Origin of the sequence: Marinomonas aquiplantarum, assembly GCF_003314975.1 — a bacterium.
In the GTDB taxonomy this organism is placed as follows: domain Bacteria; phylum Pseudomonadota; class Gammaproteobacteria; order Pseudomonadales; family Marinomonadaceae; genus Marinomonas; species Marinomonas aquiplantarum.
Map to the genome: position 1 here is coordinate 1 of NZ_QNRF01000001.1, position 57,671 is coordinate 57,671.

General features: G+C 42.1%; 50 protein-coding genes (1 of these 50 running past the window's edge). 15 read left to right on the plus strand and 35 right to left on the minus strand.

The genetic code is table 11. From position 1 onward, the window contains the following. Positions 1-152 precede the first annotated feature (152 nt). Positions 153-1,160: a phospholipase effector Tle1 domain-containing protein gene (locus DFP76_RS00005; RefSeq protein WP_113872639.1), complete on the plus strand. Its 1,008-nt coding sequence runs from the start codon at positions 153-155 to the stop codon at positions 1,158-1,160. A 220-nt stretch (positions 1,161-1,380) separates the two neighbouring features. Here the strand turns inward: DFP76_RS00005 and DFP76_RS00010 are convergent, their stop codons facing one another. The 25 genes from DFP76_RS00010 to DFP76_RS00135 all read right to left on the minus strand — a co-directional run bounded on the left by DFP76_RS00010 (position 1,381) and on the right by DFP76_RS00135 (position 29,959). Then, positions 1,381-3,396 carry a polysaccharide biosynthesis protein gene (locus DFP76_RS00010; protein WP_113872640.1) on the minus strand — a complete coding sequence of 672 codons (2,016 nt, stop codon included), beginning with the start codon at positions 3,394-3,396 and terminating at the stop codon, positions 1,381-1,383. A 432-nt stretch (positions 3,397-3,828) separates the two neighbouring features. Continuing rightward, positions 3,829-4,380: a sugar transferase gene (locus tag DFP76_RS00015; protein WP_113872641.1), complete on the minus strand. Its 552-nt coding sequence runs from the start codon at positions 4,378-4,380 to the stop codon at positions 3,829-3,831. Positions 4,381-4,396: 16 nt separating this feature from the next. Then, on the minus strand, positions 4,397-5,341 hold the full coding sequence (locus DFP76_RS00020) for a UDP-glucose 4-epimerase family protein (RefSeq protein WP_113872642.1): 945 nt from the start codon (positions 5,339-5,341) through the stop codon (positions 4,397-4,399). Positions 5,342-5,411: 70 nt separating this feature from the next. Continuing rightward, entirely contained in the window at positions 5,412-6,638 is a 1,227-nt protein-coding gene (locus DFP76_RS00025; RefSeq protein WP_220150964.1) for a glycosyltransferase family 4 protein, read from the minus strand. Continuing rightward, complete coding sequence (locus DFP76_RS00030; protein ID WP_113872643.1) at positions 6,635-7,507, minus strand: UDP-3-O-(3-hydroxymyristoyl)glucosamine N-acyltransferase; 873 nt, start codon at positions 7,505-7,507, stop codon at positions 6,635-6,637. Before DFP76_RS00030 ends, DFP76_RS00025 begins: the two co-directional genes overlap by 4 nt. Further along, complete coding sequence (locus DFP76_RS00035) at positions 7,492-8,130, minus strand: PIG-L deacetylase family protein (RefSeq protein WP_113872644.1); 639 nt, start codon at positions 8,128-8,130, stop codon at positions 7,492-7,494. The genes DFP76_RS00030 and DFP76_RS00035 overlap by 16 nt, the downstream gene beginning before the upstream one ends. A gap of 35 nt (positions 8,131-8,165) precedes the next feature. Beyond that, complete coding sequence (gene wecB, locus DFP76_RS00040) at positions 8,166-9,254, minus strand: non-hydrolyzing UDP-N-acetylglucosamine 2-epimerase (RefSeq protein WP_113872645.1); 1,089 nt, start codon at positions 9,252-9,254, stop codon at positions 8,166-8,168. A gap of 22 nt (positions 9,255-9,276) precedes the next feature. Continuing rightward, the gene (locus DFP76_RS00045; protein WP_113872646.1) at positions 9,277-10,140 is read right to left on the minus strand and encodes an AAC(3) family N-acetyltransferase; all 864 of its coding nucleotides are present in this window, start codon (positions 10,138-10,140) and stop codon (positions 9,277-9,279) included. A gap of 2 nt (positions 10,141-10,142) precedes the next feature. Then, on the minus strand, positions 10,143-11,402 hold the full coding sequence (locus DFP76_RS00050) for a hypothetical protein (RefSeq protein ID WP_113872647.1): 1,260 nt from the start codon (positions 11,400-11,402) through the stop codon (positions 10,143-10,145). After that, positions 11,395-12,531 carry a glycosyltransferase family 4 protein gene (locus tag DFP76_RS00055; protein WP_113872648.1) on the minus strand — a complete coding sequence of 379 codons (1,137 nt, stop codon included), beginning with the start codon at positions 12,529-12,531 and terminating at the stop codon, positions 11,395-11,397. Before DFP76_RS00055 ends, DFP76_RS00050 begins: the two co-directional genes overlap by 8 nt. 578 nt (positions 12,532-13,109) lie before the next feature. Then, positions 13,110-14,351 carry a hypothetical protein gene (locus DFP76_RS00060; protein WP_113872649.1) on the minus strand — a complete coding sequence of 414 codons (1,242 nt, stop codon included), beginning with the start codon at positions 14,349-14,351 and terminating at the stop codon, positions 13,110-13,112. After that, positions 14,351-15,700 (minus strand): polysaccharide deacetylase family protein, encoded by a 1,350-nt coding sequence (locus DFP76_RS00065; protein ID WP_113872650.1) that lies wholly within the window; start codon positions 15,698-15,700, stop codon positions 14,351-14,353. Before DFP76_RS00065 ends, DFP76_RS00060 begins: the two co-directional genes overlap by 1 nt. A 93-nt stretch (positions 15,701-15,793) precedes the next feature. Further along, complete coding sequence (locus tag DFP76_RS00070) at positions 15,794-16,873, minus strand: hypothetical protein (protein ID WP_113872651.1); 1,080 nt, start codon at positions 16,871-16,873, stop codon at positions 15,794-15,796. Continuing rightward, positions 16,866-17,102: an acyl carrier protein gene (locus DFP76_RS00075; RefSeq protein WP_113872652.1), complete on the minus strand. Its 237-nt coding sequence runs from the start codon at positions 17,100-17,102 to the stop codon at positions 16,866-16,868. The genes DFP76_RS00070 and DFP76_RS00075 overlap by 8 nt, the downstream gene beginning before the upstream one ends. Next, positions 17,092-18,030, minus strand: coding sequence for a ketoacyl-ACP synthase III (locus tag DFP76_RS00080; protein WP_113872653.1), 939 nt, complete (start codon positions 18,028-18,030; stop codon positions 17,092-17,094). The genes DFP76_RS00075 and DFP76_RS00080 overlap by 11 nt, the downstream gene beginning before the upstream one ends. Next, entirely contained in the window at positions 18,027-18,617 is a 591-nt protein-coding gene (locus DFP76_RS00085) for a hypothetical protein (RefSeq protein WP_113872654.1), read from the minus strand. The genes DFP76_RS00080 and DFP76_RS00085 overlap by 4 nt, the downstream gene beginning before the upstream one ends. Next, positions 18,604-20,058, minus strand: a complete 1,455-nt coding sequence (locus DFP76_RS00090) for a lipopolysaccharide biosynthesis protein (RefSeq protein ID WP_113872655.1) — start codon at positions 20,056-20,058, stop codon at positions 18,604-18,606. The genes DFP76_RS00085 and DFP76_RS00090 overlap by 14 nt, the downstream gene beginning before the upstream one ends. A gap of 77 nt (positions 20,059-20,135) precedes the next feature. Next, positions 20,136-21,215, minus strand: coding sequence for a DegT/DnrJ/EryC1/StrS family aminotransferase (locus DFP76_RS00095; RefSeq protein ID WP_113873242.1), 1,080 nt, complete (start codon positions 21,213-21,215; stop codon positions 20,136-20,138). Then, positions 21,215-21,793 carry a UDP-2-acetamido-3-amino-2,3-dideoxy-D-glucuronate N-acetyltransferase gene (gene wbpD, locus DFP76_RS00100; protein WP_113872656.1) on the minus strand — a complete coding sequence of 193 codons (579 nt, stop codon included), beginning with the start codon at positions 21,791-21,793 and terminating at the stop codon, positions 21,215-21,217. The genes DFP76_RS00095 and wbpD overlap by 1 nt, the downstream gene beginning before the upstream one ends. 1 nt (position 21,794) lies before the next feature. After that, positions 21,795-22,742: a Gfo/Idh/MocA family protein gene (locus DFP76_RS00105; protein ID WP_113873243.1), complete on the minus strand. Its 948-nt coding sequence runs from the start codon at positions 22,740-22,742 to the stop codon at positions 21,795-21,797. 52 nt (positions 22,743-22,794) lie between these two features. Continuing rightward, the gene (gene tviB, locus DFP76_RS00110) at positions 22,795-24,057 is read right to left on the minus strand and encodes a Vi polysaccharide biosynthesis UDP-N-acetylglucosamine C-6 dehydrogenase TviB (protein WP_113872657.1); all 1,263 of its coding nucleotides are present in this window, start codon (positions 24,055-24,057) and stop codon (positions 22,795-22,797) included. A gap of 116 nt (positions 24,058-24,173) precedes the next feature. After that, positions 24,174-24,494 carry a MarR family EPS-associated transcriptional regulator gene (locus DFP76_RS00115; RefSeq protein ID WP_113872658.1) on the minus strand — a complete coding sequence of 107 codons (321 nt, stop codon included), beginning with the start codon at positions 24,492-24,494 and terminating at the stop codon, positions 24,174-24,176. A 407-nt stretch (positions 24,495-24,901) separates the two neighbouring features. Next, positions 24,902-25,849, minus strand: coding sequence for a Wzz/FepE/Etk N-terminal domain-containing protein (locus DFP76_RS00125; protein ID WP_113872660.1), 948 nt, complete (start codon positions 25,847-25,849; stop codon positions 24,902-24,904). 116 nt (positions 25,850-25,965) lie between these two features. Next, positions 25,966-28,584, minus strand: a complete 2,619-nt coding sequence (locus tag DFP76_RS00130; RefSeq protein WP_113872661.1) for an SLBB domain-containing protein — start codon at positions 28,582-28,584, stop codon at positions 25,966-25,968. Positions 28,585-28,633: 49 nt separating this feature from the next. Continuing rightward, positions 28,634-29,959 carry a capsule assembly Wzi family protein gene (locus DFP76_RS00135; protein WP_113872662.1) on the minus strand — a complete coding sequence of 442 codons (1,326 nt, stop codon included), beginning with the start codon at positions 29,957-29,959 and terminating at the stop codon, positions 28,634-28,636. 437 nt (positions 29,960-30,396) lie between these two features. Here DFP76_RS00135 and DFP76_RS18030 point away from each other — a divergent pair, with 437 nt between their 5' ends. The 6 genes from DFP76_RS18030 to DFP76_RS00165 all read left to right on the plus strand — a co-directional run bounded on the left by DFP76_RS18030 (position 30,397) and on the right by DFP76_RS00165 (position 36,750). After that, entirely contained in the window at positions 30,397-30,687 is a 291-nt protein-coding gene (locus tag DFP76_RS18030) for a hypothetical protein (protein ID WP_147084162.1), read from the plus strand. Between the two features lie 90 nt (positions 30,688-30,777). Further along, positions 30,778-31,467 (plus strand): YjbF family lipoprotein, encoded by a 690-nt coding sequence (locus DFP76_RS00145; RefSeq protein ID WP_113872663.1) that lies wholly within the window; start codon positions 30,778-30,780, stop codon positions 31,465-31,467. Further along, positions 31,451-32,266, plus strand: coding sequence for a capsule biosynthesis GfcC family protein (locus DFP76_RS00150; protein ID WP_113872664.1), 816 nt, complete (start codon positions 31,451-31,453; stop codon positions 32,264-32,266). Before DFP76_RS00145 ends, DFP76_RS00150 begins: the two co-directional genes overlap by 17 nt. Beyond that, positions 32,266-34,527, plus strand: a complete 2,262-nt coding sequence (locus DFP76_RS00155; protein WP_113872665.1) for a YjbH domain-containing protein — start codon at positions 32,266-32,268, stop codon at positions 34,525-34,527. The genes DFP76_RS00150 and DFP76_RS00155 overlap by 1 nt, the downstream gene beginning before the upstream one ends. A gap of 153 nt (positions 34,528-34,680) precedes the next feature. Continuing rightward, positions 34,681-36,120, plus strand: coding sequence for an MBL fold metallo-hydrolase RNA specificity domain-containing protein (locus DFP76_RS00160; protein WP_113872666.1), 1,440 nt, complete (start codon positions 34,681-34,683; stop codon positions 36,118-36,120). A gap of 255 nt (positions 36,121-36,375) precedes the next feature. Next, the gene (locus tag DFP76_RS00165; RefSeq protein WP_113872667.1) at positions 36,376-36,750 is read left to right on the plus strand and encodes an endonuclease domain-containing protein; all 375 of its coding nucleotides are present in this window, start codon (positions 36,376-36,378) and stop codon (positions 36,748-36,750) included. Positions 36,751-37,042: 292 nt separating this feature from the next. On the opposite strand, the gene DFP76_RS00170 is transcribed toward DFP76_RS00165, so the two are convergent. Next, positions 37,043-37,942: a LysR family transcriptional regulator gene (locus DFP76_RS00170; protein ID WP_113872668.1), complete on the minus strand. Its 900-nt coding sequence runs from the start codon at positions 37,940-37,942 to the stop codon at positions 37,043-37,045. Between the two features lie 110 nt (positions 37,943-38,052). Between DFP76_RS00170 and DFP76_RS00175 the strand changes: the two genes are divergently transcribed. Beyond that, entirely contained in the window at positions 38,053-39,201 is a 1,149-nt protein-coding gene (locus DFP76_RS00175) for an alpha-hydroxy acid oxidase (protein WP_113872669.1), read from the plus strand. A gap of 580 nt (positions 39,202-39,781) precedes the next feature. Continuing rightward, positions 39,782-40,537: a hypothetical protein gene (locus DFP76_RS00185; protein ID WP_113872670.1), complete on the plus strand. Its 756-nt coding sequence runs from the start codon at positions 39,782-39,784 to the stop codon at positions 40,535-40,537. Between the two features lie 192 nt (positions 40,538-40,729). On the opposite strand, the gene DFP76_RS00190 is transcribed toward DFP76_RS00185, so the two are convergent. The 6 genes from DFP76_RS00190 to DFP76_RS00215 all read right to left on the minus strand — a co-directional run bounded on the left by DFP76_RS00190 (position 40,730) and on the right by DFP76_RS00215 (position 48,011). Beyond that, on the minus strand, positions 40,730-42,439 hold the full coding sequence (locus DFP76_RS00190) for an L-rhamnose mutarotase (protein ID WP_113872671.1): 1,710 nt from the start codon (positions 42,437-42,439) through the stop codon (positions 40,730-40,732). 21 nt (positions 42,440-42,460) lie between these two features. After that, positions 42,461-43,354, minus strand: a complete 894-nt coding sequence (locus DFP76_RS00195; RefSeq protein WP_245931832.1) for an ABC transporter permease — start codon at positions 43,352-43,354, stop codon at positions 42,461-42,463. Positions 43,355-43,483: 129 nt separating this feature from the next. Next, positions 43,484-44,491 carry an ABC transporter permease gene (locus tag DFP76_RS00200; RefSeq protein ID WP_113872673.1) on the minus strand — a complete coding sequence of 336 codons (1,008 nt, stop codon included), beginning with the start codon at positions 44,489-44,491 and terminating at the stop codon, positions 43,484-43,486. After that, positions 44,485-45,999, minus strand: coding sequence for a sugar ABC transporter ATP-binding protein (locus DFP76_RS00205; protein ID WP_113872674.1), 1,515 nt, complete (start codon positions 45,997-45,999; stop codon positions 44,485-44,487). Before DFP76_RS00205 ends, DFP76_RS00200 begins: the two co-directional genes overlap by 7 nt. 174 nt (positions 46,000-46,173) lie before the next feature. Beyond that, positions 46,174-47,166 carry a rhamnose ABC transporter substrate-binding protein gene (gene rhaS, locus DFP76_RS00210; protein WP_113872675.1) on the minus strand — a complete coding sequence of 331 codons (993 nt, stop codon included), beginning with the start codon at positions 47,164-47,166 and terminating at the stop codon, positions 46,174-46,176. A 62-nt stretch (positions 47,167-47,228) separates the two neighbouring features. Further along, the gene (locus tag DFP76_RS00215) at positions 47,229-48,011 is read right to left on the minus strand and encodes a DeoR/GlpR family DNA-binding transcription regulator (RefSeq protein WP_113872676.1); all 783 of its coding nucleotides are present in this window, start codon (positions 48,009-48,011) and stop codon (positions 47,229-47,231) included. Between the two features lie 239 nt (positions 48,012-48,250). Here DFP76_RS00215 and DFP76_RS00220 point away from each other — a divergent pair, with 239 nt between their 5' ends. Further along, on the plus strand, positions 48,251-50,341 hold the full coding sequence (locus tag DFP76_RS00220) for a bifunctional rhamnulose-1-phosphate aldolase/short-chain dehydrogenase (RefSeq protein WP_113872677.1): 2,091 nt from the start codon (positions 48,251-48,253) through the stop codon (positions 50,339-50,341). Between the two features lie 58 nt (positions 50,342-50,399). After that, a complete protein-coding gene (rhaI, locus tag DFP76_RS00225; RefSeq protein ID WP_113872678.1) occupies positions 50,400-51,692 on the plus strand; it encodes an L-rhamnose catabolism isomerase in 1,293 nt (430 codons plus the stop codon). A 77-nt stretch (positions 51,693-51,769) separates the two neighbouring features. Here the strand turns inward: rhaI and DFP76_RS00230 are convergent, their stop codons facing one another. From DFP76_RS00230 to yihA, 3 genes are all read right to left on the minus strand, one after another. Beyond that, positions 51,770-53,005, minus strand: coding sequence for a winged helix-turn-helix domain-containing protein (locus tag DFP76_RS00230; RefSeq protein ID WP_113872679.1), 1,236 nt, complete (start codon positions 53,003-53,005; stop codon positions 51,770-51,772). A gap of 102 nt (positions 53,006-53,107) precedes the next feature. Continuing rightward, entirely contained in the window at positions 53,108-53,539 is a 432-nt protein-coding gene (locus DFP76_RS00235) for a VOC family protein (RefSeq protein ID WP_113872680.1), read from the minus strand. Positions 53,540-53,677: 138 nt separating this feature from the next. Beyond that, entirely contained in the window at positions 53,678-54,322 is a 645-nt protein-coding gene (gene yihA / locus DFP76_RS00240; RefSeq protein ID WP_063331760.1) for a ribosome biogenesis GTP-binding protein YihA/YsxC, read from the minus strand. A 247-nt stretch (positions 54,323-54,569) separates the two neighbouring features. On the opposite strand from yihA, the gene DFP76_RS00245 reads away from it, so the two are divergent. The 4 genes from DFP76_RS00245 to ubiB all read left to right on the plus strand — a co-directional run. Next, positions 54,570-55,190, plus strand: a complete 621-nt coding sequence (locus tag DFP76_RS00245) for a thiol:disulfide interchange protein DsbA/DsbL (RefSeq protein WP_113872681.1) — start codon at positions 54,570-54,572, stop codon at positions 55,188-55,190. Between the two features lie 16 nt (positions 55,191-55,206). After that, positions 55,207-56,742, plus strand: a complete 1,536-nt coding sequence (locus DFP76_RS00250) for a GGDEF domain-containing protein (protein WP_113872682.1) — start codon at positions 55,207-55,209, stop codon at positions 56,740-56,742. 122 nt (positions 56,743-56,864) lie between these two features. Further along, positions 56,865-57,620 carry a bifunctional demethylmenaquinone methyltransferase/2-methoxy-6-polyprenyl-1,4-benzoquinol methylase UbiE gene (gene ubiE / locus DFP76_RS00255; protein ID WP_113872683.1) on the plus strand — a complete coding sequence of 252 codons (756 nt, stop codon included), beginning with the start codon at positions 56,865-56,867 and terminating at the stop codon, positions 57,618-57,620. A gap of 2 nt (positions 57,621-57,622) precedes the next feature. Beyond that, a protein-coding gene (gene ubiB / locus DFP76_RS00260) for a ubiquinone biosynthesis regulatory protein kinase UbiB (RefSeq protein WP_113872684.1) crosses the window boundary here: on the plus strand, positions 57,623-57,671 show its 5' end (the start). The gene runs 1,595 nt beyond the window's last position; the window shows 49 of its 1,644 coding nt (coding positions 1-49); the start codon lies at positions 57,623-57,625; the stop codon falls past the right edge of the window.

Consider the following 57,671-nt stretch of genomic DNA (forward strand, 5'->3'; position numbering starts at 1 on the left):
TTTCGGTAAAACGTGACTTCTTCATAGATCGCTCCTGATGCATTGATCATAAAACTCTCTACTTAAAACCCCAATCATTTTTTGGGGGGATTACAATGCCATGTGACTTCAAGCCTTCAGGATGAAGGCTTCTAAACGACAAGGAGAGAAGTATGTCGATATTATTTTTTCATTTCGATGGCACGGACAATAGCCCAAAAGACGCCTACTCATCAGAACAAAGCATAAGCAGCATCACCAACGTATTAAAGTCTCACTTACTGCTAGGCGGCCACATAAAGCACCACACAACACACAAACGAGACACCACACTGATACATTCATGCCATCGAAGCTTTTACTACCCTGGTATCGGCACTTATGGACATTGGATAGAACAAAAATTGAACGCCGTCTTCGCTATTGAATCTGGTCACATTGCTCACATTTTAAACCGAGCCTTAAATGACTTTAAACAACACTATCAGCAATCCACTCAACAGATAGTGTTAATAGGCTTTAGTCGAGGGGCCGCGTTAGCAAGGCGTTTTGCGGCATTGATCAGCCCGCTCATTGATCGACCAATAATCATCGAAGCAGTCATCGATACCGTGGCCTCCATCGGTTGGCCAAACCTGAACATGACACAACGCCCAAGGACCGAAGTGGTATTTGAACAGGGCAACACCTTACCTAGTGGCGTTCAACAAGCATTACACCTAGTCGCGTTGGATGAGCAACGTATCGCCTTTCGGCCAACCTTGATGAACCAAGATGGTCGTGTATTAGAAATTTGGTTAGCAGGAGTACATTCAGACATTGGTGGTGGCTATCGAAAAGATGGCATAGGCGATCTGGCTTTACGTATTTTAATCAACTGGGTCGAACAACAAACCCAGCAACCTTGTTACCAAGCCCCACGTCTAATGCCGATTCAAGCAGACATTTGGCAATCTTTACTAACAGTCAAACCCAACCATTTAAGCAAAATACATTACCAAGAGCGCTTAAGCATATGGCGCAACCTAACCCTCGCACCAAGACATTGTTGTGTTTTACAACACGACCAACCTAACCCAAAATTGTCACCCAAATGGCACCAGAGCGTCACACAACACATTCGCAGTAACCTTGGCTACTTCCCTCTCGCACAGTGCCCGATATCCGCCACAATTTGGTGATCAATTCCTGCTGCATTATATGTCTTTAAAGAGGAAGCCGGTTTTTATATATGCAGCCTTAGTCCCCTCCCCTTATGTCTTTGAAGGGGAGGGTTAGGGAGGGGTTCCGATCTTTCAATGGGACAATCTTTGAACCTTCAGCTTGCTAATCTAATACTTTTCTAGCATTCCATACTAAATCGTCTCTTCAAAGGGGAAGTTGGCTTGTATATGTGCAGTCTTAGTCCCCTCCCCTTATGTCTTTGAAGGGGAGGGTTAGGGAGGGGTTCCGCTCTTTCAATAGGACAACCTTAGAACCTTCAGCTTGCTGATCTAATGCTCTTCTAGCATTCCACACTAAATCGCCAATACCATCCGTTGGTTTAAAGTCAGTTGGAGCGTTGATCAAGATTTCACGCACTTTTTCATGATCAAAGTTATGACACGCTTTATCCAATTGCGCTATGGTGGCTTCAAAATCCGTCAGTGATAAAAACTGCTCATTGGCGGCCATAATGCGCTTATGCTCTGTCGCATGCACATTGTCACCGATAAGCAATTCTTCAAACAGTTTTTCACCAGGGCGCAAACCAGTAAACTGAATTTCAATGTCGCCATGCGGATTTTCATCTGATTTAACTTCCAGACCAGACAAACGAATAAGGTTCTTGGCGAGATCGACTATTTTAACAGGCTCTCCCATATCCAACACAAACACGTCCCCCCCTTTGCCCATGGCACCAGCCTGGATCACCAGCTGAGCTGCTTCAGGAATGGTCATAAAATATCGAATAATATCGGGGTGAGTAACAGTGATAGGCTGATTATCCGAAATCTGTTTTTTAAAGACAGGAATAACCGAGCCAGAAGAGCCAAGCACATTACCAAAACGCACCATACAGAAACGCGTAAATTTTTCTTGTTTCTCGGCCTTTTTCGCTTCAGCCTCTGCTAATGCTTGTAGCCCCAGCTCAGCCATACGCTTTGTTGCCCCCATGACATTCGTTGGCCGTACTGCTTTATCCGTAGAGATTAAGACAAACGATTCTACACCACTTTCAATCGCAGCTTTAGCAGCATAATAAGTTCCAAAAGCATTATTACGAACTCCTTCTACAACATTGTATTCCACCAAAGGCACATGCTTGTATGCGGCGGCATGATAAACCGTATGCACACCGAAGGCTTTCATGGTTGATGCTAATCGATTAATTCGTTGAACCGAGCCAATCAAAGGCACAATGTCGACGTTATAAGACTGCTGTTCTAGGATTTCATTAAGCTCTTTATCAATTTGATAAACTGCATATTCAGAGACATCAAATAGAATTAACCGACGAGGCTGTTGTACTAAAATCTGACGGCACAATTCAGAACCAATAGACCCACCCGCCCCCGTCACCATCACTACTTTACCGGAGATGTTAGCCTGCATTAACGAAGCCACAGGCTCAACCACATCACGGCCGAGCAAATCATCGACAGCCACGTCCTGCAATTCACTCACTTTCGCCTTACCTGTCACTATGTCATTAAAGTCTGGCACAGTAAGCACTTCCACAGGGTAAGGCATAAGCAACTCAATCACTTGCTTACGTTCAGCTCGGGTCGCTTTAGGAATCGCTAGCAACACTTTCTCAATCGAGTATTTCTCAATTAATGCCTCAATCTTATCGACATTATAAACAGGAATACCTTGAATAATGGTATTGGCTAAAGAATGATCTCGATCGATGAACCCCTTCACTCGATAACTCGATGCCTGACGCAAGGCCAAAGTTAGCTGCCGACCAGTAGAACCGGCCCCAAACACCAACACAAATTCAGAGCCTTTTTGCGGCGGTTGCGTCAAGAGACCACGAATCAAAACACGAGAACCGCCACACAACATCACCAAAAATGGAAAATAAATAATAGGCACGGTACGTGGAATATCAGCTTCAAAAAAATACGCAAGAGATGTAATACTAAATGCAGACACCGCCGCACCCAGCAAAATCGCACTAAAAGCATGAAAGGTTAGATAACGCAGGATGGCTCGATATAAGCCAAGCTTCACATTCACAAACAAGGTAACGGCTATGGTGCCTGCTAAAACCAACCAAACGGAATGCCCCTGAAAGGCACTGAATTCACCTAGACGAGCCCAGTAAGCAAAAACAAACGCAAGGTAAACAAAAACAGAATCGACAGCCAAACTGATAAGGCGTTTATAAAAACGCGGCAAAGACCAAAGAAAATCCAATTTTTTTACCATTCAATACACCCTGTATGCATAAACTCAAATCGAATCCCCTCACGTTTTAGGAGAAGATGAACTGTTTTTATTCCCTCCCTTCATGTCTTCCAAGAGGCAGACGAATCATTTTTATCCCCCCCCTCATGTCTTTCAAGGGGCAGACGAACTGTTTTTATCCCCTCCCCTTATGTCTTCCAAGGGGCAGATGAACTGTTTTTATCCCCTCCCCTTATGTCTTTCAAGGGGAGGGCTAGGGAGGGGTTCCGCTCTTATTCCCCCTACAAAGATGGAGGCTGGATTCCGCTCTTGCTCTATCCCTCCCTAATACACCCAAGGAGAAAACGACTGTTTTTATCTCCTCCCCTTATCTCTTTCAAGGGGAGGGCTAGGGAGGGGTCATGACTTTAACTAAAAGCATTCTACGCTAATTTCGCAATAAATGCGCAAAAACTAGCCCTTAACCCGATCACCAGACCCACTACCCGTTACCGTCTTAATGATATAGACCAAATAATTTTTCAAAGACATATCGCGAATCATCTTCGCATCTGTTTCCGCCAACAACTCAGGCGTCGACATATCAATATCTGAAATCTGTGCCAATCCTGTAATACCAGGTCGCACGGCAAACACACCTTTAGCATCACGCGCTTGCGTCAACTCTGTTTGATTAAACAACCCAGGGCGCGGGCCAACCAAGCTCATCTCGCCTTTTAATACATTCCAAAGCTGCGGCAATTCATCCAGCTTAGTACGACGTAAAAAGCCACCTAGCTTAGTAATGGAAGCCGTAGATGCCAAATGGCTGGCCACCGATGCCGTATCCAGAGACATAGTACGAAATTTCACTAGAATAAACGGCTTTTGATTTCGCCCTACACGTTCCTGACGAAAAAGTGGTGACCCCGTATCAGATAAACCAACAAGGTAAATAACCAACAACACCGGAGAGCCACATACCAAGCCCAATAGAGAAAACACTAAATCCAATAACCTAATCATTCACTTCATCCAGTTTTTAATTTTTTTTCGTCGCAGCCAAGGCAAAACCATGCTCAACAGAATAAGGTGGAGCCCAGTCTAGCGTATTTTTCGTATGCTCAATATCCAGTTGTAAAGATCCAACCAAACGATCCACCACAGCTTCTTTCCTGAACAACTTTCCTGCCAACTTAAAACACCACACAGGGACAGGAAGCGACAAATTTGCTTTACCTTGCGCTTTGGCCATCAAGGCGACCATACGAGACGTCGACATATCATCGTCATCTGACACTAAAAACACTTGGTTTGCCGCTTTGGGATGATCAATACAAACTTTAATCAAATCCACCAAGTTATAAACAGAAACCAAGCTACGTTTATTCTGATTAATCGCACGAAACGGCAAGGGAAAACCTTTACCAACAAGTTTCATTAAAGAGGCAAAATTGGCTTTTACACCTTCACCATAAACAAGCGGTGGTCGAATAATCACAATCTCCATGCCTGTTTCTTTGCCAAGCGCTAGAAGCTGCTCTTCAGCCTCAGACTTAGACTTACCAGCAGGGTCTTCTGGTGACCGCTGATTAAAAGCTGTAAGCGGGGCACCCCGTGAAGTAGACTCACCATTTACTTTAATAGAGCTCAAAAAAATAAAGCGTTTAACACCTTCCTTTGCTGCTTGTCGAGCTAAATGTAAAGTCACCTTCGTATTGACAGCACGAAAATCAGATAACGGGTCAGTAGATAACTCTCTCATGATATGCACGCGGGCTGCAGCATGAATAAACACATTCGCTCCTGACAATAAAGCAGAAACATCCGCCTGATCCAGATCTCCTAATGCAAGAAGTTTAGAGTTGCTCTCATCTGCTAGTTGACTCCGACATAACCCAAGCACTTCGAAACTTAGAAGGCTCTCAAGCTGTAAAAATAAGTGCGAGCCAATGAAGCCACTAGCCCCAGTTAATATAATTTTCATCACGTACTCTCTGATAGCTTCTGGAAGATTGCGAAAATATAACCATATTAAAGCTTAACTATATATTTAGTTAGTTAGACTCTAACAATACAGCAGCTAATTTTTTAGCAAGCATTCCATACTCATACTCTTCTAAAGCTACTTTCCGACCATTTTCTCCCATTTTTTGGCGTTGCTTTATCGGTAATTGATAGATTTTCAATATTGCGTCTGCCAAAGCTTTCGGATTACCGGATTCTATTTCAAATCCAACTTCAGCGTTTTTTATAGGGTTATAATCACCTGACTCTATGTAATACACAATCGGCTTTGCTGCATATAGATAATCAAAAAGCTTATTAGGAGAAACTCCAAATCTATACATTGGTTCTTTTTTTGCACCTATAGCCAAAACATCAAATTTTTCTAACATGCTTTGCACTTGCTGCTTTTTAACGAAGTCTAAAATCAATATATTATTAAGCTTTTTTCGTTCTACATAATCAACTAGATGCTGCTTATCTTTCCCACCACCAACAAATACAAAATTAATATCCTCAACCTCTTTTAAGAGCTCTGCAGCATCAATAAGTGTATGCAAATCATTAGCTAGACCAAAGGTTCCAGTATATCCAACAACAAAGCTATTTTTGGGTAGTTTTTCTAAAATATTTCCGTCTAAAAGGAGAGGGTTACTAACCTCATCTATAGAAAATCCATTAGAAATCCAAGTGAATTCATCTCGATTTAAACCATGTCTCATCATATGCTCTATAGAGTTTTTAAGATTAGATACCACATGGTCTGCATCACGATAGGCTTTATTTTCAACCCATTGCATTAGCCGAATAAAAGGATGCTTTGGAGAGTAACCTCCAACTTCTGTTAAGGTTAAAGGCCAGATATCTCGGACTTCAAAAACCAGCCTTGCAGAAAAAACTTTTGCCAGACGCTGGGCGCCTAAAAACGCAACAGGCGAAGGTGAAGAACACAAAATAGCATCAGGTTTATCCTCAATTAATTTAGCTAACTTCTGAATCCGCCAAGGAAATAAAAACCAATTTAATACACGTTGTTTGCTATGAGCCCCTTCGTAATCCGGCATTTTCACCCAAACAAAAGTAAACCCAGCCACCTCCTCAAAAGTAACATCACCACTTAAACTAGGCTGGCTATATAATAAATGATTTGAAGAAGAAGCTATCAAATAAACCTTGTGACCTTGCTTGGCTAACTCTCTAGCTAAATAGAAATTTCTTCCACCCATACCAGTCTCAGGAGTAGAAGCATACTGATTTACTATCCAAATTTTTTTCACTTAATATCTCGTATTTTTTTAGCGGGATTTCCTGCAAATACAGTATTATTAGGTATATCCTTAGTCACAACAGCACCAATACCAATTAAGGAATTCTTACCTATTTTTATTTTTTGTAAAATAGAGCAGTTCGGACCAATCCAACACCCCTCACCAACTATTACACCACCACTAAATTGCGCACACGCAGTAATAATTGTTTTTTCACCAATAATACAATTATGTGCAATATGAACTAAATTATCTGTTTTGACATCGCTATGTATTTCCGTATTAGACAGAGTGCCTCTTGCAATCGAGTTCAAAGAGCCTACTTCAACATTTTCCCCAATCACGACTCCACCAAGGTGTGGAAACCTTAAAGGCTCACCGTCACCCAACCTTTCAAAACCAAAACCGTCACCTCCAACAGAAGAAGAAGACCTTATACGTGAGTTCTTTCCAACCTGAGTACCGGAGTGAATTACTGTGTTATGCTCTATAATAACGCCCTCAGCAATTTTACATCCATCTTCTATTACAACATTTTTTCCGATTACTGCGGTTGGATGGATATCACTTGTAAAATCATAGGTTGAAAAACCAAAAATATCATTTAAAAAGGATAATATGCGTATAAAATCTAAACGTGGGTTATCACTTAATAAATAACCTGTACTGTTTAATTGCTTAAGTGAAGAGTCCTTTGGAACAACCAATATGGTATTAGGTTTAAAGCCACTTAGATCATTGGTAAAGCTTAATTCGCCAGAACTACAATCCGTAAAAGAAGACACTCCTCTTACCTCTAAATCAGCCCCCTTAAACTCCAAACCTACTCTTTGAGCAATTTCAGACAATAGTATATTTTTTGTTAATTGATAACCCATCGTATCACCTCAAAACTTTCCGCGTACTTAGCACCAATTTGAACACCGCGAGTTTTAGCTAAAGAAAAAATAAAAGAACGACTCATATAGTCTCTTTCAGCTTGAGATTCATAACACTGTAATGCATTGTATTTAGCATCAACATGTTTCTCTTCTAGCTTAACAAAGCAAGTTGTATCAAAAGAAAGATTATTCCATATCAATTCGTATCCTAATATAGAAGTATTTTTGAAGGCCCTTAGCCCCTCCTGTGCTATTGTAGTATGATCTTGGTGAATATCTTTAAGTGATGGCATTAAAACCAAATCGAATTCACTTTCACTTCTGATGTTTATAAGATTTTCTAGAATTTCCTGCCGTGCATAATTAAGGCGTCTAACTTGATAATTAAATATTATTAAGTTCTCAGGATCTATTCCGAGCTTTGCTGTTGCTGATTTGACTTCTGTTTTAAGGATATTCTTTGGTAAATGGTCAGGGACAGACTCTTCAGCAGTAGAGAACGCCACATATGTCACCTTTGCACCCTGACTTATTAGTTTTGAAATAAAACCTCCCGCACCAAGTTCACCATCATCAGTATGCGGTGCTAAAACTAAAACATTTTGATATTTCAAAGCCATATATTCACCACTATTAAAACTTAAATTCTAAAAAGCTAAATTATCGTTGAGTGATTTAACAATGTATCAATTATCATTTCACTCGCCTTACCATCACCATATAAATCAACATTGAAATCAGATATTATATTAGCCCTTTTATATTCAGAGACTATTCTATCAGCATCAGCACCTACCAGAACATTATAACCATAATCGACTAATTCAACCCACTCAGTCTCATTTCTTAAAGTAATACATTTCTTCCTAAAGAAGTATGCTTCTTTTTGAAGTCCACCACTATCAGTCATTACAAGTTCACAGTTCATAACAAACCAAACCATATTTAAATAACCGACAGGATCAATGAGAGTCAATTTCGATAGATCAAAATTATTAGCCTCTAAAACCTTTTTAGTTCTTGGGTGAATAGGGAGAACAACTTCAACATTTTCAGAAATTATATTAAGAGCAGTGATAATATTAGCCAGCCTATCAATATTATCCGTATTTTCAGCTCTATGAATAGTACATAAAATAAACTTACCTAATTTTAAATTATCTGGAGAACGAGAAAGATCAGCATAGAATTTTGCCCCATCTTGCATCACATCACCAGACAAAACCACAGAAGGGCTATATGACCACTTTTCAACACCTTCTAGAGCCAAATTATCCACGGCCTGTTTTGTAGGACAAAAAAGATATGTACTAATCCTATCAGTTAATATTCTATTTATCTCTTCAGGCATCTGCATATTGTGCGATCTTAAACCGGCTTCAATATGCACAATTTTAATATTTAACTTTGAGGCAGCAATCGCACCAGAAAGAGTCGAGTTTGTATCACCATATACAAGGACCCAATCAGGAGACTCTTTAATCAAAATGGATTCGATAGCCTCTATCATTTGGCCTGTCATTTGACCATGAGTCTTGCCACCCACACCTAAAAAGTAATCTGGTTTGGGTATATGCATCTCATCAAAAAATATGTCACTCATATTCTGATCATAATGCTGCCCAGTATGAACAATAATTTCTTTTATATCTATGCCTTGTTGCATTCTAGATATTATAACTCTGCTAATACTGCCAGCTTTTATAAACTGAGGACGTGCCCCAAGTATTGTAACGATTTTCATTTTATCAACCAACGTTAAAATATTATTTCAGCTTTCGAAACGGCTTCAGCTTTAAAAAATAGAGAACCCAAAAAAATATATACTTGGGAACACCTCTTAAGTTATTCCTCCAACTTACCCTACATGAAAAGCAATTTGGCCTATCACAAAGATGATATAAATTATTCTCTTTAATTTTTTTATATTCAATTCTGTATGCATCTAAACAACTAATTACTATTGAATATGCATTACCGATATATCCTACCTGAAGAGATTCACTATCTATATAATCAGAGTAAAACTTGTTAAATCCAGCACTACAGCCACCAAAGTCTCTCTTAATATATTTTAGTAACACGCCATCTTTTGAATAATATTGACCGAAAAAACCAGAAAACCAACTTTTACAAGTTAATCCTAAGTTTTCTTGTGCTAAATGAACAGTCGTAAAACCAGGACTACTGCCAACACAGCCAACAACTATCATTTTAGCATTCAAATCTAACAACTTATTCATCGGATAATAGGATTTAGAGTATGCATTATGACCTTCCAATATATATGGTGCCTTAGGGCCTATCGCCAGAAAAGAGTTAGTTGGATGCTCACTCCTCATACAGCAATCGTCTTTCATGAAAACTTTTGCTAAAGCTCCAGTATTCGCAGGTGTTTTAGAGTTAAAAGCTAGATCGTAACTTAGGTTTAGCCGAAAAGACATTCTTGAAAAACCAAGTGTCACCACTGTCCCAGTCTCTCCTACAGCCTCTTTCAAAGCATCAAGAATAATAGAAGGCCCACCCTTAACTCTACCCAACTTGTTTAAAGCAGCACGAATGAGAACCACGTCTCCATCTACAATTCCTAATTTATGAAATTGCTCTATTAAATTTTCTTTTTCATGCATAACTAATCCTGAGAACCATTTGTGACATATTTGATAGCAGAAACTATACTCTGAAATAGTTCTGTTAGACTATCACTTGATATAGGAGAGTCCCATCCATAATTCTTATAGGAATTAACCTCATACCCCCCCTCCTGGACTTCTGTAGGGTATGGTAGATAACCTATAATGTTTTCTGCGTAGCCTAATGGCACTATATTAAGCTCTTTGAAAGCTGATTTTATCTCAAAAAAGTATCTTGAATTAACTTCAGCAGGTATACTTATGAAAACAATGCCCCCAACATTGATTATTTTAACTTCTATATTCTTAATTGTTTTAAGGGTGGTAGATTTTAGATCAAATTGAAAAATATGGGAAAAGATAAATTCTGATGAGGTTATATTATTAAATGTTCTTCTCTTCTCAACAGTTTTAACTACACTATTATTAAAATAATCAAAAAAACGAAGTGTTGGCGAAATAAAAGAGTGACCGTTTACTAAAGCTTTTATAAAAACCAAAAAATTTGAGGGAGAATATCGAGAAATGACCGAATCTGGTCTAATATCACCAGAAAAACCTTGTGTAAAAATAACATTATCAAACAGATGAGATAAATCACGTCGCAATATCCCAGGGAAATCTGAAGATATTGCATTATTGTTATTAAAAACTGGATGACAGGAAAGGTTTATTAAAATACTATTTTCAGAAGATGAGACAAAATTAACAACCCTTACATAATGATCAAATTTTTTAGAATAATTCGGAGACATAATCATTCTTTTCTTCATAAAAAAAGACTTAATATCTCTAGAGAGTAAACGTCTATTCACTATTAGCCCACTGGGCAGCTGAGCTTCATAGAAAAATACACTTCCTTCCTCCAATTTAGAAAAGGCAATTGATACACACGCCTTGATCTTATCAGTTATTTCACCAATAAAACCAGCATCCTGTTCACCAAAGAAAGTTGAAGATGAATTAGGAGCTGAGTGAGTATGAGTAGCATTGAAAACAACTTCACTTGATGAGACCCCAAATTCTTCAAGTAGCCAGCGATATATAAAATCAAGATAACTACCGTCTAAATATAGAGTATCCACGGAAACAAGAATGAAATTATTACCCTTTACATCCTTTACCCATAGAACCCCAACTTCCAACTCAGACAAACCAAATTTTTCTGTAGAACTGTCTCTTTTTGCAAAACCAGCTAAACATGATGAAGTAAAGAGATCTGGATTGACATTTAATTTAGCAATGGAAACTTTATACACTATGTAACCTACTATACAAATCAAGTAACACTTTTGATTCGTTATCCCAATTTAAAGTCTTTCTCAACTCCTGGACATTAAACTTTAAAGTGTTCATCTTATTACTATTATTTAATAGATCTTTAACACATTCAACTAGCGAATCCACGTTACTATCCTCAAAACACAACCCAATCTCATATTTATTTACTAACTTAGACATTTCTTCCAAGTCAGCAACAATAACAGGCAAACTAGCGCTTATATATTCAAAAATCTTGTTGGGCAAGCAGAGGTCATGATTCTTACAAGTATTACGTATAGCATGTATACCAACATCGGCACTGATAGTATACTTTAGTAGTTCATCCTGACTTACTGGAGGTAAATAAAATATCGATTGCTTATTTTTTATCTCCTTTAACCTATCTTGCATTTTAGATACAAAAGGCCCATCCCCCATAAATATAAAGGCTACATCATTACGTTCACTTAACTTTAACGCAGCATCAAAAAGAACATTCACACCACGAGTTTCACTTATTAAACCTTGATATAAAAAAACCTTACGATCGTCAGAAATAGGTAACAAGCTTCGAAATAAATCATAATTACCTCTTTGCGTATAGGAAGGAATATTCCTGATTGTTACTACATCAGGCACCTTTAAATAACTCTGTAAATACTCGGAAATCCCATCAGAAACACTTATAACTGCATCACAGCGCCCCCCAAAACACCGTTCAAACACTTCCATCAAATAAATTAAAACTCTAGGATGTTTTTTATGATGAGACTCCGACCAGAGTTCATGCGAATCATAAACAAGTTTTGACATCGTAAATAAAGATATAAAAAACGCAATAGGGAGAGACGTCAAATCATGAGCATGAACAACACTATTCTTCTCACGTAAAGAATAAAAAAACATTCCAATATATGAACTAATAAACTGAATAATCTTTATTGAGCTAATACCAAAACGCTTTATCTTGACACCCTCCCTAATTTCAGATTTTGGTAAATCTCTCCCATTCATACATAAAACAGTAACATCAAATCCACTATTTGATAACGAATATGTTTCATTCCTAACTCGAGAATCTATACGGTAATCAGTCATTAGTATATGCAATACTTTTATATCCATTTATATCACCAACCCCTTCTAATATTTATAATTTTACATTCAAATTCAACATTAACTATAATAGCACTTAGTTTTCTATCCTTTGGAAACCAGCATAATATAAAACTGACTTTATCGCTATAGATTCATTCTACTATTCTTTATCAAATCCCTTTTCTATTAACAAACATTTTTTCTCCACAACTTAACTTCTAAAATCATATAAAAACCACTTAAAGGACCTCTGAAGCATCACTATGAATTATATTATTTAAAACTATCTATCAGAACAAATAACCACTCGCCTATCACAACCAAATTTTCTACAAAACAATACCTAACAAAACCGAGTAAATACTGATTTTTGGTGTTTCCAACTATAGACTTCAATTAAAACGCTTTCGCCAACACGGCGGCTGGAGGCATTACGAATGCGATCTAAAATAATTTTAGAAACGCCAGCATCTTAAATGGTTATATTTTTTGCACATTAATCTTATCGTTAGCAATAAATATACAATAAAACTTATTAGCAGCGATCAAAGCGTACTCTTTTAAAGTTATACGCGTATCAAAGCGGTGAGGTTAAATTTATGATTTTAGCTTTCATGATCAATAGGACTCCTTATCAACAAAGTCAATAAAATAATTACAATGAGGCCATGTGTTAACAAAGTCGTAAAAAAATCAGAAGATATTAGTGCACTACGAAGTGGAATAACCGTAATAGCGAGAACAAGCCAAAGTGCCCCAGTATTTTTTGTAACGACATCTAAAATGCGTAAAACGTATGCAAACATAATCGTATAAATTAATACGCCCCAGTACCCAAAATGAGCATATCCAGTGCTTATATAACCATTATTTGCAGAAGTTCCGCTCCCTACATACTCACCTATAAGTTTAGGCAGACTCAAATCGTATGGATAGCTTACAAGCCCCGATAAAACTGAGTTACTCCAGTAAACAAAGGGATTATTCGAAAAAAACTCGAAATACTGATATGTTAAATAAGCGGGCACATAAAAAACTCTTCTAACAATTAACGAACCAAAAATCGCATACCCAAAAGCTAAATATAATAATAAGCAGGAAATCACTAACACAGTTAAACCAAGTGGCAAAATGTAGGATTTATTACTTTTTCTAAACCAAAACCAAATACCAAATACAAGAACCAACCCAAAAAGCACAGACTTGTGTGCTGAATATGCATAAAATACAACTTGTGCTATTACCCCAAGAACCACAAAAAACCAATTACGTCTCCATAAAAAATATGATATAAAAAAAATAGAAAATATTTTATATGTCCACACATTTGTATATGCGAGCACCCCCCCTGAAGCCAGCTCAGAATTTTCCTCTCTATACTCATATACACGATAAATATTCAAATTAAAAGTCGCTCCGGAGACTATATACCATATAACAAGAAATATAATCGCCCCCCCTGAAATCATCAAAAATAACTTATCACCATAGCGAAACCTTGGTATATAAGGTATTTTAATCCAAGAACTTTTCGAAATGAAAGCAAATAAGAAAAACGAAAGAACTGTTACAGCAACAGGATTTATACTCCAGCCTGTTAAACCATAGAGGCTTGTTAATGGAACAATTAAAAAAAGTGCAAAAGTAATCAAAAAATAATCTGTGATAGATAGAACTCTTTTTTTTATAAAAGGAAGTACAACTAAATATGTAGCCCATGAAGAAAAATAAGTTAAGATAGAAAATTCCAACACAAAACCACTATACTCAAAAGCTGGATTTACAAGTAAGACATAAGAAACATCTAGTACAACTCTAAACAGCACCATTAAAATGTAAAAAAACATTAAGAAATAACTCTTTTATAGATATCTCTTAAAGCTATATTATAAAGCTCCGAATTATGCCACAACAATGTAAAACAACCATCTACCCGTCGGCAAACGTCCTTTATTTCTAAAATTTTTTGTAGAGCAGCTTCTCCACTCCCCAACCCCATGTAACCAGCTCCCATAATACTACACTCCATTACCACTAATGGCCGAATACGTAAAAGCAATGATTTTTGAGTAACAACATTAAACGCGCTATATTCATAACAAGTACCACAACGAAATCCTGGACGGTCAGCGTAGCTTAGTGTGCTGTCGTAGGTCATACCAGCATCTTCCCAAGATTGCAGTGTGACTGGATTCTCCCAACGTAGGTAATGCATACGCCCGCCAAAACCACCTTGCTCAATGCCTTCTTCTTTACAGACCCTGAGCAAGCAGTCAGCTTCCTGTTGAATTGCCGCTGGATTCTGATATGTGTCATAACTAGGATGCAGGCCAATTTCATGGCCTCGCAGGTGTATTTGCCGTAGCAGCTGGCGGATACGAGAATCTTCTGGCTGGTAATCAGCGTCATTGAGGTGGTCACCACCACATATAAAATAGAAAGCGCTAGTTAGGTTATTGGCTTCGGACTGTTGCATAATCCAATCAAAAGTATTGAAGGGGTCATTATGATGTAGATGGTTTCTTGACTTCAAACGTATCCAAGGTGCTATTATTGCACCTTTGAAGTTACTGTATTTCAACACATCGCCAGCCATGGCCCTTAGTAGAGGTTTAAGCGTCCTAAACGCGTAACGACTTGGCCTGTCCACATCATGACTCAACTTAATGCTAAACTGGTGCTTTTTTATCGACACGCTTGGCCAAACTTTCTGTATAACCTGCCCTAATAAATGCAACCATTCATCCACTACGGGGCGCTCTAGGTAATCGTGTTGATAAGCATGGGAAGAAGTAGCTGGAAAACGACCATGTAGGTCTAAATCAGTACGTCCAATCTCTTCGATTCGATTTAACATCCAGTAGGTCAGACCAAGAATATCGTAATGAATCACTGTATGATGAGTCTTTTGCTCAATCAATGGCTCAGGCAACTCGCTGACGCAAGGTGCCGGTAAAGGATCACCTAATACGCTTACCCAACCCGCTTTGGTAGCATTCCATTTACTGCATGGAAAATCTGAGCGTGACTGATGAAAAGCCTCCTCTAGCTTAGGAAATAAAATATAGCTATCTGGGAGGCCGACTAACGACAATTTAAGACCAGAAAGGCTTTGATCAAGCATAAAGCAGAGGCCAAAACGCTCTTTGAGGATAGTACAGAGCCAACTAAGCTCTGATGTAGAAAATTGGAGCATGTAAAATATATCCTTGTTTGACCGCTGAACGATTAGTTACTAAATACCGACACACTATTTTATATAAAACAACCTAACTTATCAGTGATTGACCTACGCACGCCCCTCCAAAACAATTCCTGTAACATCCCAACCAAGAATATCCAGGGCACTTTCCATACCATCATTTATTTTTCTTGGCATGATTTTAGATTGTTTTTTCCTAAAACACCTATATAATTTTTCTGTCAGCATACATCCATTATTAATGAAACCGTATTGGTATAGCGCACTATCTTCTGCACAAAGAATCAACACACTATAAAAACCAGATTCCTTTAGTGCATTAATTAATTTATAAAATAAAACCTTTGCGTCTTTTTCCAAATTAGAGTGGACACAAAAATCCTCCAAAAAAACCTCTCGCCTCATTGTTTTTCTCAATGAGATAATACAATACCCTTTAATACGACCTTCATTTATAACATATGTAAAATGGTCTTTATAAGGGTTATTCCAAAACCTCCATGATAAATCAGCTTTACTTCGTCTAGGAGACGTCGAAAAATTTAACCTAGCTTGATCCCAAAAATCATCAAAAAATGTTTTTTTTATAGCATCATCTTCTGATAAAAAACCATTTTTTATTAGCTTATTCTTAGCATCTAAACCAATATCTGAGGCTTTAAAGATCTTATTTTTCAGTATACTTCCTGAAAATATAAGCTCAGTAAAAAAGCCTTTTGTAGAATGTCGAGCTGAGTACCACTTAACAGGAAATTCGTACCCCATTGCTTTGCGTTGGCGTATTGCTGCTGGCGGTCCCATAGTTGAGAACAAAGCATCATAACGAGCTTGATATGCTTTGATGAATTTTTTTTCAAACCTAGGGTACAGGATTTTATTTCTATACTCGGGCAACACCATTGTATTTTCAGTCTTACCAAAAAGTAGATCCGCATTACCATTGCTAAACGCAATAGGCATAACGCCATGATGACCAATAAGTTTCACTTCACCTTTGTCATTAGTTGCCTCAATAAGCCACATATCACCGCGACCTTCCGGAGCCTCCAACCACTGCCATGCAAACTGATCAGCCGTACGCCGGTTACCTGTTATCTGAAAGTATAACTCGTTTATTGCTCTTTCATCGCCAAGCTTATAAGGTCTGTACGAATAAGTTTCAGCCATCCAATTTACTCACAAGATATAATCGAACTTCGTCTAAGTTATTCATTCCTTCAAAATCATCATCAGGTATTTCAACACCTAGTTGCTCATCAATTTCCGTAAAGAAATTAAACATATCTAGGCTATCCAACCCCATATCTTCAAATGATTGCTCTGCATGAATATTTTCTTTTTCTACATCCACACCAGACTTTACAAGAATATCAATGAGCTTTTCATTATTTATCATTTCTTTCCTCTCTATATAACATATTAGTTGCCCAAGATAGACCAACTCCAAAACCTGACATTAGGACTTTTTGCACATTATCCTTATTTAAAACGTTTTGTAACAAAAAAGGTATTGATGAGGATATAGTATTACCTGTATTGCGAATATCGCTGATAAAACGATCACTTACCTCTGGGAAACGCTTGGCTATTGCATCTACAATGGATGCACTGCCTTGATGCAAACAATAAATATCGATATCTGTCATTTGAAGATTGTTACTTTCTAGATAATCACGTATTTGCTTAGGCACTTTTTTTGACGCGAAGTTGAATACCTGCCGTCCATTCATTGAAAGTGTTTTATCATTAACAAGCAGGTTAGAAGCACCACTGCCGTCTGTGTCCAACAGAGGTTTACCAAACTTCCATTCACTCTCTTCAGTCAACCATGTTGCCGTAGCAGCATCACCGAACAATAATGTTGTTATGCGATCTTTCCGATCGATTATCTTAGAGTAAGGATCTGCTGTAATCAGTAGAGCGTTTTTTAAACCTGCCTGCTCCATCAACCCCTTTACTACTGAAAGGCCATACACATAACCAGAGCACCCAAGCGATAGATCAAAAGCTGCAACTCTACCTTTTAAATCTAACTTGTCTTGAACAATCGCAGCTGTATGAGGCAGCCCCGAACCATCCCCATTTTGTGTCACTACGACGACGGCATCAACTGTTTCCAGATCTAAATCATGATCTTGAACCAATACCTTAACTGCAGCCACTGCCATATCAGAGGTTTCCATACCATCAGGCATACAGGGAAGCTGCAACGCTCCTATTTTGGTTGAAATAAAATCGTCACTTTCACCAAACTGCCGCGCTTGCTCAACATTGTTAATTTTATTTTCAGGCAAATAACTGCCAATTGCACGAATACCAATCATGGATCACCCACAATAAATCGAATTTCACCCACATGTTCTTTATCAATCAATATTTGATTGCAGCTAAACATACCTTTACGCTCACTCTTACGTGTAATGATAATTTGATCAAATGAATCAGGCATGGATTTGAGCATGTCGATCTGGCCAAATACCCATTTGCCATTTATATCAGGACTCAAAGCATAATTAAGTTTTTTTGTCATCGCGACAATATTTTCAATGGCACTATAATCATTATCAATGTTCAAGGTAATCGTACGATCTTCTATGAAGCTTGGTGCTATGAGACCATCCTCATCAAAAGGGTAGCGTGACACTACAGGAACGTCCGTTTCGACTATCCAGAATCGGATTTCCTCGTCACTAGACTTGCGCCAAATGCCATTACCTACCACATGCTGATCTTTGCTGGGTCTGTCGTTTAGTGCCAAGTCACACTGATTTTTTGCAAAAGATTTAAAACTCAGTTTTCTAATACTGCCTGCACCAAGCCCATTGGCAAGACCAGTAGTTATCTTACTAAAGAAGTCTGTACCATGCAGGTAGCTCCTATTACCTTTATATTGCATTTCAAGTTTTGACATAACTCTTCCACACTTTGTAATTCACCCCATAGGCCACTAGCATGGCCATGCTTGATATAAAAACATCGATCAACGCACTGCCGCCTCTGATCATATAAAAATAATTAAATCCATCTACTGAGACTAACACCAAAACCGATACCATTGCCGCTTGGCACAAAATAACTACCATTCTCACAGAACTACCACCAGAAACGGTTGTTAACCACAATAAAAATGCAAGATAACAAGCTGAACTGGAAACAGAAAATGCGAGTAGCGCAAGCACTGGATCAGATATGTAGACACCAAGACCAATCGAGACAATACGAACCGACATCATTGTGAATTGAAAAATCGTACCCGCGAACTGTTTATCTAACACCGCACACAGAGTGGTTACCGGTGCCGTCACAAACCCCATCAAAAGCATTGGTACTAATATTGCCGCGTATACGCCAGCAACACGCCAATTATCACCAAACACTAACGAAAAAAGCACCTCAGCATTAATAACCATAAACATACCAGCTGGAAAGGCCAGCATAGCAAGTGTCAATACCACTTTGAATAACAACTGATCTAAATTACCTTCTCGTCGCGCTTGAGGCGCACTCGATAAAAAAACATTGGCGACTGCTTGACCGATAATGGAAGCGGGCATAGACACAACTCGATGTGCCAAAGCATATAATCCCGCCACGTTACTACTAAATAGAGCTGCAAAAATCAGTGGTGGTAGCTGGCCACCTACCGCATTAAATATTCCCGTCCACGTTGAAAATAAAGGGAAATTTTTATATCGTACCGCTAATTTTTTTATTCTTTTTAGCTGGATTTTTTTTACTAAGTATACAATATCAACTATTCTAACAAGTCGAATAAAGCCAAATCCTTGACCAACTGCTTGCCCAAATAGCAGTACAGCGGCCCCAAATTTAAAAAAAACAGTCTGGATAAGCAACATTGAGAATGACTGATGAAGTTTCGTCATTGCAACATCTTTGTACTTCTTTTTTCTAATAGCCCATTTGTTTAAAATCGAATAGGAACCAGTCAAAAAGAAACCAAGTGGAATTAGCCAAACAAAAGGTAGGAGGCGACTAATATTCAATGCATCAAGAAGCCACTCCCCCCAAAAAACGGCTGTAACCGTCATTATAACAGTTAAAAAAATGAGAATAATGGCGCAGAGTGCCATAATATTCATCGCGGCTATATCTGTTTTAGGAAGTGGTATTGCAATCTCATACCTCAAACATCCAAATACTGTTGTGATACTCAAAATACTCGCATAGACAGCTAACACGCCAAAATCATCAGGTGTATATAGACGCGTCAATAATGGAGAGACTAGCACTAACAAAAGCTGCGCACTTGCAGTACCACCAACTAAAACACTTACACCACGAGCAAAAGTATTTTGTATTTGTTTTTTTCTAATAACATCAACTTGTTTCAAGTATAACTACTACCTAGTGTTAAATTATGCATAAGTATTAAATAAAGAAACTCATCAAGTAAGAATGACATACATTCTTACTTGCCTAATGTACTCACAACTTTTTGCAAATCTGCATCTGTCATATACGGATGCATTGGCAAACTCATAACTTTTTCCGCTACAGCGTCCCCTATTGGTAACAGTGCATTCAAATCAGCTACTGCGGGTTGTTTATTTAACGGGATGGGGTAATGAACAGCAGTTGGAATATCAGCTTTTTTAAATTTGGCTTGCACCTGCTCGCGGCTTTCAACTTGTATCGTGTATTGCGCATAGGCGCTGGTGTTATAAACTTCAATAGACGGCGTTGTCACTATGCCTGCTTGGCTTAGTAATTGATCGTATTTTGAAGCGACTTGCTGGCGCAGATCGATCTCTTCAGAGAAGATTTCAAGCTTAGGCAACAAAATCGCAGCCTGAAGTGTGTCTAAGCGACTGTTTAAACCTACTCGAACATGATGATAGCGACGATCTTGGCCGTGGCGAGCTATTTGTCGCAACACTTTGGCTAATTCCTCATCGTTAGTAAAAATAGCACCACCGTCACCGTAACATCCTAGAGGCTTACTTGGAAAAAAACTAGTGCACGCTATCGTGCTTAGATTACAAGAATTCTTACCCTTGTAAGTCGCACCAAAACTTTGTGCTGCGTCCTCTATGACAGGTATACCGTATTTACTAGCAATGGCGTTGATGGCATCAAAATCTGCACATTGGCCATATAGCGATACAGGAATAATCGCTTTAGTTTTTGAAGTGATAGCAGCTTCTAACTTTTTAGGGTCAAGATTATAGGTTTTAGGGCATATATCTACATAAACAGGCTTAGCTCCAAGCAAAGCTACCGTTTCAGCTGTTGCAATATAAGTGAACCCAGGCGTAATCACTTCATCACCAGGACCAATACCAAATGCCATTTGAGCTATTTGTAGAGCATCTGTGCCGTTGGCAACACTAATACAATGCTTAGCGCCCGTAAAGGCAGCCAGCTTCTCTTCCAACTCAGCGACCTCTGGACCAAGTATATACTGACCGTGAGCCAATACTTTTTGAATACTTGCATCTATTTTATCTTTAATGCGTGCCTGTTGTGCTGCTAAGTCGATAAATTGCATCATGTTTTTTTACTCAATAACTTTCCTGTTAGCTGATAACGTTCACCTGTATGAGAACAAACCACTTCACCGTTGCCTTCTAACGGCAAATCAAGCTGTTCGCCATATTCACTCATCCAGCCGATTTGTTTTGCTGGGACGCCCACCATTAAGGCATAAGCAGGAACATCTTTATTAATCACAGCACCAGCACCAACAAAGGCGAATTCACCAATAGTCACACCACATACAACCGTACAGTTTGCTCCAAGTGTTGCGCCTTTTTTAATTAGAGTGTCTAGGTATTGATCTTTGCGTTCGATCAAAGAACGAGGATTATAGACATTGGTAAACACCATGCTGGGGCCACAAAAAACACCTTCTTCAAGGTGGACATTGTCATAGACAGAGACGTTATTTTGAATTTTGCAGTGATCGCCTATCGTGACTTTATTACCCACAAAGACGTTTTGCCCTAGCGATACACCTTTACCTATTTGAGCACCGCCACAAACATGAACGAAGTGCCAAACACGTGAATCAGGGCCTATTTGTGCCCCGTCGTCAACGATGGCACTTTCATGCTGATAAAAAGCCATGTTATTTCTTAACCTTTGATAATAATGGGTGAGGATTAACTGGATTTTCGACTATTGCAGATTTACGCATCACATCTACCGTCTCTATAGCCGCGCGGTTGTCTTCTACACCATAACCTTGGCCCGCTAAAATACGCTGATAACTTTGCGTATGCAGATCAGTGAAACCGCCAGAAAACTCAAGCTCCTCACCTTCAATATCGATACTTCGATAAGTGGACTTTTCACCATGAACGGCATTATCCGGCAAATGATTAGCATCAATCGATAGAAACCAACGAACATGCGCTCGCTCATACTCTAAATAACCCGCAGAGGTTTTTTCATCTCGGTAATGCACTTCATTATGCTTAATATCACCAAAAATAAAGTGCAACATATCGTAAAAATGCACGCCAATGTTTGTTGCAACCCCCCCTGATTTTTCATCAAAGCCTTTCCAAGACTTCAAATACCACTTACCGCGTGAGGTTAAGTAGGTTAAGTCCACGTTAAACACCTTATCTGCAGGTGCAGCTTGCACTTTTTCACGCAATGCGATGATCGATGGGTGCAAGCGTAACTGAAGAATAGAATTCACTTTTGCGCCATATTCTTTTTGATAGCGATTTAACGTATCAAGGTCTGCAGTATTCAACACCAATGGCTTTTCACAAATAACATCGATAGCATTTTGCAAAGCAAACTTCATATGCGGTAGATGCAAATAATTAGGTGATGCTACAGCTATGTAATCCAATTTTTCACCGCTTAATTTCAGATCATCAACAAAAGCAGAAAATGCTTCAAATTCAGTAAAAAATTCCGCATCTGGAAAATGGCTATCCATAATACCGACAGAGTCATTAACATCCATAGCAACGACGAGGTCATTACCTGTTTCTTTAATCGCTTTAAGGTGTCGTGGTGCGATATAACCAGCCGCACCAATAAGAGCAAATCGTTTCATTTTCATTTCACCGAATAAATCATTATAAATCACTAAAATTTAAAAATATGAGCTACAACCGTAAGTCAGACTGACCACAAGGCAAAACATATTTCACATCATAAAGAACATGCTTTTCTTTGCCAAAACCTCGAATTTTTTCTTCACCCCAGCTCTTATAATCTGAATGATCAACGGCTAGAACAATAGCATCGTAGTAACCATTTTTAAGCTCGCTTATTAGCTCAATATCGTATTCATGTTTGACTTCTTCAGCGCTTGCCCAGTGATCATAAACATCAACATTCATATTAAAGCTCTTAAGCTCTTTTACCATGTCGACAATTTTCGTATTTCGCACATCAGGACAATCGCCCTTAAAGGTAAAGCCGAGAATCAATACTTTTGCTTCATCTACATGTATCTTGCGCTTAGAAACGGCTTTAACAAGTTGAGTTGCTGTATATTGTCCCATACCATCATTAATTCGGCGCCCCGCCAAAATCACTTCTGGCTGATAGCCCACTTCTTTTGCTTTATGAGTTAAATAATAAGGATCTACACTAATACAATGACCGCCCACTAAACCTGGCTTAAAAGGTAAAAAATTCCATTTTGTACCTGCAGCATCAAGCACTTCTTGTGTGTCAATCTGTAAAACATTAAAAATTTTGGCAAATTCATTAATAATGGCAATATTCAAATCACGTTGCGTATTTTCAATGACTTTTGCCGCTTCAGCGACCTTTATAGAACTCGCTATGTGAGTGCCAGCCGTAATAATCGAGCCATATAAATCGTCAACAAATTTTGCAATTTCAGGTGTAGAGCCGGAAGTGATTTTTTTGATTTTTGTAAGAGTATTTACCTTGTCACCAGGGTTAATTCGCTCTGGACTATAGCCTGCGAAAAAGTCTGTATTAAACTTTAGACCTGAAGCTTTCTCTATAATCGGGATGCATACCTCTTCGGTAGCCCCCGGATAAACTGTAGATTCATAAACAACAACATCACCCGGTTTAATCACTGTTGCCAACATGGCCGACGCTTTACGAAGGGGTGTTAAATCTGGCGCATTACTTTCATCAATAGGCGTAGGTACCGTTATGATATAAATATTACAGTCTTTTATATCTTCAATAGCCGAAGAAAACTTAAGAGAACTTGCTTCTTTTAACTCTTCAGGGGTCACTTCCAATGTTGAGTCTTCTCCAGACAACAACTCGCTGACACGCACTTGATTAATATCAAAACCAACTACTTGTTGCTTCTTTCCAAACTCTACTGCGAGAGGTAAACCAACATACCCCAAACCAATCACTGCAATTTTTTTCATTATTTATCCAATTATTTTACTAAATTTGCGACCTTATTCTGCGTACTTAACCCATAAGCTACATTTAGTATAGATCTCCGCCTCATACAGTCCACATGGAATATAGGTAACATATATTAAAATTTAACTTCATCACGAAGCTGCTCTATCTCTTTTTCAAGCGCTTCGTATTCTACTACTTTTCTTTTCAGAAACCGTTGAGTCAGAGATACTTTTTCCTCAATACCCTTTGGCGTTAATAGGTATAAATAACCCACTTTATTTGTATTTTTTTTAAAGTTCTCGGCTTTAATCAAGCCTTTTTCAACCAAGGCTTTTAAGCAGAAGTTGGTTTTGCCTAAACTGATACCTAAACGCTTGGCCAGCTCTCGCTGGCTGATGTCTGGGTCTTGTTCAAGCTCTTTTAAAATTTTATAGCGACTTTCTTCGTCTAACATGTAAGCGCCTTATGAGTAAGATGCTATTAATAACAAACGGATATAGACAATAACAAAGAAGAGATCAGTAAAAACTGATTTAAGGGAAAAGAGGGCAAATGTTTGATCGCTTGTACTATCCCTCTAAGCTTCTTCAGTGAACATCCTATACCGTTCATTTGCTGAACAAGCTTAAATGAGAATGAGCAATATTGCAAAGAATGTGTTTGAAAAGAGTTTGTAAAATGGATGCTTTTGGAGCTCGTAGCGGAAGTGACAAGTTATCGACCCCATCCTAGCCTTCCCCTTGAAGAAAAGGGAAGGAACTTGCAACCCCATTCTAGCCTTCCCCTTGGAAGAGATAAGGGGAAGGAATAAGGTAAACCCCCATCCAATCACCTGCCTTTGAAGAAAGGGGGAGGGACAATTCATTCATCTTTTTTGGTGAAGGCAAAGCGTATAAGCACAATTCCCATGCCCAACATGCCACCAAGTAAGGTTGCGATCACACAAATCAAGGCACGCTTTGGTCCCGCTTTTTCTTCCGGTACCACAGCTGGGTCAATCACTTTAAATGCAAACTCTGTTTGCACTTCCGCCAACATGAGGTTTTTCGTTTGCTCTTCGATGAGCTGATAAAACACAGACTGCATGTCGGCAATTTTGGTGCGCTCGATCTGTTCTTCTAGGTAATCAATGTTGTCACGGGTTTCTTTCAAGGATTTGTCTTTCATCCAAGCATTTAGCTCTATTACCAAGTCATCCACCCACTCTTTCGCCAAAACAGGGGAGAAATAGGTGATAGACAACGTCACCAAGCCATTATCTTTAGATTCAGCAACTGACAAAATTTCTTTAAAGGCTTTATAGGCCTCCCAATCCGTTGGTGTTTGAGATTTACCGGGTGGCGCTTCTCTTATCCATGCCTCTGAACTCGAGTCATAAACCTCTTCGTCAAGTTGCAATTCGCCTGATCCAGCGTTCCATTCCTTACCCGCCATCAATGGCACAAGAAGATCGTATTTATGAATAAAGGCATTAATAAACTGACGTGACTGCAATACGGCCAGTGCCATGGCTTTATTGTCCGTGCCTCCGCCACCAAGACTGATGCCGGCTAACGAAGCCAAACCGCCAAATTGCGATGCCATAGCGGACAAACCACTGGACCCACTGTCGCTTGCCGATGCTAATACCGCCTCAGCCTTGTAAGTGTTCGGTTGCGACAAAGCATATAAAACACCACCCGCTGCAAATACCATGGTCAACAAAATAATGATCCACTTCCCTTGCCAGAGGGCGACAAACAATTCTTTTAGATCGATCTCATCATCACTCGGTTGATAATACTGAGGTGGTAAATTTTGATTATTCATTTTTTTCTCTACGTTTTAACCTTACCAGCCAGCGAATGAACAGCCAGCAAATTAACGGCGTTAAACAAAATACTAACGAAACTTGCTATGACTTAGGACTCATTAATCTGGATCTATTAATCTTTCACCGCACTCCAAGCCACACCCAATTGATACAAGATCTGAGTGGCTGTTGATAAGGTACTTAGGCTATCCATGTAATCCGTATTAATGGGGACAATAATGGTATCTCCCGGCGCCAAGGCTTTATCATGTCTACTAAACCAAAATGAGTTATTAGGCAATTCAACCGAACCATTGGCTTTGATGACATACACTCGCTCGGAATCCGCTTGACGCTTCAAACCACCCGCCGCTTCCAAGTAGTCGTCCACTGCTAAATTCGAGTCGTACGTGTGGTGAGAGGCGAATTGCACTTCCCCCACCACACTGACAACTGGATTGAGTGCCGGAATAAACAGCTTGTCACCTTTCTCCAGCAGCACATTGGCTTGCTTGTTGCCAGTCATCGCTTGTTTAACATCAATGACCAAGCGCCCAACTGGTTCGGCCTGATCCAATTGATTCACAATCGCCAATGCTTGTTCTGGCGTGGATGCTGAGGTGTTTTCACGACGAAGCGACATGGCGCTGATCTCTTGCTTCAACTGAGCAGTAAGAAAATCGATTCGCTCCTTTTCCTGACGCTTCAAGCGCTCACGGCTTAATACCGCTCCTTCAGGGTAAGCGAATGATGTAAAGCCACCAGCACGCTCAATGACGTCTTTTAGGGTTTCACCACGCTGAAACGAATATTTACCAGGAAACACCACCTCGCCCTGCAACTCCACCACCAAGTCTTTTTGATACCCTGGCTGAGTACGGATCATAATGTTGTCTTGGGCCCTTAGGGCAATTGGGTACTTGCCACTGAGAGCATCTTGTAACGAGAAACCAATTTGCTGGTTCACTGTTCTCCCATAGTTAGATACTTTTTCACGTCGAGTTAGCTCAGCCGATCTCAAATACGCCTCTTCCGTTAAGCCTCCAGCCGCCGCTATTAAGGATGGTAGATCACCATTTTTCGCCAATGGGTAAGTACCAGGAAACTTAACCGCACCAGATATCTCAACCAGCGCCGCTGGCGCTCCCAATGAAGCCTGCTCTAACAAACGCTCTATAATAGGTTGCAACAAGGCCTCTCGATTAGCCTGTCGATTTCGCGCTAAACTGGAAATATCATCCACCTGCGCTGTGTCTAATTCTGTTGTACTCACTTGCTGAATTAACGCACCTGTTTCTGTATCAACATATTCTTTATCAGACAAATCGCTGTGACTGGACACCTTTTCTCTCGGCTTTGTATAGGAATCCCAATAAGCCATATCCAAGCCATTCGAGAAGACAAAGATTTGGTCTCTTTCTTGTAACAGCAAGTTATCTCTCGAGTCTTGATATTGCAAAGCATTCGACAAGTTAAACTGGTACACCTCAATGTCTTTGTCTTGATTATATTCGCGAACCAATAAAGCGTAGGTTAAATCGGCACTGGGTTTTAAATCGTCGTCGATGGAACCAATCACATCGCTAATGCGCATTCCTTTTTGATAGGCCATTGCTCCCTGGCGTATCACATCCCCTCGCACCGCAACCGCTCCTCTCAACGAAGAGGACGCTTTGAATAGTTGCACTTGATCGCCGCCGCGAACCTCAAAGCGACGCCCTTGCGCTTTTGTTAAATCCACCGTAAATTGCTTCACGCCTTCGGCCGTGGCACGACGCACACTTACTTTAGATAAATACGCTTGCGGCGTTGCACCGCCGGATATCTCAAGCAATTGATCTAAGCTGGTCGTGTTTTTCAATTCATAAATAGCCGGGCGCTGTACTTCACCTGCTAACTCAATCGTGCTGCGTAACGTAGGAACAAACAAAGTATCCCCAGCGGATAAGCGAACATCATTCGCGGTATCGCCTTTTAATAACAGTTCGTATAGATCAAACTCTCGGACAACTTTGCCTTTTCGCTTCAATTGAATGTGACGCAAACTGCCGGTTTCTTTCACGCCACCCGTTGCCACAAGTGCTTGCGTAATGGTTGTCAGCGCATTGACATTGAATGAGCCTGGCTGCTGCACTTCACCCACAATGTAAACCTGCATAGTGCGCATGGAACCCATTGCAATCGACACATCAACACCAATGACCTTTTGCTTGAAGACTCGAGAGATCTGATCACTTAACTGTGCGAATGTTTGACCTGCTGCTGATATGGGACCGAGATCGGGAATGTTTAAGCGACCGTCTCTGTCTATGGTCAACTCATAACTGGCACTGGTTTTACCAAAGGTTTGCACACTCACACTGTCGCCTGGCCCCATTTGGTAATCCAGTGGCACTGGCAAGTTGTCGACCACGGTAAAGCCTTGAGCATCGCCTTTTAACACATCATAACCAAACTTCTTTAATATTTTGGCGTCAGCTTTATTTTGCGTTTCGTCCTCTCCCCCCACTTCTTCACTAGCGGCCTTCATGGTCGACTGGACCATTGGTGCTTGCTGAGTGGCGGATTCCTGAACCCCAGATGACACATCAATCGCGTTAAGGTCTATTCCATATTGCTTAGCCAGCGCTTCTTGCTGGGCTTTCGGCAAGCTTTGAAATTGACTAATCTGTGCGGCGGTCGGTGTAAAAGCCAGCACACTGGTTGTCATCACAGTACATAAAGCAGCAGTAAGAAGTCGTTTTAAATACATATCAGTTTCTTTATCGTCACGTCTAAAAAGTTAATTTTTGCCATCATGGCTAGAAACGAAGCTCATAACCAGCACTCCACTCGCTGATTTGATGCTGCCCATTACCTGCCGACGCGTCGTCCTGTGCGATTACATCTAACTGCAACATACCGGACAAAGCGGGCATTCTATACATAAATTTAGTGGTTTTTACTGGCTCGCCGTCTAGTTTAGACGACTGATAACTCACACCAATACTGTGATCATTCATCCTTTGCACATAAAAGGCAATGGAGTAGCTATCATCTAGCAAGTAGCTGTTGTTGGTTACCGAGTCGGATGTAGACGGGTATGCTCCTGAATGCCAATCTGTGGCGTCATAGTCATTGGTGTGCTGTTGAGTTTCAAGTACCACTCTCACGGTATTGTCTTTGACCTTCGCACTGCCAGTCCAACCTAGCATCCAAGCCCCCAGTGAAACCACGTCAGCGGTCGATGCCAATTCGGTATAAACACTGTGATAGAGATTATCAAAATGCGGTAACGTCAGCTTCGCATCGAACGCTAGCTGTTTGTCATCTTCCGCTGCAGAACCTGAAAACCAATTTTGATAGGTCGTGCCGATTTCGACATTACGCCAAGGCTTGGCAACAAAACGCACCGCGCCATGGTTATCATAGGCGGCATTTTCAGGCTCAGTCATCAACGCCTGAAAACTCCAAACACCAAGCACCTTATTGTGACTGATGTAATTGGCATTCAAAGACGAGGGCGCTTTGGTATAAGAAGCGAGTATTAGATTGTGCTGCCAGCCTTGTCCCCACCAGTAGTCCAACTCTCCCACGGTAAACAACCACTTGCCCGCGTTTAAAGACAGATAGCTGTCAGTCCAAGCGATTTCCTCTTCGTCATTATAGTCTCGATAGGCAAGGCTTAAACGATACGCAAAGGAGGTTCCAAGGTAATCAACACTGGTACTTACACTCGACTTATTTTCACTAAGCTCGCCGTAACCTGGGTATGGTGATTGGTCCGTAGCAAACTGCATCTCTAGGGATTTATTACCACGATTTAACTTAGCGGAATTTAATGTATAGCGAAGCTCACTTCTGGCCAGCTGAACATAATCTTCCAAAGACTGTGCCTCAGCATTATTTAAATCATCACCGATTAATGACCAACGAAGTGGGTACTGATTGATGGGAGCACTAATATGCCCAGCATCAGATAGCAAAACCAAGGAAGATCTTAAGAAAGGGTCACTGGTTTCCAACCAAGGCGAGGCACTCAAACTGCCACTTAAGCCACTACTAACAGTAACGACTGAACAAAGAAGGGTACGATAAAGACAGCGATGCGCTAATTCATATTTGGTGTGTGGCTTAACCGAGGACATTCATTTCTCTCTGTTTACGGACCAAAAAATTTACTGAATAAAAAACTTTATTATTTAAAAAGCAGTCACACGAGAAGAATACGCTTAACGACCACAAATTATCACGTGCAAGCCATTTACTAAAAAGCAATGAAAAAAGACAATGCGCTAATTAAAGCACTATTAACTCTGCACTGTATCTGGCTTAACCAACGAAACTCTAAACCGCTTTGAAACCGATATTATGCTATCCATAAATATCAACAAAACAACATTTGATGCAATGATGCAGCAAAAACGCCGACAAATAAAGTGACGATATGTATTTTACAAAGCCTTTCCAGCCTGTGTTTTTTTTGAACAAAATGATCAGCGGGGCTTACATTCTTAAAAACCATGCAATAGAATCGATGGTGAAGATTTATCTTCAACATCGATGTTTATGATAAGGAAATATTATGAAACGTACTCTTTTGGCTACTGTTGTAGCTTTCTCTCTTGGTTTTACTGGCCAAGTATTCGCAGAAGCAGCTACTGGCGCTGCTGGTGGTGCTGGTGGTGCTGGTGGTGCTGCTGCTGCTGGTGGTGCCGCTGCTGGTGGTACTGCTGCTGCAAGTGCTGCGGCGATTGGTGGTGTTGGTTCGATTGCTGCAACCTCTATCGCTATCACTTCTGTTGCAGCGGTTGCCGTTGTTGCAGACGAAAATGATGGTGCTGATGAAACCACTAGCACTTCTACAAATTCCTAGGTTCTAATCTAGGCATTTGAAAAGATATCAATCGCCCAGATCATTCTGGGCGATTTTTTCTCTCTGCACACACCTTAATATGGCTTTCTCATGACAAAGCTTCCAACGCTTAAATTACTGTCTTTTATACTGTTCACTTTTTTTCTCTCTGCCTGTTCTCGTAATACCCAAAGTTCAATCGATTCACTCAATGCCATTCTTGATGCTGAACGCTCTCCCGATATAGCAGAATCACACATTCGGTCTTTGCCTTACCCAGCCAGCATTGTCACCATCAATGATCGAAAACCTATTTTAATGATATTAGCCTTCGTGGATTCCTTTGGTGATTCAGACGCTAAACAACTCACTTGGTATGCGGCGGATGGCGGCAGCATCACCACTAAAAATGGCCGAATCGTCCATACCACCGGATTTAACGCAAACAATTTAGAGAACCTTTCCAGTTTTCAAGCAACGCCTCCCGCTCCTATTAAGGCAATGAGCTGGCAAGCCGTTTATGATTGGTCCCCTCATTATCGCTACCATTTCAGTGCCGATGTATCGACACAATCTATTGAAGATGAGCTCATCACGACGTTTTTATGGGAACAGAGCACCAAGCACATAACAGAGCAAGTTCGCTTTACCAGCTTTGAACATGACTTGGTCAATGAATTCTGGATTGCACCGGCCACACAAACGACAAAAGCCTTCACGGTAAAATCTACTCAATATATTGGCCCTAATATGGACAAAGTTAACATGCTGATGATTCGACCTTATGTTGAACCTTTATAACCCGCCTATTCGTTCTGAAGAATACAATGATGAAGCGCACAGTAGTATGACATTATGTCAGCAAGGAATTCGAGTTATGTGTAGATCTATTGGTTATATTTTGTTCACCGCCAGTTTGTGTTTTACATCCCTTTTTGCGCTGGCTCAGCCTGTCAAAATACAGCTTTTACAACCGCAGATAATGCTAGAGTATGGCGATCCAGTTCGTCTCTCTCAGCTATTGAGCGACGCTCAAAAGCAAGTAGATTATCCTGTCTATCCATTAGGCATAAGTTTGATCTCACCAACTAAACAAGGGCAGATTGAGGAGCAAAAGCGTCTTATCTTTAGCGCCTTAGAGACAATAAACACCAAAGACACTCAACGCATTGCAGAGCAACTTAAAGCATTACACTTTGTCTATCGAGAGAAGCTGGAAACCCACCTAGCAAAAGTCAGATCGATTAAGAAAAACAATCCTTTATTGACTGCTGACTACACTTTGTCGATTCCCTCTCGACCACCTCATATTCGAGTCATTACGCCCAAGCGCACCACTCATGAGGTCGTAAAACAATCTCCCAACACGCACTTAAAAAACTACCTGACACCGGGCATCGCGGGAGATGACTATGATTCAGCTTGGGTCATACAGGCCGACCAAACCGTTCAATATATAAAAGACATACAATGGCGAGGGAAACACCACTACCTCAGCCCTGGTAGCATTGTTTTTGTTGGTTTAGACGACTTACCTCATCCGTATCAGACGCTTAATAACGATATAGCTCAGCTATTAACACAACATCTGGAGCGATAATGCGCGCCTTATTTATACCTAAGACAAAATATTCTAAGACCAGACCTTCTAAAACCTCAGTCTTTTATTGTTTGTCTGCCATTATCAGCACTAATACGTTGCTACTCTCTAATGCTTATGCGGCTGATACAACCAGCGATTATGAACCATTCCAACCTGTCGAGTTCAAGCCATCACAAATGAACCTAGGTGGCGTTGGCTTAATACAAGTTCCGTCGGGCCGTATGGCCGATGAAGGTGCGTTTAGCCTAAGCTATGCACAAAATGATGAATACGATTTTTATACCGTTTCTCTTCAGCTGATGCCTTGGCTTGAAACCACCTTCCGATATACGCAAGTTGAAGATGTCCTTTACAGCAGCGATGAAACCTTTAGCGGCAGTACTCGTTATACCGATAAAGGCATTGATATCAAAGCTAGGCTTTGGCAAGAGAGTCGTTATTTGCCAGAGGTGTCCATTGGCTTAAAAGACATTGGTGGAACAGGCTTATTTGATGGCGAATACCTTGCTGGTAGTAAACGCTTTTACACACAAGACTACGGACACTTTGACGTTACCTTAGGGCTAGGTTGGGGCTATTTTGGTACGAGAAACAACGTCAGTAACCCTTTTTGTTCCGCAGCAGACCGCTTTTGTGATCGCCTATCTAGTTATTCCGGAAATGGTGGCATGGTGGACTATGAACGCTGGTTTACAGGATCAGCCTCTTTATTTGGCGGCATAGAATACCAAACACCTTACCAGCCATTGCGCCTGAAGTTGGAATACGATGGCAATGATTACAGTCAAGATTTTCCAGCCACCCGTGGCAATGTGGATATGACCCCTAAAACACCTTGGAATATTGGGGCGGTTTATGCTTTAAGTGACGGTTTTGATTTACGACTGAGTTATGAACGAGGCACCACCTTCACCTTTGGTGTCAGTTTAAATACCAACTTTGATACCATTAAAAGCTCATGGATTGATGAACCGAGCTCAGAATCCGAGCGCCCTCGTCCGACCTCACTGGAAGAGGTTGATTGGCAGACACTGGATACATCGCTGAATAAGGTGGCAGGGTACAATACTGACCAGGTGTATCAAGATGGTGACACCCTTACCTTTGTTACGCGCCAACATAAATACCGAGATCGTGACGTGGCATTGGAAAAAGCCTCAGCTGTGTTAAGTAAGCAATTGCCGGATCAGGTACAGCATTATCAAATTCAGGAAACTGAAAAAAATATGGCCTTGAGCACTACTGAGATTTCAGCAGCCAAGTACCAAGATATAGCCAATGTTACTTACCTAAACCCTAAAATAAGCGATGCCACTTCTAGCTTGGCCTCTGAAAGCATCACTTCAGAGCCCCTTTATGATGATTTCGAGCCTCTTAGTTATGGCTTCAAACCTCATTTAAGCCAAGCATTCGGTGGTCCTGAAAGTTTTTACATTTACAATTTAAGCATCAAAGGCGGTGCAGCTTACTGGCTGACGGATCAAGTCGAGTTGTCGGCCGGTATTTCGATTAACGTACTGAATAATTATGACAAACTTAGATTTAATGTCTTAGAAGACGGCACGTCCAATTATCGAGTCAGAACCTTAATACGAGCTTATGTGCTCGAAAACGATGCTTTGCTTAATAATCTCCAACTCACTTGGTATCAAAAATATGGCCAAAACTGGTATCAGCAGGTTTATGGCGGTTATTTGGAGACCATGTTCGCTGGGGTTGGCTCTGAAGTGCTGTATAGAAAACCGAATACTAACTGGGCCATTGGCGCCGATGTTAACTTCATTGCGCAGCGCGACCCGAATTCGGTGTTCGGTGTATTTAATAGTGATGATGGCTACAGCCGTTCAGATAAAGTCTTATCTCGGGGCAGTACTGGTCATTTGTCTGTCTACTACCAACCTCAATGGTCGTTTTTACAGAACACATTATTCCGAGTCGATATGGGCAAATTTTTAGCCGGTGATGTTGGAGCACGTGTCGATTTTTCCAAACAGTACAAGAGCGGTGTCATTGTTGGTGCTTATGCCAGCAAAACGGACATGTCGGCGGAAGAATTTGGTGAAGGCAGTTTTACAAAAGGGTTTTACTTATCCATACCGTTTGACACTTTATCCTTTAAACCAACCACCAGCCGCGCGAACTTTGGCTGGCAACCCATCACCCGAGATGGCGGCCAAAAACTAAGCAAACGCAGTAGCTTGTTTAATGTAACCGATGTAGTGTCACCTTGGTATCAAAGACCGAACCAAAACGACTAAAACTATCCCTATTAGTCGGGTTAGCAAACGCTCACCCGACTTCACTCCCTCACTGTTCATATTTCTCTTCAAAACCCCATTTCAAACAACTACTTGGCTCACCCTCATTTTTAGTTTAGTCTTTTAAACTGCTTTTGCTGTACAGGGATTGGTATGTTATCTATTAAGCATCATGGAGCGGTACATGGGGTGACAGGCTCTTGTCACGAATTGTTTGTCGATGAACAGCAGTCTGTGTTGATCGATTGTGGCTTATTTCAAGGGGCTGAGACCTCCAGTCTAGGAGCCACTGCGGATCACCTGGAAATAGACTTTGATCTCTCAGCCGTACAAGCTTTGATCGTCACTCACGTTCATATCGATCATGTAGGGCGAATCCCTTATCTGCTGGCAGCTGGTTTCACTGGGCCAATTTATTGTTCTAAACCCAGCGCAACCTTATTGCCTTTGGTCATCGAAGATGCATTGAAAGTTGGTGTAACGCGTAATAAGAGCATTATTGACGCTTGCTTAGAGCGCATCCATGAGCAAATCGTCCCTTTGGATTATCAAGAGTGGATGAAAATTCCCATGAAAACGGAGACGAAGGTTCAACTGCGTCTTTCGCGCGCGGGCCATATTCTGGGCTCGGCTTACGCCTCTTTTAGAGTGTCTAATGAGGCCATCAAATTGCAAAACAAGCCTTATCATGATGTGGTGTTTTCAGGTGATCTCGGTGCGCCTCACTCCCCTTTATTGCCCGCTCCCAAATCCCCACATAAGGCCGACCAATTGGTGATCGAAAGTACCTACGGCGATCGCAATCATGAAGACAGATCAAGCCGTGTTGATCGCTTACAACAGAGTCTAGAGCGAGCTTTAAGCGACTCTGGCACCGTGTTGATTCCCGCCTTTAGTATCGGCCGCACACAAGAGTTACTCTACGAATTGGAATCCATCATTCATAAAAATCGCCAGAAGCCCGTCAGTCACACCGCTTCTGGCGTCCAATTAGATTGGCAAGATCTGGACATTATTATCGACTCCCCACTCGCCAATCGCTTCACTCAGGTTTATCAGTCATTAGCGCCCTATTGGGATGACGAAGCGCAAAGTCGCATTGCTGAAGGTCGCCATCCTCTGGATTTTGAGCAGGTTACCACCATTGATGACCACGAAACCCACCTTCAGACTGTCGATTATTTGAAACGCCAAACCCGGCCCGCCATTGTTATTGCGGCATCAGGCATGTGTGCAGGTGGCCGTATTGTGAATTACATCAAGGCGCTGATCGGTGATGAACGTAATGACATTGTATTTGTTGGTTACCAAGCCGCTGGCACGCCTGGACGAGAGATATTAACTTACCACGACAAAGATGATGGCTATGTGACATTAGACGGCGAACGCTTTGCGATTAAAGCGCAGGTACAGCAGATTAGTGGCTACTCCGCCCATGCTGGGCAAGAAGATTTGTTGAACTTCATCCGCCGCATGCGCAGCCAACCAAAGCGTATTCACATAGTGCATGGTGATGACCAAGCCAAACTGGCTCTCAAGAAGTGTATTAAGAAAGAGTTTAAAGGTGTTGAGGTTGTTATCCCAGACAGCTGAGGTTGAAAGTTATCCCCTCTAACTCCCCCTTAAAAAGGGGGAGAACCAAAAGCGTCCCCTCCCCTTAACAAGGGGAGGGCTAGGGTGGGGTTAGGTCTATCACTTCCCTGTAACCCCCTCTAACTCCCCCTTGAAAAGGGGGAGAACCAAAAGCGGCTTCGCACAGGAAATGGAGATTTTTAATCCCCTCCCCTTAACAAGGGGAGGGCTAGGGTGGGGTGAATTACCTTTAAAAAAACACATAGGAGTCAAGGAATGACGAAACTATTTAATTTAAAGCGAACAAAGCGTTTCCGTGCCGATTTAAGAACAAATATGACAGAGCCTGAAAGGCGTCTTTGGAGACACCTTAGAGGATGCCAATTCGGCGTTAAATTTAGACGACAATATGGCATAGGATGCTATGTCGTCGATTTCTACTGTCCTTCTTTAAAACTGGTAATTGAAATAGATGGTGATAGCCATTTTTCTACACAGGGTATTGCTCATGATCGTATTCGAGATGAATACCTCTCTTCTATGGGGATAAGTATTATTCGCTTTACAAATGACGAAATTATGCATGAGCTTGGCTCAGTGGTTCTTGCTATTGATGCACAAATTACACTACCCCCTCTAACTCCCCCTTAATAAGGGGGAGAACCAAAGGAGAACTCCCCTTAAAATGGGGGTGAACAAAAGCGTTCCCTCCCCTTACCAAGGGGAGGGTTAGGGTGGGGTTAGGTCTATCACTTCCCTGTAACCCCCTCTAACTCCCCCTTGAAAAGGGGGAGAACCAAAGGAGAACTCCCCTTAATAAGGGAAAGGACCAAAAGCGTCCCCTCCCCTTATGTCTTCCAAGGGGAGGGCTAGGGTGGGGTTATGTCTACCCCCCTTGAAAAGGGAGGTTAGCTATGGCAACAAACAAAGCAGCGCTAAGTCATCAAAAGTAGTCTCGCTTCGCTTCATAAGCTTGTTTAATGTGTTCGATTAACCGCTGTAACTTTTGCGGTAAGTATTTTGTGTAAGGGTAAATGGCGTAAACCTCCAATTGCCTTGCTTGATAGTCATTTAAAATGGTCACCAAGTTACCCGCCACTAGATCTTCGTAAACACAGCAACGAGGCACATACACAATACCAAAGTTATCTAACGCAGCCTTTCGCAATGCCTGAGCATTATTTGTCATCAAGCAACCACTAATGCGAACGTGTTCTTCAACCCCATTTTTAGTAAAGCGCCAATCAAATGAGCCTTTTGCTTGATAGGTATAAGCCAAACAGTTGTGTGCTTTCAAATCCTCTATTTTTTGTGGTTCACCATGAGTTTTCAAGTAATCGGGGGAACAACATACCACCCATCTGGACTGAATTAAGGGACGCGCGATCAAGCTGGAATCGTCTAAAACGCCGGTTCGAATGGCGATATCAATGCCTTGTTCGATCAAGTCGACAAAGTCATTTTCCAATCGCATATCTACTTTGATATTTGGGTACTTTTGACAAAAACTGGCGACCGCTTCCGCTAGTAAAAGCTCCCCTGAAATGGTCGGCACGGACATTTTGATCAACCCGCTCATGTCTGTATTGTGCTCAGATACAGCCGCGATGGCATCTGTCACTTGTCCTTCAATGTGTCTCGCATGCGCGTACAGCGCCTCGCCCGCTTCGGTTAAACTCAAGCGACGAGTGGTTCGATGAAGCAACTGTGCCCCTAGTCTGGCCTCTAGTTTACTTATGCGCTTGCTTAATGCTGGTGTCGACATATCCGCTTGCTCGGACGCTTTTACAAAGGATCCCGCTTTCACCAGGGTCACAAACAGAATCAGATCTTCGGCATTCATTTGATTACACCGTTAGAGGAAAGAGTTTATTAGTTTATGTCGTATTAATTATAAATAAAACTCAGGATAAGATTTATACACGTCAATCTTTTTCATAATGAGGCAACACCATGAGACTCAAGGACTGTCATAACTTTCACGATTTCCGCTTATTGGCTAGGAAACGACTGCCCGGCCCCATTTTTAACTACATTGATGGCGGTTCTGACGATGAAACCACTTACCGTCGCAACACGGCCGCTTTTGATACCTGTGACTTAATTCCGAATGTTCTTACCGGCGTCAAAGACGTGGACTTGTCTGTCACCGTAATGGGGCAAAAGCTGGCGCTACCCATCTACTGTTCACCCACTGCATTACAACGCTTGTTCCATCATGACGGTGAAAGAGCCGTCGCCAATGCTGCTGAAAAATACGGCACACTGTTTGGTGTCTCTTCCCTTGGAACGGTCAGCATGGAAGAAATCGCCAAACAAACCACTACTCCTCAGGTGTATCAGTTTTACTTTCATAAAGACCGAGAACTCAACCGTGCCATGATGCAGCGAGCAAAAGAAGCCGGCGTACAAGTGATGATGCTCACAGTGGATTCTATTACGGGCGGCAACCGCGAACGTGACCTTCGCACCGGTTTTTCGATTCCGTTTCGCCTTACCTTCAGCGGCATGCTGCAGTTTATAATGAAACCTATGTGGGGCATTAATTACGTCACACACGAAAAATTTCGTTTGCCGCAATTGGAAAAACACATCGACATGGGGTCAGGTGCAACCTCGATTGGCGACTACTTTACCAACATGCTCGACCCTTCCATGGATTGGGACGATGTTGAGGAAATGGTGAAATTCTGGGACGGTGAGTTTTGTCTCAAGGGCATAATGAGCCGAGAAGATGCTCGCAAAGCCGTGGAAATTGGTTGTACTGGCGTCATCGTGTCCAATCATGGAGGACGTCAACTGGATGGCTCGCGCAGCTCTTTCGATCAACTGGCCGAAATTGTTGACGAAGTGGGTGATGAAATCGATGTTATCTTTGACAGCGGTGTGCAACGTGGCACACATGTACTCAAAGCCTTGTCACTTGGTGCCAAAGCCGTCGGCATTGGCCGTATGTATTTATACCCTCTCGCCGCTGCAGGCCAACCCGGTGTTGAACGCGCACTCGGACTGATGAAAGCCGAACTCGAACGTGACATGAAACTGATGGGCAAAACGTCGATAGATCAGCTCACGAGAGAGAACTTGCGGTTTCGGTCTTAGACCAACCCCCTTTCAAAAAGGGGGAGAACTAAGAGCAGCGGCGCATAGTAAATGAAGCACTTTTAATCCCCTCCCCTTATGTCTTTCAAGGGGAGGGCTAGGGAGGGGGAAATTTGTACCGAGAACACCTAAATCCCTAAACTTTTCTTCGCTTCCTCAAGTGAAACCGTATTACCGTCACGAGCTTCTTCCAAACCTTGATAAACAACACGAAGAAAAGCCAAGCTCTCCTGCGACTTTTTCATACTCTTCTAGGTTCTGAACAGCGGAAACGCCACGACCTCGGCTTGTTAACAAGATAGGCCTGTGTGTTTCTTACGTCCTGCTAACCACTTTCCCAGGATTTATTTTGAGATCAGAAAGAGGCACCTCTTCTTCGGAAAATTTCATTGCACCACATATTTAAAATCAACAGAGCTATTTTTAGCACAAGTTAAAGGTGCTACCAAAAACATTAATATTTCACCCTTAACTTAAGTGAGTAAACCTGCTTATTAGAAATATACATAATAGTGAAATTAGGCCTTAATCACTTATTGTCTTAATATCTACCGACAAAAGTGGAAAGGAAAACGGAGAAATGGATAAAAAATCATCTACAAAACAGACAGTAGCTAAACACATCATTGACTTCCTTCTTTGTGAAGGGCTGACTCTAATGACAGGTGCTGCACTCGGAGCAATAATTTCACTTGCTCTAACTTGGGAAGACGCAATAAATTTTTGGAGCATGATAGGAGCACTTCTTGCCGGACTAGGCACTATCGGTCTGCTTACTTTCGGTTGGATAAAAGGCAATAAGTGGCTAATAGATCTTAAGCATCAAAAAAGACTTGAGCTTTCAATTGATTCAGGAAATAGGTTACTTAGTTTTTGTCACGATTTAATTGAATATACAACCACAGAGTTCAAATATCAGCTCTTCAATCTCATGGATGATTATGAAAAATTTGGTCACTATACAGTTAGAGAAAAAAAAGAATATGAAGATCAAGAAGTACAAAAAATCCTTAAAGAACTAGAATTTGAAAAGCTCAAACTTTTAAACATCCTGATTTATAAATTGAGTAAGATTGACCTTGAGCTTGAAACATTTTCAATATTAATAGATAACGATGAGGTTGAAAGTGAATGCCATTCTTTATATGCAGTATCAATAAACATAAATCAGAAAATTAAAGACAGTGTAAAAGTATTATTTTGCTCTCAAAATGCAGTCGAAGCATCTAAACCACTTGAAGATGATATCGGGGAATTTTGCAACAAGCTAAAGGATCTCCATCGAAGAACATTCAAGAACGTTCTCTTAAAAAATTCTCAATATCTAGGTAACTGATTATTACTTTAAAAGCACATCTAGCGTTTGTTTCAACTCTTGAGCGTTTTGCTACCGCTCTGGGTAAGAAACTCGAAATTCGTTTGGTGTGATTTTTTCATCTGCAAAACTATAAAAAACCACCTAACAACGTCTAATAAAGTGTTCGCGCCAGTGTCTTTATGAGGCGTTGTTGATGATTTGAATAGAGACCTACAAGGCCCCAACTAAGTCCCGCCATTGCTGACGATACAGGTTCAACAATGGTTTTATCTGTGCGTCACACAAGGCGAGGCTGAGACGACCTTTTAGCTTCAAACTTTTGTTAGACAGCAAGGCGGCGCCACCAGACGTACCAGTGACATCACGGGAAGCATAGATTTCATTTTGGTTACGCATACAGGCAAGTAAAGTGAGAAAATTGATGTTATTACTAAACGCGCCTTCAACAATCACTGTATGACTGGTGTCCATTAGGTCCAGACAGTAATCTGTCATCAAGGCCACGTAGACATCCGCTAAGGCCGATTGTTGAGCGGCTGATAGCTCCATTCCACGGTCAATAATGCGACCTTCGCAGTGAGCAAAGGGGCCGCCTCCTTTTGAAAAAGCAGGCAGTGCCAAAATACCGTGTTCAAGGATAAAGCTCACATCGCTCAAAGACGCTTTGCTGTCACTGCGCAATTGCTCCCATTCACGACCGCCCATAAAACGAATCGTTGGTGTCGCTCGCCCCAGGGCATCCACGTTAGCCAACATGTCTTTGCTTTCTTGCAAGGCATCAAGCTTGCCATTAATGGTGGCAATGACCGTCCAAGTGCCGCTCGATACTACTGTGAGTTTCTCCATCGGTTGCCCAATGTATGGGACTAAAGATGCGTTGGAATCGTGTATACCATTGAAAATAACGCAACTGGCTGGCAAGCCGATTTCGTTCGCTAAGTCTGGCAAAATGGTGCCCAGCTTTGCTCCTGTCTCCATAACATCAGGAAATCTGTTCGCCCATGTTTGCTGCTCACAAAAAGACGAAAACTGACAGTTCGTCGGATTCCAAAGATCGGTATGACAACCCAGTGAAGTTACTTCAGCGGCTTTGTTTCCGCTCAATTTGTAGCCCCAATACTGAGGATACAAAAGCAATGAATCGACCTTGGAAAAATCCTCTGGAAAGCGCTTTTGCTGCCAAAACAATTGCGCTCCCAGATTCAAACCTTGCGGTAACCTTGGACTAAAGGATTCGCTGAAATCTGGACGGAGCGCATCGTATTCGTCTTTAAACTCAGACACGCCATCGTATTCGTAATCCAGAATCGGCAGAACGAGGTTATCCCCCTGCATACAAGCAATGGTGGCGCCATGAGTGGTGATAGCAATACTGGAAATAAAGTAACCTTGGGCTAAGTTGGCCAAAGTCTCTTTGATCCACTGCCAGATGGATTCCACATCCACATGAGGATACGGCGGTTCATCCAGCACCTTATTAACACGCTTTTCAATCTGTAATAAAGCCCCCGTTTGGCCATCCATTAAGCAAATTTTAATGTTCGTTTTGCCTATGTCTAAAACGGCTACAACACGGGTTTTATCGGGTTGTAAAATGTTAAAACGAAACACTTCTTGCAAGGCGTCAGCAACAGGTTCAAAGGATGGCGTTTTGGTTTCCATAATATCCGCCATGTATTCCCACCAGCGTTGCATCACTGGATGATCCGCCAAGGCTTCAGCATCCAGATCATCCGCGTCAAACGTCGCATACAATCGACTGCCATTCTGATCGCTATTGGAAACATCGAGATGTATATAATAATTACGGATACCATGGTGCTTAAGGTGTTCTGCTAACTCTGGCCACAGATTGTCGTGGCGCTGTTTATACTCAGCTTCACAGCCTTTGTGTAAATACATTACCGAGGCGTATCTCATAACACGAATGCCTTTTTATTTTTATTTAGAGTGCTTTAATGAGTTTTTATAGAGAGTAATGAGCACAGGTAAACTCACGACCACAATCAACATCACACCGACGATGATCGTCATCACAATGCCAGGAATGTTCAGCAAGCCCATACCAAAAGTCACTAAGCCCATTAGAATGACCGCCAGAACCACACCGCCAATGGTGCCGCTTCCGCCAAGAATGCTTACCCCGCCCAACACAACCATGGTGATGATACTCAGCTCCCAACCCATTGCGATGCTTGGACGCGTACTGCCTAAGCGAGACGTTAATAGTACGGCTGCAATGCCAGACATCACGCCCACCAAGGTAAACAGGGTCAAGCGATGTTTGTCGACTTTAATGCCAGAGTAATACGACGCCGTCGGGTTATTACCAATCGCATAGGTGTAACGACCAAATGTAGTGCGATGCAACAACCAATAAAACAGCAAGGCAAACAAAACAAACAACACTAACTCAAAAGAGAATACCCAATACACATAACCTTGCCCAAAGAATTCAAAGCCATCTGGGTAATCACGAACGACTTGATCGCCTAGGAGTATGTAGCTGATACCTCGGAACAGACTCATGGTACCGATGGTGACCACAATGGACGGGATTTTAAATCGCGTCACCAGAACCCCATTAAACAAGCCACAAGCAGAGCCAACCAAAACACCCACAAACACCACCCCATAAACAGGCGCGCCCATTTGTGCCACTAAGCCCATTAAGGTACTGGAAAGTGAGATGATGGCCGCCACAGAAATGTCGATTTCTTTGGCAATGATCAACATTGCCATCGGCAAGGCAATTAAGGCTTTCTCGGTAAAATTAAAGGTCGCATCCGATAAATTCCATGGGTCTAAAAAGTAAGGAGATAAATACGAGTTCATCACACAAACCAGAAAGACAATCAGAATTAAGAAAGTCTCCCAGCGCAAGAACCCTTGTAACCTACTCGTTGAAAGGGCGTCTGGTGTAGTGGATTTTTTTATTATTGTGTCCATAAAAATCTCTTTCTTTTAATGTGATTGTGTCGACAGGAAACGGGAAGCTTGATCCGGTTTACGCAAGATAATGCGTGCTTTGTCTTTATTCGATGAGGCATTCGCAATGACGGCAATAATGATGACAGTGCCTGAAATGGCCATTTGCCAAAAAGGCGAGACACCAATAATCGGCAAGGCGTTATTCACCACACCTATAAAGAGCGCACCAATCACACAACCGATGACGGAACCTAACCCACCAATAATACTGACACCACCAATCACACAAGCCGCAATGACCTGTAATTCAAAGCCATTTGCCACATCCACATAAGCCACAGCAAAACGTGAGACCCAGAAGTAGCCGCACAACCCCGCCAAGGTGCCAGACACTAAAAAACCGTAAAATTGCACTTTACCCACGTTTACCCCTGAATAAAAAGCCGCCATTGGGTTACCGCCCGCTGCATAGAAATTGCGCCCCCAAACACTGAATTTCATCGTCCAGAAAGCCAGCACAATCAGGAAGATTGCCGTCCAACCCAGTACTGGTATCGACAAAATCTCAAAACGAGGCAGTCCAATAAAAGACTTACTCATTTGGTGAGAATTCACCCAAGCCCCATCCGATAACAAAAATGTCGCACCACGGTAAATACTCATGGTGCCAAGGGTAATGACTATGGAAGGGACTTTTAATAACCAAACAAACAAGCCATTGATGGCGCCTAAAAACGCACCGACTAGCAAGGATAAGAGAATCAAAAAAGCCATACTGATGTCAGGAAATGCCTGATTCACCATGGCCACCAGCATACCGGTAAAGGCCACATTGGCCGCGACGGAAAGGTCAATACAACGGGTCAGTATCACCAGCATTTGGCCTAACGCCAACATGATCAAAATGGCGGTATCGTTAAAAATACCAATACTGTTCGTGAGGCTAATAAAGTCTGGACTAATCGCCCCAACACTAAAAAACATCGCCAATACAATTAGGCTCAATATGCCTTCACGAGAATAAATAAAACGCTTTAACATGCCAAACTACCTCCGGTCGCCATGGAAACCACTTTTTCAGGTGTGGCGTTCATCCGTGATAATTCACCAACCATTAAACCTTCGTTCATGACCAAAATACGGTCTGACATGCCCAAAATTTCTGGCAATTCGGACGATACCATAATCACCGACAAGCCAGCTTCTACCAATTCCGACATGAACTCATGCACGGCAGCTTTCGAGCCAATATCAATCCCTTTGGTTGGTTCATCCAGAATGATGACTTTAGGGTTGGTAGCAAGCCATTTGGCAATCACCACCTTTTGTTGATTCCCTCCGGATAAATTCATGACTTTCTCGTTCCAACTAGAGGCTTTTACTTGTAAACGCTCACAATATTGACGAGCCAAGTTCATCTCACTTTCTTGATCAATTTGGCCTTGTTTCACTAGGCTTTTCATCTGCGGCAAACTGACGTTCTGATAAATGGGCAACTCCAACACAACACCTTGCTTCTGACGCTCTTCTGGCACATACACAATGCCGTTATCAATGGCCTCTTTAGGTGAGTGAATGGTCACTTTTTCTCCATTCATTTTGACCGTACCAGTGATAGGCTGAGTGGTGCCAAACAGGGCTTGCATGACTTCAGTTCGACCCGAACCCACTAGACCATAAACACCAAGAATTTCGCCTTTTTTCAAACTGAAACTGATGTTGTCGAACTCAGTGGCGTGACACAAATGGCTAACTTCTAACAATGTTTCGCCAATCTTTACCTCTTTTTTCGGATAAGTGGCTTCGATACTTCGGGCCACCATCATTTCGACCAAGGCCGCTTCATTAGTATCCTCAATGAGCCCTTCTGCCACGTAACAACCATCGCGAAACACAGTGTAACGATCCGCTAGGGCGAAAATTTCATCAAATTTATGTGTAATAAAGAGTATCGCTTTCCCTTGCTGTTTTAGGGTATTCACGAGCTCATACAATTCTTGAATTTCATGGTGAGACAAGGCCGCCGTTGGTTCATCTAAGATCACTACTTTGGCGTCAATAGACAAAGCACGGGCAATTCCCACCATGTGCTTTTGACCAATGCTGAGTTCTCGTAGAATTTGATTCGGATCCATGTCCGCTTTAATGGACGACAATATCTCTTGGGACCGTGTCACCATGGTCGACCAATCAATAGAAAGATATCGAGTTAGCCCCCTTTTTTTCATGGGGTAATTGCCAAGGAAGATATTCTCCGCCACGGTCAGGTCATCAAATAAGACGGTTTCCTGATGGATCGCAGTAATGCCCAAAGCATGAGAATCATGAGGAGAATGAAACTGAACTGGCTGGCCGTTAAAGATAATCTCCCCACCATCGGGCTGATAAATGCCTGTCATGGTTTTCACTAGGGTCGATTTACCCGCGCCATTTTCACCAATCAATGCGGTGACTTGACCTGGGTAAAGGTGAAGATCAACACCGTCCAGTGCTTTCACACCAGGGAAGACCTTACTCACCTTTTTTAGACTAAAAATTGCATCGTTCATAACGGCTGCTCTTATTGTTATTCATTATGACATTATCGAATGAGATAAAACCCCATCCTAGCCTTCCCCTTGAAGTAAGGGGAAGGAACAAAAACACTTAGCCCTTTCCCCTGCTAAGGGAAGGAACAAAAGCTCTAAGCTCCTCCCCCTACTAAGGGGGAGGCTGGGAGGGGGTTAAAAGATAGAAGAGAATTGATCAACGTTAGACGCGTCGTAAACAAAAGGTTTTGCCATCGCGCCGTCACCATTGCTGTCGACTTCCAGTGTTCCCATACGCCCCATTGGCACTTCGGTTTTACTGCCTTTGCCTTTCACTAGGTTATAAGCCAGCATAGTAGCCGAGTAACCAAGGTCAATTGGGTTCCAAATCGCAAAACTGTGAATCGCGCCACTGTGCACATGGCCCGCTAGTTCAGACGGTAAGCCTAAGCCTGTGACATAGACTTTCCCCGTCAATCCCATATCACTCACGGCTTGCGCAGCGGCCAAAATACCAACCGTAGTTGGTGCTACGATGACGTCTAAGTCTGGGTAATTCTTAATCAAAGCGGTTGCTTCACGGAAACTTTTATCTGCTAAGTCATCGCCATAAACCGTATCAACCAATGTTAGATTAGGGAATTTACTAAGAGACTTTTTCATTTCGCCAATCCAAATATTTTGGTTGGTCGAGGTAGGTGTCGCACTCAAGATAGCGAAGGTTCCAGACGATTTGCCTTTGACTTTAATGGCATCGGCAGCAAGCTGCACATTCATTTCGCCAATCAAGCTGTTACTAGAAGGGTTTAGATGGATTTGTCGACCAGCTTTACCAACACCAGAGTCCCAAGAAATGACTTTGATACCACGTTGCTGGGCTTTTCTTAGGGAAGGTACTAAAGCATCGGCGTCATTCGCTGACACGGCAATGGCGTCAACACGTTGAGCGATCAAAGAATTGATGATCTCAATCTGGCCTTCCGCCGTGGTTGACGTTGGACCTGTGTAGATGATTTTAACATCGCCAAGCTCTTTACTGGCCTCTTCCGCACCACGATAGGCCGCTTCAAAAAAGCCAATCCCCAAAGCCTTTACTAAGAGCGCAACGCGAACCTGATCGGCAGCATACGCACCAGAAGTAAATAGAGTGGCGCAAGTCAGCAACACTGTGATGAGTTTCGTTTTCATAATTATCTCCAAGAGCGCGCTCATCACCACACAATCAGATATTGCCAAGCATGAGACGCGGTTTATTGTTTTTGTTTTTCCACTATGATCAAACGACAACCAGCCGATTGAATCACTTCTTTACTCTTGTTATCTATGCCATCGTCCGTAATGACGATGTCTATTTGAGACAGAGGACAAATGACCATACTTGATCGGTTTTGAAACTTTGAACTATCAACCAAAAGCACCCGCTGATCGGCTCGATTTATCAATTTCATCACCGCTTGTACGATTTGTGGATCTGTCTCCATTACACCATGAGAATTCACACCATATGCACCGATAAAAAGAATGTCTGCGTAGGTATGATTGGAAATATCACTCGGAAACGGACTCAAAATGATGTTCTGTTCCCGGTGAATTTTGCCACTCGGCACTGTGACGCTACATTTGCTCTTTTTTATCAATTGATCCGCAATCGAAAACGAGTTCGTCAACACTTGTAACTTCAAACTTCGCATATACTCAGACATAGCTGCAGTGGTTGTACCACCACTGATCATAATCGACATGTTGTCCGACAATAATTCTACGGCCGCTTTTGCTATGCTCCGCTTTACATCCATATTAATCGTTTGGCTGACTGAATATGGTCGCCCAAGCAAACTGACATCCGACGGTGGGTTGATGGCCTCAGCCCCTCCTCGCACTCGTCGCAACTTTCCTTCCTGATCTAGAGAAGCAATGTCCCTTCGCACTGTGGCTTCGGATGCGCCTAGCACATCCGCTAGGTGCGTCACCGTCACAATGGGTCGAGCCTCTACTTCTGACAGGATAACTCTGTGCCTTTCAATTTCGTGCATTGATCATCCTCGATATTCAATATAATTAATTTTCAATCATTATCAAGCACAATCGATCAAAACATCTCAAAAAAGATAAATAATGCTTGATAATGATTGTTTTTGTTTTAGTATGAAAGCTATCGATCATTCTAACCCGCTGGTTGTGCATAACAAAAATAAAATTGAAGTCTGCATTTTATCTGCCTATTCGAACAGAACTCTAGGCCAATAAACCAGACAATACTTGAGGTTAAACCATGTCTACTAATTTACTAGCCAATCTTTGGAACGATGCGGATGCGTCCTTGATGTCTGAGCCAGAATTATTGCAATATCGATCAAACTTGCTTGGTTCTGACATGCGCGTGACGAATTACGGTGGCGGCAATACCTCAGCCAAACTTCAAATGAATGATCCACTGACAGGGCAAACTACTACGGTTTTGTGGGTCAAAGGCTCAGGGGGCGATATTGGCTCTATGGAGCTGGAAGGTTTCTCAACGCTTTATTTGGATAAACTGAATCAGCTTTTGCCTCTTTATCGTGGTGTCGAATTTGAAGATGAAATGGTCGCGTATCTTCCCCATTGCACATTCAACCTAAATAGCAGAGCGGCCAGTATCGATACGCCACTGCATGCCTATTTGCCATATCAGCATGTTGATCACCTGCATCCAGATGCAGTCATTGCCATTGCCGCAAGCAAAAATAGCCAGCAACTCACGGAAGACATTTTTAACGGTGAGATTGGCTGGCTACCATGGCGCCGTCCTGGATTCCAACTGGGCATGGACTTACATAAAATCGCCTCGGAGAATCCACACTTAAAAGGAGTGGTACTTGAAAGTCACGGACTATTTACCTGGGCCAATGACAACAAAGAGTGCTACCTAAACTCGTTAAACATCATTAACAAAGCACAAACTTGGCTGGAAAAACAAAGCGCTGGTAAAGCTGCATTTGGTGGCGAGCGATTTACGACCTTAGCCGAGGACAAGCGTCGCCAAGTTGTGTCTCGTTTAATGCCATTGATTCGCGGTAAAACCAGTGAAAAACAACGTCAAATTGGTCACTTCAATGATTGCGATGAAGTGCTGAAGTTTGTTAATTCTGTGGATTTGGATCGTCTGGCGAAACTTGGTACGTCTTGTCCAGATCATTTCTTGCGTACCAAAATTCGACCTTTTGTGGTGGCTTATGATCCACAAAAAGACAACTTAGATGACGTCATCGAATCCTTAGAGCAAAGCTTGGCAGACTATCGCAACGACTACGCTGGTTACTACCAACGCTGTAAACGCGACAACAGCCCAGCTATGCGCGATCCAAATCCTGTCATCTATTTAATTCCAGGAGTTGGCATGTTGTCGTTTGCAAAAGACAAAGCCACCGCTCGAATTGCCGGTGAATTTTATGTCAATGCCATCAATGTGATGCGCGGTGCCGATAGCGTGAGTGAATACGTTGGCTTACCTGAACAAGAAGCCTTTGATATTGAATATTGGCTGTTAGAAGAAGCAAAATTGCAGCGCATGCCGAAACCCAAATCCTTAGCAGGTCACATTGCCTTGGTCACAGGCGGTGCTGGCGGCATTGGTCTGGCGACAGCAAAACGCCTTGCAACAGAAGGTGCCAACATTGTACTCATGGACATTGATGAGGAAGCATTGGCCGTTGCTAAAAATGAACTGTCCAACGAATTTGGCAAAGATTGCGCTGCAAGCATCAAAATGGATGTGACTCAGGAAGAGGATGTTGTTCGTGCGGTAAACTACTGTGCTCTTGCCTTTGGCGGCTTAGATATAGTGGTCTCCAATGCTGGTATTGCCTCTTCTGCCCCGCTAGAAGAAACCTCTCTTGAGCTATGGAATAAAAATCAGAGTATTTTATCAACAGGGTATTTTCTGGTTGCACGGGAAGCCTTTAGTTTGCTTAAACAACAAAACATGGGCGGCAATATGGTGTTCATTGCCAGTAAAAATGGTTTGGTTGCGTCCGCCAATGCCAGCGCTTATTGTGTGGCTAAAGCGGCCGAGATTCAGCTGTCTCGATGCGTTGCTTTGGAAGGTGCACCTCTTGGCATTCGATCTAATGTGGTGAACCCAGATGCCGTATTGCGCGGTTCAAAAATCTGGACCGGTAAATGGAAAGAAGAGAGAGCCAGCGCTTACCAGCTATCGACCGACGATTTGGAAGAGCATTATCGTCAACGCAGTATGTTGAAACTGAATGTGCTGCCAGAAGACATTGCCGAGGCCATCTACTTCTTTGCCTCGGATGCTTCTGCCAAATCGACGGGCAACATACTTAATGTTGATGCGGGTCACGCCCCCTCGTTTACTCGCTAGCGCCATGAGAAACATTTAACAAGAACCGACTAAATAAGAACAACAAAAGGATTCGATCATGACTCTATTAATTGATCAAAACTTGTTACAAGAACAAAACACTAAGCAAGAATCGGCACTAAACACAGATTACAACGCCCTTGCAGAGAAATTAGACCGTTCAGGCATTCAAATTGACACCGTCTTAGAGCAAGCAAAACAATTTTCAGTCGCGGTTCCTTCTTGGGGAGTCGGTACAGGCGGAACCCGTTTTGCTCGCTTTCCTGGTCAAGGTGAACCTCGCAATATTTTTGAAAAGCTCGATGATTGCTCTGTCATCCAACAACTATCACAAGCCACACCGGCGGTTTCATTACACATCCCTTGGGACAGACCGAAGGACCCGAAGGAGTTGCGACAGTACGCGGAACAATATGGTCTTCATTTCGATGCCATGAACTCCAACACTTTCCAAGATCAAATTGATCAAGACGAATCGTACAAATTTGGTAGCTTAACGCACACCAATAAAGCGGTACGTGAACAAGCCATTGCTCATAACATTGACGTGGTGGAATTGGGTCAAAAACTTGGCTCAAAAGCACTCACAGTATGGGTAGGCGATGGCTCTAACTTTCCAGGACAACAACATTTTAAAAACAGCTTTAGCCATTATTTAGACAGCATCAAGACGATCTATGATAGCTTGCCTGATGATTGGAACATGCTGCTAGAACACAAGATATTTGAGCCTGCCTTTTACTCAACCGTGATTCAAGACTGGGGCAGCAGCTACCTTGCCGCCAAAGAAACCGGCGAACGCTGTTTATCCTTGGTGGATTTAGGGCACCATGCGCCAAACGTTAACATCGAAATGATCGTCAGTCGGCTGGCACAATTTGGTAAGCTAGGTGGCTTCCACTTTAACGACAGTAAGTACGGCGATGATGATTTGGACAGCGGCTCGATTAACCCTTATCAACTCTTCTTAATTTTCAATGAATTAACCGACATCCGAGCTCAAGATCCCGCTTACAGCCCTTTCTATATGTTGGATCAATCACACAATGTAACCGATCCTATCGAGAGTCTGATGTACAGTGCAGCCGAAGTACAACGTGCTTTTGTGAAAAGCTTACTTGTCGACCGCCAAGCCTTGTCTCAGTATCAAGAAGACAATGATCCTATGATGGCACAAGCTAGCTTAAAACAAGCTTACAATTTAGATGTCGAACCAATACTGCAAATGGCACGTTTGCAAGCCGGTGGCGCTATCGATCCTGTTAGTTGTTACCGTGCCAGCGGCTATCGCGCGACCGTAGCAAAATCTCGTCCGGCCGATCCTAATAAAACGGGGTCTGGTATTGTGTAGAAAAAATCGACTCTAGGGTTTAAACGAAAAAGATTCAACACAAAAGCACGAGGTGACATTGGTTTCGTGCTTTTTTGCTATCCATCACCGAGCGCTTGTAACGCGATTCGCAAAGGCGACTTTAGAGCACTAGGTTCAACTGAGGTTAAGGTCACTGAATCACATTGCTGGAATTGACTAAATGCTTTAATAGCGTCGACAAAGGCACTTAGAATGATGTCGACATCAAAGTTCGATGTTTCTATCTGTTTTTCTAAGTAGAGAGATTTAATTTCCAAGCGGCGCTCTTGACGGTGTGCTTTGCAGTCCATGCGTCCAATAAACTCCCCTCGAAATAATAACGGCAAGCAGAAATAGCCGTATTGGCGCTTTGGCTCTGGCACATAACACTCGATCTGATAATCGAACTGAAACACAGATCTAAGGCGATCTCGCTGAATAACACTATTATCAAAAGGGGACAAAATAGTCAGACGATTATTCAACCTTGGCGTGCGGTAATCTAACGCTCCAGCTGGCATCAAGAAACGCTCACCATCGTCTAATTCGATTTCTTCCAACGCACCTTGATACAAGCGATCACGCACCAAGGTTTTCATCGCCTGACGAAGCTCTGTACTTCGGCGCAAATAGGTTAGCCCTTTTAATGAAACGAAACCATGGCAACGCAATTGTTGATCCAGCATGTGTGCAGCATATTCATCGGCGCTGGGCAGACGAGTGTCAATGTGAGATGGTAAAACACGCTCCGTTAAATCATATACTTTTTGGAAACCTTCTCGGTGACTTACCATTAACTCACCTTCCATATACAACTGTTCAAGCGCTTTTTTCGCCGGTTTCCAATCCCACCAACCTGCAGAGTTAGCGTTTTTATTAGCCTCTAAATCACGAGATCGCAGCGGGCCATCGGAGCGAATACGAGCCAGTAATTCAGCCATCAATTTCTTATCTGGATTTTTATACCAATGAACTTGGCCACATTGAATGGCTTTTTTATAAGGTAGGGAAAATCGAAAGTCGTCTATGGGTAAAAAGGCCGCTGCATGAGACCAATACTCAAAAATACGGCCATTCGCTAGCAAGCTATGAATCATCTCAGGTTGGAATTTAGGCACCCTGGTATGCAAAACATGATGATGCGCTCGCTCAACCACTGAAATCGTATCTATTTGCACGTAACCTAGGTGTTTAATCGCTTCGTGCGTCCCAGCCAAACCTCGGCCAAAAGGGTTCATCTGCAACAAACCTTGCGACGATAAAGCAAATCGACGTAAACGCTCTAAATCGGCTCTCCGAGTGATTTTCATCATGATTGACCTAGCTCAAATAAGGGTTTCCTTTAAATTACCCATTCTGATGCCATGAAGCGAATAAAAATCAAACAGCAAACCTTTAAACCATAACAAGTCAGATTAAATTAGGGCCTTTAATCGACTGGAAATAAGATGATCTGCTTTGAGTTGCAATAAGTCCCATAGATTACCGTATAAGTCTTCAAAAACAGCAACGGTTCCATATTCTTGCTCTGTGGCCTCACGAACAAAATGGACACCCTCAGCCCGCATGCGCCGATAGTCTCGCCAAAAGTCATCCGTGTTTAAAAACAAGAAAACACGGCCACCCGCTTGGTTACCAATAAACGCCAATTGCTCTGGCTTAGACGCTTTCGCCAATAATAAGGTCGTCCCTTTTGAACCAGGTGGAGACACTACTACCCAACGCTTATCCTGTTCAGGCTGATAGGTGTCTTCAATTAATTCGAATTTGAGTTTATTCACATAAAAATCAATAGCTTCGTCGTAGTCACGGACCACCAAAGCCACATGCACAATATCTTGTTTCATCTGCTCTACACTCGCTTTAACAAAGTTAACGACAAGGAATCTTATCTAATAGAAGGGGAATGAATCTAGAAAAGGAAAGGGAAACGGTCACCGCAATCAAGACTTAAAGCATTTGATTGCGGTCTCTCGATGTATCGATTATGCGTTTGGCGATACGGGAATTTCGTCTTGATTGTCTAGCACTAACCATTCTGCCAACTTGATGCGAAGGTCATCCACACCGTCGCCATTCAAGGCTGAGAAGGTTTGTACCGTGCCATCAATGTTTTGCTGTTTTAGCTCGCGCTGAATCGACAACATAGTCGACTTCGCTGGCCCACGCTTTAGTTTGTCTGACTTGGTCAATAGTACATGCACTTTCATGCCATTGGCTTTCGCCCAATCCAACATCATTTCGTCGAATTCCTTAAGTGGATGACGAATGTCCATGACCAATACTACGCCAGCTAAGGAACGACGGTTCATTAGGTAATCTTGCATGTGTGCTTGCCAGACCTTTTTCATCTCGATCGGCACTTTCGCAAAGCCATAACCCGGTAAGTCGATCAAGCGACGATCATCAAGGTTTAAACCAAAGCAGTTGATCAACTGAGTACGACCCGGTGTTTTTGAGGTACGAGCCAATTTCTTTTGGTTCGTTAAGGTGTTCAATGCTGTAGATTTACCCGCATTGGAGCGTCCAGCAAAGGCTACTTCAACACCTTGATCAAGTGGGCATTGAGAGAGTTTTTCCGCACTTTTAATGAAATAAGCCGATTGGAACGTGGAGTCGTAAGGTGTCATAAATTTGATATTCGTCAGTCGATTGAGATTGGCATTCGCAGATGCATTTTAGTGTGTATATAATGCCAGCAATCCGTTTAAGATGCCATTTAAAAGGCTATTGGCTCTGCCCAATTGTCCCTATTGATGTAAACTTTATGTAAACTTACCGGAAATGCCGAACCTTCTTCCATAATCGGGATCGAAGTTTTTTATGTTTAAGTGCATGATGTCACTATAGTTTCATTTTTATCATTAGGAGCTTTCCATGAAAAAGCTGTTTACAGCTCTGATCTTTTCTCTACTTATGCCGCTAACTGCGATGGCGGCGGAATACAGTGATGGTAATGGTTACACCACCATCAAAACCCCAGTTCGTACCAGCGACCCAAGCAAAATCGAAGTCACTGAAATTTTTTGGTATGGCTGCCCGCATTGTTACGCCTTAGAGCCACTGGTACAAGCTTGGAAAAAAGACGCGCCAGCCGACGTCGATTTTAAATACCTGCCTGCCGTATTTGGCCGTGGTTGGTTAGCCCATGCAAAAGCCTTTTACATTGCTGATATTCTTGGCGTAGAAGATAAAATTCGCGGTGACTTGTTTAATGCTATTCATGTTGAACATCGTCGTCTAAACTCAGAGGACGCGCTTGCTGAGTTTTTTGTGAATTATGGCGTTAATGAAGACGACTTCCACAAGCTGTACGATTCTTTCTCAGTGAACAGTCGTTTGAGTCAAGCCGATGCTAAAATTCGCGCTTACGGTGCGCGCGGCGTACCAGGCATCATTGTTAATGGTAAGTACCTGGTGTCTGCACAAACTGCTAATGGCAATGAAAATATCTTTAAAGTGGTCGATTTTCTAATCGAAAAAGAACGTCAAAATTAATATGAGTTGAGGTGGTATGACGGAGTCATCAAGCGATAAATTGATCGAAGTTCTACGCAAAGCCGTTTCTAGAACTAGCATGCTCGCTGAAGGGAATTATCCTGAGCTTGATTCCGTTGTCCGCCAACTTAGGCAAAGCATTACCCAAGGGGTTGATGCTGACGAAATACAGAAACTGCTTAATCAAGCTGAGCCGAAGTTTCTGAGCAGTGATAAGGCTCAGGAAGAAAGAGCAAAACTGGTTCGCACCTGTTTGCAAAACTTGATTGATGTATTAGAAAAAAATACTAGCCACCCGCTTCCTGGCCCACTCAAGAAACAATTGGAATACGAAATCCGTAGCAAATGGCAACAGTCTTACGAGTGGCCACATCTGCTTAAATTGTTTTTAGAGTTAAGCCAACAAACTTTTAATCAGACCGACTCAAGTCATCAGACTGAGAAGAATTCCCTCTTTCAACGCCTGTTCAATCGCAGTAAAAACACCAATCAAGCGCCTTCCAACGATCAAGATATTATGGCGCAGATCAGTCACACTCTGGCGGGTTTGGTGGACAATTTATCCTTGCCAAAGCACTATCATGGGGAAATGACAACCTTAAAAAGTGCTTTAACAGGCAACAGTAATCTCGAACAATTACCGACCTTGCTGGATGAAGTCATCGCCCTCGTGATGATTGCCATTGGCAAAACACAAGAAAGCCTGACCAAATACCTAAGTGAATTGAACAAACAACTGGCGAGCATCAACGCGTCTGTCTCCAGCAGTTATCAGTCACAAAAAAATCTCTCGGAAAGTCGCGAAGGTTTTAATACCAAATTGCAAAAGCAAGTGGAAGAAACCAGCCAAGCGGTTCAAGGTGCTAATGATCTAGAAAGCTTGCAGCAGTTAATCAATGAACGCTTATCAAACATTTCCAGCACCATGTCCGAGTATCGCTCGCGCATGCAAGAGCAAGAAAAAGACGCGAATCAGTCGATTACCAGCCTGAAAAACAAAGTTACTCGTATGGAAAAGGATTCCGCGTCGTTGCGCTCTATGCTGCAAGAGAAATTGGCACAAGCCATGACCGATTCCTTAACTGAGCTCCCTAATCGTACAGCCTATCAAGATGCCATTTTACCGCTTTGTCAGGTCATGCAAAAAACGCAAAAACCGTTATGTTTGGCAGTATGCGACATCGACTTCTTTAAAAAGGTAAACGACACTTGGGGGCATTTGGCGGGTGACAAAGTCCTTAGTATTGTACCAAAGCAAATCCGCAGTGTTTTACAGAAAGAAGATCTGATTTTCCGTTACGGCGGCGAAGAGTTTGTCATCGTGTTTCCTAATACACCTTTGGATAAAGCCATCGAAAAAGCCGAGCTCATTCGCCAAACCGTCGAGAAGACCCCTTTCAATATGCAAGGCGAGCCCGTGTCTATTTCCGTGTCCATTGGTATTGCCGAGCACAAAGCCAAAGAGACACCAGAAAGCTTATTTGAACGAGCGGATAAACAGCTTTATCAGGCAAAAGATTCTGGCCGTAATCGTGTGATGGCCGAAAAATAGACCGAATAAGCAGTACCCGCGCTCGGCTACGACAGGTACAATAAACACCATTAGCAAATACAGATAATGCCATGCTGGACGCTTTTTTTCGTCGCCAGCATTTTGTTAGGATGAATTCACTTATGCAAGATGACCAAAAGAACACCACCCATTTTGGCTTTAAAGAAATTCCAGCCGATGAAAAAGTACAAGCCGTAGCACAAGTGTTTCACTCGGTTGCCGCCAAATACGACATTATGAATGACTTGATGTCAGGTGGTATTCATCGCCTATGGAAACGCCATACCATTAGCCAATCTGGTGTTCGTGCGGGCAACAAGGTTTTGGATATTGCTGGCGGTACAGGCGACCTGACGCTGAAATTCTCTCGTTTGGTTGGCAGTGAAGGTCAGGTTATTCTCGCTGACATTAATGATTCCATGCTGAAAGTTGGTCGTGACAAACTGGCTAATCAAGGTGTGGTTGGTAACGTCAAGTTTGTACAAGCCAATGCGGAAGAATTGCCTTTCCCAGATAACACCTTTGACTGCATCACCATTGCTTTTGGTCTGCGCAACGTCACGGACAAATCCAAGGCATTGGCTTCCATGTACCGTGTACTCAAACCTGGCGGTCGTCTGTTGGTATTAGAATTTTCCAAACCAGAATCGGAAGTACTATCAAAGATCTACGATCAGTATTCTTTCCGCCTGCTACCGACTATGGGTAAGTTGATCGCCAACGACGCAGACAGTTATCGCTATTTGGCTGAATCCATTCGTATGCACCCAGATCAAGAAACCCTGAAAGGCATGATGGAAGAAGTTGGCTTCGAGCGCAGCAGCTATCAAAATCTGACCGGCGGCATTGTCGCACTCCACAAAGGGTTTAAATTCTAACCATGTTCACCAGTGCATTTCGTTTTCTGCGCATCCTATACACCGTGGTGC

Excerpts from the sequence above, each read along its gene's own strand:
- DFP76_RS00005 (WP_113872639.1), top strand. The coding sequence starts at position 153 with ATGTCGATATTATTTTTTCATTTCGATGGCACGGACAATAGCCCAAAA.
- DFP76_RS00010 (WP_113872640.1), bottom strand. The coding sequence starts at position 3,396 with ATGGTAAAAAAATTGGATTTTCTTTGGTCTTTGCCGCGTTTTTATAAA.
- DFP76_RS00015 (WP_113872641.1), bottom strand. The coding sequence starts at position 4,380 with ATGATTAGGTTATTGGATTTAGTGTTTTCTCTATTGGGCTTGGTATGT.
- DFP76_RS00020 (WP_113872642.1), bottom strand. The coding sequence starts at position 5,341 with ATGAAAATTATATTAACTGGGGCTAGTGGCTTCATTGGCTCGCACTTA.
- DFP76_RS00030 (WP_113872643.1), bottom strand. The coding sequence starts at position 7,507 with ATGGGTTATCAATTAACAAAAAATATACTATTGTCTGAAATTGCTCAA.
- DFP76_RS00035 (WP_113872644.1), bottom strand. The coding sequence starts at position 8,130 with ATGGCTTTGAAATATCAAAATGTTTTAGTTTTAGCACCGCATACTGAT.
- wecB (WP_113872645.1), bottom strand. The coding sequence starts at position 9,254 with ATGAAAATCGTTACAATACTTGGGGCACGTCCTCAGTTTATAAAAGCT.
- DFP76_RS00045 (WP_113872646.1), bottom strand. The coding sequence starts at position 10,140 with ATGCATGAAAAAGAAAATTTAATAGAGCAATTTCATAAATTAGGAATT.
- DFP76_RS00055 (WP_113872648.1), bottom strand. The coding sequence starts at position 12,531 with ATGGATATAAAAGTATTGCATATACTAATGACTGATTACCGTATAGAT.
- DFP76_RS00060 (WP_113872649.1), bottom strand. The coding sequence starts at position 14,351 with ATGTTTTTTTACATTTTAATGGTGCTGTTTAGAGTTGTACTAGATGTT.
- DFP76_RS00065 (WP_113872650.1), bottom strand. The coding sequence starts at position 15,700 with ATGCTCCAATTTTCTACATCAGAGCTTAGTTGGCTCTGTACTATCCTC.
- DFP76_RS00070 (WP_113872651.1), bottom strand. The coding sequence starts at position 16,873 with ATGGCTGAAACTTATTCGTACAGACCTTATAAGCTTGGCGATGAAAGA.
- DFP76_RS00075 (WP_113872652.1), bottom strand. The coding sequence starts at position 17,102 with ATGATAAATAATGAAAAGCTCATTGATATTCTTGTAAAGTCTGGTGTG.
- DFP76_RS00080 (WP_113872653.1), bottom strand. The coding sequence starts at position 18,030 with ATGATTGGTATTCGTGCAATTGGCAGTTATTTGCCTGAAAATAAAATT.
- DFP76_RS00085 (WP_113872654.1), bottom strand. The coding sequence starts at position 18,617 with ATGTCAAAACTTGAAATGCAATATAAAGGTAATAGGAGCTACCTGCAT.
- DFP76_RS00095 (WP_113873242.1), bottom strand. The coding sequence starts at position 21,215 with ATGCAATTTATCGACTTAGCAGCACAACAGGCACGCATTAAAGATAAA.
- wbpD (WP_113872656.1), bottom strand. The coding sequence starts at position 21,793 with ATGGCTTTTTATCAGCATGAAAGTGCCATCGTTGACGACGGGGCACAA.
- DFP76_RS00105 (WP_113873243.1), bottom strand. The coding sequence starts at position 22,742 with ATGAAACGATTTGCTCTTATTGGTGCGGCTGGTTATATCGCACCACGA.
- tviB (WP_113872657.1), bottom strand. The coding sequence starts at position 24,057 with ATGAAAAAAATTGCAGTGATTGGTTTGGGGTATGTTGGTTTACCTCTC.
- DFP76_RS00115 (WP_113872658.1), bottom strand. The coding sequence starts at position 24,494 with ATGTTAGACGAAGAAAGTCGCTATAAAATTTTAAAAGAGCTTGAACAA.
- DFP76_RS00125 (WP_113872660.1), bottom strand. The coding sequence starts at position 25,849 with ATGAATAATCAAAATTTACCACCTCAGTATTATCAACCGAGTGATGAT.
- DFP76_RS00130 (WP_113872661.1), bottom strand. The coding sequence starts at position 28,584 with ATGTATTTAAAACGACTTCTTACTGCTGCTTTATGTACTGTGATGACA.
- DFP76_RS00135 (WP_113872662.1), bottom strand. The coding sequence starts at position 29,959 with ATGTCCTCGGTTAAGCCACACACCAAATATGAATTAGCGCATCGCTGT.
- DFP76_RS18030 (WP_147084162.1), top strand. The coding sequence starts at position 30,397 with ATGAAACGTACTCTTTTGGCTACTGTTGTAGCTTTCTCTCTTGGTTTT.
- DFP76_RS00145 (WP_113872663.1), top strand. The coding sequence starts at position 30,778 with ATGACAAAGCTTCCAACGCTTAAATTACTGTCTTTTATACTGTTCACT.
- DFP76_RS00150 (WP_113872664.1), top strand. The coding sequence starts at position 31,451 with ATGTTGAACCTTTATAACCCGCCTATTCGTTCTGAAGAATACAATGAT.
- DFP76_RS00155 (WP_113872665.1), top strand. The coding sequence starts at position 32,266 with ATGCGCGCCTTATTTATACCTAAGACAAAATATTCTAAGACCAGACCT.
- DFP76_RS00160 (WP_113872666.1), top strand. The coding sequence starts at position 34,681 with ATGTTATCTATTAAGCATCATGGAGCGGTACATGGGGTGACAGGCTCT.
- DFP76_RS00165 (WP_113872667.1), top strand. The coding sequence starts at position 36,376 with ATGACGAAACTATTTAATTTAAAGCGAACAAAGCGTTTCCGTGCCGAT.
- DFP76_RS00170 (WP_113872668.1), bottom strand. The coding sequence starts at position 37,942 with ATGAATGCCGAAGATCTGATTCTGTTTGTGACCCTGGTGAAAGCGGGA.
- DFP76_RS00175 (WP_113872669.1), top strand. The coding sequence starts at position 38,053 with ATGAGACTCAAGGACTGTCATAACTTTCACGATTTCCGCTTATTGGCT.
- DFP76_RS00185 (WP_113872670.1), top strand. The coding sequence starts at position 39,782 with ATGGATAAAAAATCATCTACAAAACAGACAGTAGCTAAACACATCATT.
- DFP76_RS00190 (WP_113872671.1), bottom strand. The coding sequence starts at position 42,439 with ATGAGATACGCCTCGGTAATGTATTTACACAAAGGCTGTGAAGCTGAG.
- DFP76_RS00195 (WP_245931832.1), bottom strand. The coding sequence starts at position 43,354 with ATGAACTCGTATTTATCTCCTTACTTTTTAGACCCATGGAATTTATCG.
- DFP76_RS00200 (WP_113872673.1), bottom strand. The coding sequence starts at position 44,491 with ATGTTAAAGCGTTTTATTTATTCTCGTGAAGGCATATTGAGCCTAATT.
- DFP76_RS00205 (WP_113872674.1), bottom strand. The coding sequence starts at position 45,999 with ATGAACGATGCAATTTTTAGTCTAAAAAAGGTGAGTAAGGTCTTCCCT.
- rhaS (WP_113872675.1), bottom strand. The coding sequence starts at position 47,166 with ATGAAAACGAAACTCATCACAGTGTTGCTGACTTGCGCCACTCTATTT.
- DFP76_RS00215 (WP_113872676.1), bottom strand. The coding sequence starts at position 48,011 with ATGCACGAAATTGAAAGGCACAGAGTTATCCTGTCAGAAGTAGAGGCT.
- DFP76_RS00220 (WP_113872677.1), top strand. The coding sequence starts at position 48,251 with ATGTCTACTAATTTACTAGCCAATCTTTGGAACGATGCGGATGCGTCC.
- rhaI (WP_113872678.1), top strand. The coding sequence starts at position 50,400 with ATGACTCTATTAATTGATCAAAACTTGTTACAAGAACAAAACACTAAG.
- DFP76_RS00230 (WP_113872679.1), bottom strand. The coding sequence starts at position 53,005 with ATGATGAAAATCACTCGGAGAGCCGATTTAGAGCGTTTACGTCGATTT.
- DFP76_RS00235 (WP_113872680.1), bottom strand. The coding sequence starts at position 53,539 with ATGAAACAAGATATTGTGCATGTGGCTTTGGTGGTCCGTGACTACGAC.
- yihA (WP_063331760.1), bottom strand. The coding sequence starts at position 54,322 with ATGACACCTTACGACTCCACGTTCCAATCGGCTTATTTCATTAAAAGT.
- DFP76_RS00245 (WP_113872681.1), top strand. The coding sequence starts at position 54,570 with ATGAAAAAGCTGTTTACAGCTCTGATCTTTTCTCTACTTATGCCGCTA.
- DFP76_RS00250 (WP_113872682.1), top strand. The coding sequence starts at position 55,207 with ATGACGGAGTCATCAAGCGATAAATTGATCGAAGTTCTACGCAAAGCC.
- ubiE (WP_113872683.1), top strand. The coding sequence starts at position 56,865 with ATGCAAGATGACCAAAAGAACACCACCCATTTTGGCTTTAAAGAAATT.